General features: G+C 58.7%; 54 protein-coding genes, 1 tRNA gene and 2 riboswitches (2 of these 57 only partly in view). Of the genes, 28 read left to right on the top strand and 27 right to left on the bottom strand.

Annotated elements, in window-relative coordinates:
- The 6 genes from AC53L6_RS08565 to AC53L6_RS08540 all read right to left on the bottom strand — a co-directional run.
- Nucleotides 1-46: the 5' portion of an arsenate-mycothiol transferase ArsC gene (locus tag AC53L6_RS08565; RefSeq protein WP_299205765.1), read on the bottom strand. Its footprint begins 416 nt before the window's first position; the window shows 46 of its 462 coding nt (coding positions 1-46); the start codon lies at nt 44-46; its stop codon lies off the left edge, out of view.
- The gene (locus AC53L6_RS08560) at nt 47-526 is read right to left on the bottom strand and encodes a UPF0262 family protein (RefSeq protein WP_299205767.1); all 480 of its coding nucleotides are present in this window, start codon (nt 524-526) and stop codon (nt 47-49) included. It abuts the gene before it with no gap.
- A 170-nt stretch (nt 527-696) separates the two neighbouring features.
- A complete protein-coding gene (hisD, locus tag AC53L6_RS08555) occupies nt 697-1998 on the bottom strand; it encodes a histidinol dehydrogenase (protein ID WP_496907535.1) in 1302 nt (433 codons plus the stop codon).
- A gap of 205 nt (nt 1999-2203) precedes the next feature.
- On the bottom strand, nt 2204-2644 hold the full coding sequence (locus AC53L6_RS08550; protein ID WP_299704246.1) for a YybH family protein: 441 nt from the start codon (nt 2642-2644) through the stop codon (nt 2204-2206).
- Nucleotides 2645-2724: 80 nt separating this feature from the next.
- Nucleotides 2725-3126, bottom strand: a complete 402-nt coding sequence (locus AC53L6_RS08545) for a hypothetical protein (protein ID WP_496907534.1) — start codon at nt 3124-3126, stop codon at nt 2725-2727.
- Nucleotides 3127-3156: 30 nt separating this feature from the next.
- The gene (locus AC53L6_RS08540) at nt 3157-3690 is read right to left on the bottom strand and encodes a redoxin domain-containing protein (protein ID WP_496907533.1); all 534 of its coding nucleotides are present in this window, start codon (nt 3688-3690) and stop codon (nt 3157-3159) included.
- Between the two features lie 88 nt (nt 3691-3778).
- Between AC53L6_RS08540 and AC53L6_RS08535 the strand changes: the two genes are divergently transcribed.
- Nucleotides 3779-4366 (top strand): TetR/AcrR family transcriptional regulator, encoded by a 588-nt coding sequence (locus AC53L6_RS08535; RefSeq protein ID WP_299205781.1) that lies wholly within the window; start codon nt 3779-3781, stop codon nt 4364-4366.
- A gap of 184 nt (nt 4367-4550) precedes the next feature.
- Here AC53L6_RS08535 and AC53L6_RS08530 read toward each other — a convergent pair whose 3' ends face one another.
- The 4 genes from AC53L6_RS08530 to AC53L6_RS08515 are packed head-to-tail and all read right to left on the bottom strand — an operon-like array spanning nt 4551 to nt 6924.
- The gene (locus AC53L6_RS08530) at nt 4551-5051 is read right to left on the bottom strand and encodes a GNAT family N-acetyltransferase (RefSeq protein WP_496907532.1); all 501 of its coding nucleotides are present in this window, start codon (nt 5049-5051) and stop codon (nt 4551-4553) included.
- On the bottom strand, nt 5044-5511 hold the full coding sequence (locus AC53L6_RS08525) for a DUF2948 family protein (protein ID WP_299205788.1): 468 nt from the start codon (nt 5509-5511) through the stop codon (nt 5044-5046). Before AC53L6_RS08525 ends, AC53L6_RS08530 begins: the two co-directional genes overlap by 8 nt.
- Nucleotides 5511-6782: a UDP-N-acetylglucosamine 1-carboxyvinyltransferase gene (gene murA, locus AC53L6_RS08520; RefSeq protein ID WP_496907531.1), complete on the bottom strand. Its 1272-nt coding sequence runs from the start codon at nt 6780-6782 to the stop codon at nt 5511-5513. The genes AC53L6_RS08525 and murA overlap by 1 nt, the downstream gene beginning before the upstream one ends.
- Nucleotides 6775-6924, bottom strand: coding sequence for a hypothetical protein (locus AC53L6_RS08515; protein ID WP_299205794.1), 150 nt, complete (start codon nt 6922-6924; stop codon nt 6775-6777). The genes murA and AC53L6_RS08515 overlap by 8 nt, the downstream gene beginning before the upstream one ends.
- An 84-nt stretch (nt 6925-7008) precedes the next feature.
- Here AC53L6_RS08515 and AC53L6_RS08510 point away from each other — a divergent pair.
- Nucleotides 7009-7083: transfer RNA gene (locus AC53L6_RS08510), tRNA-Thr, on the top strand.
- 459 nt (nt 7084-7542) lie between these two features.
- Here the strand turns inward: AC53L6_RS08510 and AC53L6_RS08505 are convergent.
- The 4 genes from AC53L6_RS08505 to ettA all read right to left on the bottom strand — a co-directional run bounded on the left by AC53L6_RS08505 (nt 7543) and on the right by ettA (nt 12071).
- Nucleotides 7543-7851 (bottom strand): hypothetical protein, encoded by a 309-nt coding sequence (locus tag AC53L6_RS08505; RefSeq protein ID WP_299602139.1) that lies wholly within the window; start codon nt 7849-7851, stop codon nt 7543-7545.
- Between the two features lie 356 nt (nt 7852-8207).
- Nucleotides 8208-8525, bottom strand: coding sequence for a divalent-cation tolerance protein CutA (gene cutA, locus AC53L6_RS08500; RefSeq protein WP_299704261.1), 318 nt, complete (start codon nt 8523-8525; stop codon nt 8208-8210).
- A gap of 277 nt (nt 8526-8802) precedes the next feature.
- Nucleotides 8803-10086: a hypothetical protein gene (locus AC53L6_RS08495; RefSeq protein WP_496907530.1), complete on the bottom strand. Its 1284-nt coding sequence runs from the start codon at nt 10084-10086 to the stop codon at nt 8803-8805.
- A 329-nt stretch (nt 10087-10415) separates the two neighbouring features.
- Nucleotides 10416-12071: an energy-dependent translational throttle protein EttA gene (gene ettA, locus AC53L6_RS08490; RefSeq protein WP_299205804.1), complete on the bottom strand. Its 1656-nt coding sequence runs from the start codon at nt 12069-12071 to the stop codon at nt 10416-10418.
- A gap of 144 nt (nt 12072-12215) precedes the next feature.
- Here ettA and AC53L6_RS08485 point away from each other — a divergent pair, with 144 nt between their 5' ends.
- From AC53L6_RS08485 to dacB, 4 genes are all read left to right on the top strand, one after another.
- Nucleotides 12216-13511: an alpha/beta hydrolase gene (locus AC53L6_RS08485; RefSeq protein ID WP_299205806.1), complete on the top strand. Its 1296-nt coding sequence runs from the start codon at nt 12216-12218 to the stop codon at nt 13509-13511.
- On the top strand, nt 13508-13978 hold the full coding sequence (locus tag AC53L6_RS08480; RefSeq protein ID WP_496907529.1) for an MOSC domain-containing protein: 471 nt from the start codon (nt 13508-13510) through the stop codon (nt 13976-13978). The genes AC53L6_RS08485 and AC53L6_RS08480 overlap by 4 nt, the downstream gene beginning before the upstream one ends.
- 75 nt (nt 13979-14053) lie before the next feature.
- On the top strand, nt 14054-14650 hold the full coding sequence (locus AC53L6_RS08475) for a nicotinate-nucleotide adenylyltransferase (RefSeq protein WP_496907552.1): 597 nt from the start codon (nt 14054-14056) through the stop codon (nt 14648-14650).
- A 46-nt stretch (nt 14651-14696) separates the two neighbouring features.
- A complete protein-coding gene (gene dacB, locus AC53L6_RS08470) occupies nt 14697-16187 on the top strand; it encodes a D-alanyl-D-alanine carboxypeptidase/D-alanyl-D-alanine endopeptidase (RefSeq protein ID WP_496907528.1) in 1491 nt (496 codons plus the stop codon).
- 115 nt (nt 16188-16302) lie between these two features.
- On the opposite strand, the gene AC53L6_RS08465 is transcribed toward dacB, so the two are convergent.
- On the bottom strand, nt 16303-17535 hold the full coding sequence (locus AC53L6_RS08465; RefSeq protein WP_496907527.1) for a D-amino acid dehydrogenase: 1233 nt from the start codon (nt 17533-17535) through the stop codon (nt 16303-16305).
- A 54-nt stretch (nt 17536-17589) separates the two neighbouring features.
- A riboswitch (glycine riboswitch) is annotated at nt 17590-17696 on the bottom strand.
- A gap of 18 nt (nt 17697-17714) precedes the next feature.
- A riboswitch (glycine riboswitch) is annotated at nt 17715-17802 on the bottom strand.
- 383 nt (nt 17803-18185) lie between these two features.
- Here AC53L6_RS08465 and AC53L6_RS08460 point away from each other — a divergent pair.
- A complete protein-coding gene (locus tag AC53L6_RS08460) occupies nt 18186-19706 on the top strand; it encodes an MAC/perforin domain-containing protein (RefSeq protein ID WP_496907526.1) in 1521 nt (506 codons plus the stop codon).
- 109 nt (nt 19707-19815) lie between these two features.
- On the opposite strand, the gene AC53L6_RS08455 is transcribed toward AC53L6_RS08460, so the two are convergent.
- Nucleotides 19816-20238 (bottom strand): tellurite resistance TerB family protein, encoded by a 423-nt coding sequence (locus AC53L6_RS08455; RefSeq protein WP_299205837.1) that lies wholly within the window; start codon nt 20236-20238, stop codon nt 19816-19818.
- A 144-nt stretch (nt 20239-20382) separates the two neighbouring features.
- Here AC53L6_RS08455 and AC53L6_RS08450 point away from each other — a divergent pair, with 144 nt between their 5' ends.
- From AC53L6_RS08450 to AC53L6_RS08415, 8 genes are all read left to right on the top strand, one after another.
- Entirely contained in the window at nt 20383-21960 is a 1578-nt protein-coding gene (locus tag AC53L6_RS08450; RefSeq protein ID WP_496907551.1) for a lysine--tRNA ligase, read from the top strand.
- A 452-nt stretch (nt 21961-22412) separates the two neighbouring features.
- Entirely contained in the window at nt 22413-23249 is an 837-nt protein-coding gene (locus AC53L6_RS08445; RefSeq protein ID WP_496907525.1) for a MurR/RpiR family transcriptional regulator, read from the top strand.
- A 23-nt stretch (nt 23250-23272) separates the two neighbouring features.
- Nucleotides 23273-24394, top strand: a complete 1122-nt coding sequence (locus AC53L6_RS08440) for an ABC transporter substrate-binding protein (RefSeq protein WP_496907524.1) — start codon at nt 23273-23275, stop codon at nt 24392-24394.
- A gap of 81 nt (nt 24395-24475) precedes the next feature.
- The gene (locus AC53L6_RS08435; protein ID WP_472726835.1) at nt 24476-26221 is read left to right on the top strand and encodes an ABC transporter permease; all 1746 of its coding nucleotides are present in this window, start codon (nt 24476-24478) and stop codon (nt 26219-26221) included.
- Between the two features lie 9 nt (nt 26222-26230).
- A complete protein-coding gene (locus tag AC53L6_RS08430; protein WP_496907523.1) occupies nt 26231-27289 on the top strand; it encodes an ABC transporter ATP-binding protein in 1059 nt (352 codons plus the stop codon).
- Nucleotides 27289-27888 (top strand): histidine phosphatase family protein, encoded by a 600-nt coding sequence (locus AC53L6_RS08425; RefSeq protein ID WP_496907522.1) that lies wholly within the window; start codon nt 27289-27291, stop codon nt 27886-27888. The genes AC53L6_RS08430 and AC53L6_RS08425 overlap by 1 nt, the downstream gene beginning before the upstream one ends.
- Nucleotides 27888-28799 (top strand): calcium/sodium antiporter, encoded by a 912-nt coding sequence (locus AC53L6_RS08420; RefSeq protein ID WP_496907521.1) that lies wholly within the window; start codon nt 27888-27890, stop codon nt 28797-28799. The genes AC53L6_RS08425 and AC53L6_RS08420 overlap by 1 nt, the downstream gene beginning before the upstream one ends.
- A 324-nt stretch (nt 28800-29123) precedes the next feature.
- The gene (locus AC53L6_RS08415; protein ID WP_496907520.1) at nt 29124-32303 is read left to right on the top strand and encodes a S8 family serine peptidase; all 3180 of its coding nucleotides are present in this window, start codon (nt 29124-29126) and stop codon (nt 32301-32303) included.
- Between the two features lie 407 nt (nt 32304-32710).
- Here the strand turns inward: AC53L6_RS08415 and xylB are convergent, their stop codons facing one another.
- The 5 genes from xylB to AC53L6_RS08390 all read right to left on the bottom strand — a co-directional run bounded on the left by xylB (nt 32711) and on the right by AC53L6_RS08390 (nt 38254).
- Nucleotides 32711-34168, bottom strand: coding sequence for a xylulokinase (xylB, locus tag AC53L6_RS08410; RefSeq protein ID WP_496907519.1), 1458 nt, complete (start codon nt 34166-34168; stop codon nt 32711-32713).
- Nucleotides 34165-35133 carry a sugar-binding transcriptional regulator gene (locus AC53L6_RS08405; RefSeq protein ID WP_496907518.1) on the bottom strand — a complete coding sequence of 323 codons (969 nt, stop codon included), beginning with the start codon at nt 35131-35133 and terminating at the stop codon, nt 34165-34167. Before AC53L6_RS08405 ends, xylB begins: the two co-directional genes overlap by 4 nt.
- Nucleotides 35134-35145: 12 nt before the next feature.
- The gene (locus AC53L6_RS08400) at nt 35146-35970 is read right to left on the bottom strand and encodes a carbohydrate ABC transporter permease (RefSeq protein ID WP_299205870.1); all 825 of its coding nucleotides are present in this window, start codon (nt 35968-35970) and stop codon (nt 35146-35148) included.
- A 1-nt stretch (nt 35971) separates the two neighbouring features.
- Complete coding sequence (locus AC53L6_RS08395) at nt 35972-36838, bottom strand: carbohydrate ABC transporter permease (protein ID WP_299602077.1); 867 nt, start codon at nt 36836-36838, stop codon at nt 35972-35974.
- Between the two features lie 75 nt (nt 36839-36913).
- Nucleotides 36914-38254: an ABC transporter substrate-binding protein gene (locus tag AC53L6_RS08390; protein WP_496907517.1), complete on the bottom strand. Its 1341-nt coding sequence runs from the start codon at nt 38252-38254 to the stop codon at nt 36914-36916.
- Between the two features lie 138 nt (nt 38255-38392).
- On the opposite strand from AC53L6_RS08390, the gene AC53L6_RS08385 reads away from it, so the two are divergent.
- From AC53L6_RS08385 to AC53L6_RS08360, 6 genes are read left to right on the top strand one after another with little or no spacing between them, the layout of a single operon-like run.
- Nucleotides 38393-39406, top strand: a complete 1014-nt coding sequence (locus tag AC53L6_RS08385) for an ABC transporter ATP-binding protein (protein ID WP_496907516.1) — start codon at nt 38393-38395, stop codon at nt 39404-39406.
- A 10-nt stretch (nt 39407-39416) separates the two neighbouring features.
- On the top strand, nt 39417-40790 hold the full coding sequence (locus AC53L6_RS08380; RefSeq protein WP_496907515.1) for a sn-glycerol-1-phosphate dehydrogenase: 1374 nt from the start codon (nt 39417-39419) through the stop codon (nt 40788-40790).
- Nucleotides 40787-41344, top strand: a complete 558-nt coding sequence (locus AC53L6_RS08375) for a phosphoheptose isomerase family protein (protein WP_299704321.1) — start codon at nt 40787-40789, stop codon at nt 41342-41344. The genes AC53L6_RS08380 and AC53L6_RS08375 overlap by 4 nt, the downstream gene beginning before the upstream one ends.
- A gap of 3 nt (nt 41345-41347) precedes the next feature.
- Nucleotides 41348-42100, top strand: coding sequence for an SDR family NAD(P)-dependent oxidoreductase (locus AC53L6_RS08370; RefSeq protein ID WP_299704324.1), 753 nt, complete (start codon nt 41348-41350; stop codon nt 42098-42100).
- Nucleotides 42101-42132: 32 nt separating this feature from the next.
- On the top strand, nt 42133-42945 hold the full coding sequence (locus AC53L6_RS08365) for a sugar phosphate isomerase/epimerase family protein (protein WP_299205899.1): 813 nt from the start codon (nt 42133-42135) through the stop codon (nt 42943-42945).
- Complete coding sequence (locus tag AC53L6_RS08360; RefSeq protein ID WP_299745789.1) at nt 42946-43842, top strand: HAD-IIA family hydrolase; 897 nt, start codon at nt 42946-42948, stop codon at nt 43840-43842.
- Nucleotides 43843-44034: 192 nt separating this feature from the next.
- Here the strand turns inward: AC53L6_RS08360 and AC53L6_RS08355 are convergent, their stop codons facing one another.
- Nucleotides 44035-44925: an SRPBCC family protein gene (locus tag AC53L6_RS08355; RefSeq protein WP_496907514.1), complete on the bottom strand. Its 891-nt coding sequence runs from the start codon at nt 44923-44925 to the stop codon at nt 44035-44037.
- Nucleotides 44926-44978: 53 nt separating this feature from the next.
- On the opposite strand from AC53L6_RS08355, the gene AC53L6_RS08350 reads away from it, so the two are divergent.
- Nucleotides 44979-45833 carry a helix-turn-helix domain-containing protein gene (locus tag AC53L6_RS08350; protein WP_496907513.1) on the top strand — a complete coding sequence of 285 codons (855 nt, stop codon included), beginning with the start codon at nt 44979-44981 and terminating at the stop codon, nt 45831-45833.
- Between the two features lie 110 nt (nt 45834-45943).
- On the opposite strand, the gene AC53L6_RS08345 is transcribed toward AC53L6_RS08350, so the two are convergent.
- Nucleotides 45944-46693 (bottom strand): leishmanolysin-related zinc metalloendopeptidase, encoded by a 750-nt coding sequence (locus AC53L6_RS08345; RefSeq protein WP_496907512.1) that lies wholly within the window; start codon nt 46691-46693, stop codon nt 45944-45946.
- Between the two features lie 474 nt (nt 46694-47167).
- Here AC53L6_RS08345 and AC53L6_RS08340 point away from each other — a divergent pair, with 474 nt between their 5' ends.
- The 4 genes from AC53L6_RS08340 to AC53L6_RS08325 all read left to right on the top strand — a co-directional run bounded on the left by AC53L6_RS08340 (nt 47168) and on the right by AC53L6_RS08325 (nt 50202).
- Nucleotides 47168-48421 (top strand): Hint domain-containing protein, encoded by a 1254-nt coding sequence (locus tag AC53L6_RS08340; protein WP_496907511.1) that lies wholly within the window; start codon nt 47168-47170, stop codon nt 48419-48421.
- A 115-nt stretch (nt 48422-48536) separates the two neighbouring features.
- Nucleotides 48537-48938: a DUF4864 domain-containing protein gene (locus AC53L6_RS08335; protein WP_496907510.1), complete on the top strand. Its 402-nt coding sequence runs from the start codon at nt 48537-48539 to the stop codon at nt 48936-48938.
- A 140-nt stretch (nt 48939-49078) separates the two neighbouring features.
- On the top strand, nt 49079-49495 hold the full coding sequence (locus AC53L6_RS08330; RefSeq protein WP_299602038.1) for an antitoxin Xre-like helix-turn-helix domain-containing protein: 417 nt from the start codon (nt 49079-49081) through the stop codon (nt 49493-49495).
- On the top strand, nt 49492-50202 hold the full coding sequence (locus tag AC53L6_RS08325) for an RES family NAD+ phosphorylase (protein ID WP_496907509.1): 711 nt from the start codon (nt 49492-49494) through the stop codon (nt 50200-50202). Before AC53L6_RS08330 ends, AC53L6_RS08325 begins: the two co-directional genes overlap by 4 nt.
- A gap of 19 nt (nt 50203-50221) precedes the next feature.
- On the opposite strand, the gene AC53L6_RS08320 is transcribed toward AC53L6_RS08325, so the two are convergent.
- Entirely contained in the window at nt 50222-50779 is a 558-nt protein-coding gene (locus tag AC53L6_RS08320; protein WP_496907508.1) for a tetratricopeptide repeat protein, read from the bottom strand.
- A gap of 79 nt (nt 50780-50858) precedes the next feature.
- Entirely contained in the window at nt 50859-52166 is a 1308-nt protein-coding gene (locus AC53L6_RS08315) for an NAD(P)/FAD-dependent oxidoreductase (protein WP_496907507.1), read from the bottom strand.
- A gap of 279 nt (nt 52167-52445) precedes the next feature.
- Here AC53L6_RS08315 and AC53L6_RS08310 point away from each other — a divergent pair, with 279 nt between their 5' ends.
- A complete protein-coding gene (locus AC53L6_RS08310; RefSeq protein ID WP_496907506.1) occupies nt 52446-54731 on the top strand; it encodes a glycosyl hydrolase family 28-related protein in 2286 nt (761 codons plus the stop codon).
- 12 nt (nt 54732-54743) lie between these two features.
- Here AC53L6_RS08310 and AC53L6_RS08305 read toward each other — a convergent pair whose 3' ends face one another.
- The gene (locus AC53L6_RS08305) at nt 54744-55394 is read right to left on the bottom strand and encodes a hypothetical protein (protein WP_496907505.1); all 651 of its coding nucleotides are present in this window, start codon (nt 55392-55394) and stop codon (nt 54744-54746) included.
- A 159-nt stretch (nt 55395-55553) separates the two neighbouring features.
- On the opposite strand from AC53L6_RS08305, the gene AC53L6_RS08300 reads away from it, so the two are divergent.
- On the top strand, nt 55554-55850 hold the full coding sequence (locus tag AC53L6_RS08300) for a TFIIB-type zinc ribbon-containing protein (protein ID WP_299208492.1): 297 nt from the start codon (nt 55554-55556) through the stop codon (nt 55848-55850).
- Here AC53L6_RS08300 and AC53L6_RS08295 read toward each other — a convergent pair.
- Nucleotides 55847-56072, bottom strand: partial view of an EamA family transporter gene (locus tag AC53L6_RS08295; protein ID WP_299208490.1) — the 3' portion only. The gene runs 113 nt beyond the window's last position; only the last 226 of its 339 coding nucleotides appear in the window; its start codon lies beyond the right edge, outside the window; its stop codon occupies nt 55847-55849. The two genes, AC53L6_RS08300 and AC53L6_RS08295, sit on opposite strands and share 4 nt — an antisense overlap.

Raw genomic sequence — 56072 nt, 5'->3', positions numbered from 1 at the left:
TGTGATCGCAGCAGAAGAGGATGGATTGCGGCAGCGTTTCGGTCATCTATCCGCCGAAATGCAGCACGCAGATCAGGGTAAAAAGGCGGCGGGCCGTGTCGGTGTCGACCTCTGCCTTGCCTTCCAGCCGTTCCTGAAGCACCCGGCTGCCCTCGTTGTGGATGCCGCGGCGGGCCATGTCGATGGTCTCGATCTGGCTGGGAGGCAGCTTCTTCACCGCCTCGAAATAACTTTCGCAGATCTGGAAGTAGTCCTTCACCACCTGCCGGAAAGGTCCAAGGGACAGATGAAACTCGGCCGCCTTCTCGTCAGCTTCGGTGGCAACGTCAAAGACCAGACGCTTGTCGCGAATGGACAGGCCGACATTGTAGGGCCCCTGCGGTACCGGGCGGCCATCTCGGCCCGGCAGGACAAAGGTATTGTCCTCGAGCAAGTCAAACATCGCCACTTTGCGTTCCTGTTCGATCTCGGGTGTGGGGGGCGGTAGGTTGGCATCATCCAACATGATGCGGGCAATTCGGGTCATGGCGCGGGGCCTTCGGCAACGAAACAATCTTTCGCAATGCTTAGGGTCTGGAACCGCGCAATACAATGCCACAATGCCGCGCACCGCATTTCATGTCCAAGCGCGGGGATGCCCCTTCTTCTGGCTGAAAATACCACGGGGGGCGGCGCAGCCGGGGGGCTGGCCCCCCTCTACCCGTTCAACTTGCGCAATCGGGCCGTCACGGACAGCCCGTGCGCCTCAAGGCTTTCGGAGGCGGCCAACCGCTCTGCGCCCGGACCAATTGCGCGCAGCGCATCAGGCGTCATCTGCGCCAGCGTGGTCCGCTTGACGAAATCCATCACCGACAGACCGGACGAGAACCGGGCCGAGCGGGCTGTGGGCAACACGTGATTGGGACCACCGATGTAGTCCCCAATCGCCTCGGGCGTCCATTGACCCAGAAAAATAGCCCCGGCATGGGTGATCCTTTCGGACAGCGCCGCAGGGTCCGCGACACAGAGCTCAAGGTGCTCGGGCGCGATACGGTCCGACAGCTGTGCCGCAACATCAAGGTCCGGCACGGTGATGATTGCACCGAAGTCCCGCCAGCTGGCACCCGCGATGGCGCGGCGCTCCAGCGTTTCAAGGCGTGCATTCACCGCATCAGCCACCGCCCAGCCAAAGGCGGGATCAGTGGTGATCAGCAGCGATTGCGCGCTTTCGTCGTGCTCGGCCTGGCTGAGCAGGTCGAGGGCAATCCAGTCAGGGTCATTGTTGCCATCCGCGATCACTAGAATCTCGGACGGACCCGCGATCATGTCGATGCCAACCTTGCCAAAGACCCGCCGTTTGGCCGCAGCAACAAAGGCATTGCCTGGCCCGGTGATCTTATCGACGGGCGGAATCGTGTCCGTGCCATAGGCCAGCGCCGCAATCGCTTGCGCCCCGCCGATGCGGTAAATCTCGTCCACGCCCGAAAGCTGCGCTGCCAGCAGGACAAGTGGGTTGATCACCCCGTCCGGCGTGGGAACGGTGATCGCCAGACGTCCCACACCCGCCACCTTGGCCGGGATGGCATTCATCAGGACCGAGGACGGGTAACTGGCCAGCCCGCCGGGCACGTAGAGACCTGCCGCCGACACTGGCGTCCAGCGCCAACCAAGGGTGGCACCCGCCTCGTCCGTCCACTGGGCGTCCTCGGGCATCTGGCGTTCGTGATAGGCGCGGATGCGGGCAGCTGCGAGGGCAAGTGCGTCGCGATCCTCCGGCCCAACCTCTGCAACAGCCCCGGCGATCTCATCTGCGCTGATCCGCAGAGTGTCGGACGTCAGGGCAATGCGGTCGAAACGTTCCGTCAGCTCAATGACGGCAGCATCCCCCCGCGCCCGCACGTCGGCGATGATATCGGCCACAACCGCATCCACATCCGGGCTATCCTCGCGCTTGGCGGACAGAAGGGCGGCAAACTGCACTTCGAAATCAGCGTCGCTGTGGTCAAGAAACTGGGGCATGGATGTCCTTTCCGGCTGAGGCGGGACATAGCGGGCAGGTCGCGCAGGCTCAAGGGGCGGGGCAGACGACACGTTCGCCTGACCGTGGAACGGTCAGGCGGTATCTCCCCAAAGGCTGCAAAGCGGGCATTCATTCAATGCGTCACAACGCCTGATGTCGGGGCGGCGAAAAGAGCCGGACAAACCACTGCATTTTTAGGAATGTTCATTCGCTGTGCTGATGCCACATGTCTGTGACGATCTCCCAACCGTCATCTTCGGGTTCCAGAACAAACAAATACGTACCCGTCGCATCCATACCCTGGCTTTCGATCTTGGCATCGACGGAGCCAATCATCACGGCCAGCGTTTCGTCCTCGGAGACAAAAAGATGATCAATCGTGTGCGTGACCTCGCCTTTGTTCTGCGTGACAAATTCAAAGAGCTGACGTGGTCCTTGCAGGCCTTGCGTCACCCGAGCGCCCTGAGCGATCCAAAGCGTATCGTTTGCGTACAGGTTCACCAGGCGCTCTGGGTCATGAGCGGCGGCAGCTGCGTTAAACTCATCATTCACTGCGTTGAGGGTGGCCGGAATGCCCGTTTCTGCATGAGCCGCCGTTGCGAAGGTGAATGTCATGATCAGAGGGGCAAATAGGATGCGTTTCATCTTGGGTGTCTCCGTTGAGCTGGGGCGGGGATGATCGTGAAAGAGCGCTCCGAGGAGCGCTTGGACGACTTGTGGTGGACCTAGTTCACCTCGTTGCGCGTCATGATGACCTCTCGCGTGATTTGCCAGCGGTCCTCTTCGAACGTGAAGTCGATGCTGAGCGTCACCAACTGTTTGCGGTTGGTCACGTTGTTCTTGCGGCTGACGAGGATATGACCATGGGTGTCGTCAGCTTCGACCAGGTGATACTCGGCCCATGGGTTCGGGTCGCCCATCTGGGACATCGCGGCCTTCACATGCTCCATGAAGCCCGGTTTGTCATTCTGCATCAGCACCCCGTCATCAGTCAGAAGATAGGTGCGCATATCCTTGTGGTAGGTGCGGTCCAGCACATCGAAGGCATGGCCGGATACGCCGGTGATAAGACTGTCCAGCGTGGCTTTGACGGCAGCGGTATTCGGGTGATCTGTTGTCATTGTCATGAGTTTGCTCTTTCTTGGGAAAGCGGTGTTTCAGGCATAGATGCCGTTGGCCGGAAAGGGTTCCGTCATACTGCGCATGAACCGAAGGCCACGGACCAAAGAGGGCATTTGCGGGCGCAGGAACGGAACGTTCGAGATGTCGACCATGCGCAATTCGCGATCCTCGTTCACCACGAACAGACCCGGCTCTGCAAACGGGCCTTCAACGTCGATCCCGTGGCGGGGGCTTGAGATGTAAAGGCCCAGCGCCTTCATATCTTCTATCGACAGGCCATAGCCGACGGAGAAGTCAGGGCTCACCTCGCCAATCTGGTCCTTGGCTCGCGCTGCACTATCAGAAGACACCGCAACAACTTCGATGGACAGCTCTTTCAAGGCGGCTGCGACCTCGTTGATCTCGCCCAGGTAACGCGTGCAGATGGGGCAGTGCCTGCCCCGGTAGACCACGATCATCTGCCAGTCATATCCTTTGGACGGGACACCCAGCCGAAGGGAACCTCCCCCAAGCTTGGGAACTTCAATCGCAGGAAATATTTCTCCTGGTGCTGGCCTTGCAGGCTGCATGAGCGCTCTCCTTGACTTTTCTAACGAACGATACATAAATAAAGCTCAGCAGCCGTCAAGGACTTTTATTGTGAACGATACAAAAAAAATGGGACGACCCAGGAGCTTTGACGAGGACGAAGCGCTGATGGCCGCGATGAATGCCTTTTGGACAAAGGGCTATGCCGCAACGTCCATGAAGGATCTGACCGCCGCGATGGGCATCAGCGGGCCCAGCATCTATTCGGCCTTTGGCGACAAGCGCGAGCTCTACCTCAAGACAATCGACCGCTACGCGGATGTCGACGGGTGCGCGCCGATTGTTGCTTTTGAAGGGGCCCGAACGATTGAGGATGCGGTGCGAGGGTTTTTGATGTCCGTGGTCTCACACTCAACCCAGCAGGAAGGCGCACCACGAGGCTGCTTTCTGGCCTCTTGCGTGGCAACAACGGTCGGCGAGGTTGATGGTGTTGCGGAACGGATGGAGAAGGCCATTCAGGACACGGATGCCCGGCTTGCCGCCCGGTTCGATCAAGAGAAGGCAAAAGGAAATCTGCCAGATGATTTCCCATCTCAAGATCGCGCGCGGCTGTTGCACGACATGCGCCAGGGTTATGTGCACCGCAGTCGGGCCGGCTGGTCCGCAGACGCGCTGCTTGAGGACCTCGAAGACAGGGTACGTATGCTAGTAGATTGACTTGGAAGCACTTTAGCAGACGCAGACCTTCAAACGATCCGAAGTATCGGTGGGTTTGGGACTATAGGCGCCCCCCATGATACATCCACCTGATTTTTTGAAGTAAGGATGTCTGGCAAGGGGCAGCTTGCTGCACCAGAACCACGTTTGAACAATGTGCTGGATCCCCCGTACGGCAGACGCCTTACGCGATGGCGCGGATCATGATCAGGTCGGTCTCGGCATGACCATCGCTCAAGGTGGCGTTGGGTATTTGCCCAACCTCCCGAAAGCCCGCGCGCATGTAGAATGCAATGGCGCGCGCGTTACTGGCCGCCACGAACAGTTCCAACTGACTGATGCCCAATTGGCCCGCGGCATCTGCGATCCCTTCGACAAGGGCGGTCGCCGCACCACTGCCCTGCGCGCCGGGCTGAACAAAGAACGCGCCAAGATCGGCCCGATGCTTTGTCTGCGCTTTTGTCTGCGGGATCAGGCTGCCAATGCCGACAAGGGTTGAGCCCGTAAACACGCCAAAGCTGTGCCCATTCTCCAGACGCTCCGCGATGGTGTCCAACGACACAGCCGCAGCCTCGTCATAGGTGGTCAGGAACGCCTGCGGGTAAGTCGACAGCGCCTCAAGCCGCAGCGCGCGCCAGCCCTCCGCATCTGCGCCGGTCAGACGGCGCACGGACAGGTCAGTCATCGTGTTTGGGCACCGATTTTGACGGGGCCACGTAGGGTCTGGTCACATCCTTGAGCGTCACGTCAATCGCTTCGACCGACAGGCGCAGCGCACCATCGCCCGCGAGCGTCAGCAGGATCTCCCCTGCCCCATCCTCGCCCGCCTCGAACGTGACCGAGAGCAGCGACAGGATCACATCCTTGTCCGACCGATCCACGCCCTGACTGGAGACCCGCAAAACGCCAGCGAAGGCCAGCAGGGATTGCACCCGCTCGGGCGCGTGACGATCCTTGCCTTCATCTTCCCAACGGAAGCGGTTGACCAGAAGAGCAAAGGATCGCCCGCGTGCATCCCAACGCATTTCCGTGATCGGAAACACCGCATCCTGTACCAGCGACGACACCACCTGCAGATCATCCGCATCCAGCGCCCCAAGGTTCAGAGGCGCCTCGCGCCCGTCTTCAAACCGTGCGTCTTGCATCAGTCCCCCGAAATCCGTTCAATATTTGCACCTACGCCCGACAGCTTGCGCACCACATGTTCATAGCCGCGGTCAAGGTGATAGACGCGTGCAACCCGCGTTTCCCCTGTCGCAGCAAGGCCCGCAAGGATCAGGCTGACGCTCGCCCGCAGGTCCGTTGCCATGACCGGCGCGCCTTTCAGTTGGTCGACCCCTTTCACGGTGGCCGTTCCGCCATGCACCTCGATATCAGCCCCCATGCGCACCAGTTCCGGCGCGTGCATGAAGCGGTTCTCAAAAATCTTTTCTTCCAGCACCGACGTGCCCTCGGCCGTGCACAGCAGCGCCATCATCTGTGCCTGTAGGTCGGTCGGGAAGCCCGGGAAGGGTTCGGTCGTCACATCCACGGCGCGGATTCGCCCGTTCTTGCGCGCGACTTTCAGCCCCTTGTCGGTTTCCGTCACGCTGATCCCTGCCGCGTCCAGCTTTTCGCAAAAGGCGCCCACGAGGCCGATTTTGCCGCCGAGCAGCTCAACCTCGCCCCCGCAAATGGCCGGGGCCAGCATGTAGGTGCCCAGCTCGATCCGGTCGGTGACAACGCGGTGGGTGGCACCGTGCAGCTTGTCTACGCCTTGAATCGTGATCGAAGGTGTCCCGTCTCCGTCGATCTGCGCGCCCATGGCCCGCAAGCAGGTGGCGAGGTCCACGATTTCCGGCTCGCGCGCAGCGTTGTTGATGACCGTGGTGCCCTTGGCGAGCGTCGCGGCCATCATGATGTTTTCGGTCGCCCCCACGGACGCGAAGGGGAAGTCGATCACCGCCCCCTTGAGCTTGCCGCCCTCCGCCTTGGCATGCAGGTAGCCGTCGCGCAGGTCGATCTCGGCCCCCATCTTGGCCAGACCGTCGGTGTGGATGTCCATGGGCCGCGCACCGATGGCACAGCCACCGGGCAAGGACACCTCTGCATGCCCTTCGCGCGCCAGAAGCGGGCCAAGGACAAGGTTCGAGGCGCGCATCTTGCGCACGATGTCATATTCGGCGCGGGTGTTGATCGTGCCATGACAGGACATCGCCTGCACCTGACCATCCTGCATCGACGTGACCTCGGCCCCGAGCGATTGCAGCAGCTGCGTCATGGTGCGGATGTCCGACAGGCGCGGCGCATTGGTGAGCGTCAGCGGCTCGTCACTGAGCAATGTGGCTGGCATCAGCGTAAGGCAGGCGTTCTTGGCCCCCGCGATGGGGATCTGCCCGTTCAGGGTGCCGCCACCCTTGACCAATATGCTATCCATTGTCCTGCTCCTCTTTATTGCCTGCCTGTGCCCGTGCCTTGGCTTGTGCCTTGCGCTTGGCCATGTTGGCCTTGAGCGCCTGTTTGAGCCGCGCGTCGCGGTCGTCTTTTGCCGTGGGCTTGGGTGGGGTTTTATCTGCCATGCCGCTTCTGTAGCGCAGGGGGCATTTGGCGTCCAGAATGGGCTTGCATGGGTGGCGGTTTGGGGCTATCCCGCCGCGCACGGCGCTGCTGTAGCTCAGAGGTAGAGCACTCCCTTGGTAAGGGAGAGGTCGAGAGTTCGATTCTCTCCAGCAGCACCATCGTTTCCCGACCCATTGAGACAGAGGCGCCTCTCGGCAAGTGTCAGGCCTCGACGTACGTGCATCCCTTGCGGGATACGCTGAGTGCGAGAGTTCGATTCTCTCCAGCAGCACAATACGTATTCCAATAATTCGCCACCGTTCCGCTACGCCAAAGGGGGTACAGCGCTTCTTTTGTGACACAATTGGACCTTCAATGCCGACACCCATGAAGCGCGGGACATCGACCATGCCCGTGTCCAAGTCCTCTCTGACCATGGTGAAAGCGTTGTAGGGACTAAAGTGACCGTGGCAATCGGGGGCACTCTGAAACAAGGCCGGCAATCACGCGTGTCATCCCCCCGAACAAAGGACGCGGCAGAAGCCAAATGCAGGCATGCTGAAGTGATTACTGCGCCGCGCCACTTGGGCGACAGCACCCACAGACCCGTTCGTGGCACCGCTCGTCGGCCCCTGACCTCAGCATTCGCCCGACGCTTGCCCCCGCGCAAGCGCTGTCCTGTCGGGATACACGGCAAAAGGAACCTTGGTTTCTTGCTGGGACAGGATGTGGCCAGATATCTCGGCAAAACACTCGCAATCAACGTCGTATGCGCTGTTCTCGCAGTAGGCCAACTCTTGTCCTGTAATTTCTTCATATTCGGCCTGGCTCACACCAGAACCGGCTGAATTGCCGCCGCTTGTAAGCGGCGGAAAGAAAGAGATGCCAAAAAGCAGCAACACAACCGTGCCGATGATAGCGAGGTATCTGAGGTAGATGTATATCATTGCTTCTCTTGCTCCCCTCGAGAGCTTCGCAAGTCGGGGTTAACGAATGATTTTCAATCTGGCATCGCTTTTCTCAAGAACGTGTCCGATCTGAATTTTGGTCAGATATTCTTTGGCGATGGCCTCGATCAACCGGCCCTAGGTGGCGCAGGAAAAGAGCGGCTATGTCGTGATGTTGGCGGCCAGCAATTATGGTGAGGGGGCGACATTCTCGGCCCCTTTTTTCATGTCCCATGCTGGGACAGGTTCGCGGGTCAGGAATTTCAATGGGTTACAGAGGCGGATTAACCACCTGTTAGCAAATGCGCATGCGGGAACTTCAAAGACCCTTTGCACGCGTGCCGTGACGGCGCGCCCTATGTCGGGCGGGTGACGGCGTGGACCCATGCCAGATAGTCGGCATTGGCAGTGGCTTCGATCCGGATGATCGGCGGGACGTCGTAGGGGTGGAGAGCGCGCACGGCGTCTTCGACCTGCTGGGCGAGGTCGGCCCGGGTTTTCAGAAGCAGCGGATGCTCTTGCTCGCGCTGGATGGCACCGTCCCAGACATAGGCGCTTTGGATCGGGGCGTAGCGGTTGGCGCAGGCGATGAGGTGCTGGTCAAGCAGCGCGTCCGTAATCGTGTCGGCCGTGTCGATGGAGGGGCAGTTCACCCAGATGTCGATGATGTGCATGTCCAGACGCTACAATGCCAATTCGATTTGCATCAACGCCTGAGTTGCTCACCCCGGAAACGCCCCGCGTTTGCGCCGTCCCCGACCCGAGCGATTGCACAGCAATCGCGGGGCTGGCAGCGTATCGTGAAACGATGCGCGAGAAGCGCGACCATGGGCGGGGGGCGATGAGCTGTTCGGCAAGGTGAGCCACGTGGTGAAGCTGTTTATGATCGCGTTTGCGCCGCCGGTGGTGCTGGTTTGGGCTTATTTGTTGTGAATTTTTGATTGATGCAGTCTAACGGTACTTGCAGCATGACAGCAGGTATTTTTCAAATACTCCCCACATAGCAATTAGATCGTCGCGACCAGGGATAACAGTTGAACTGTGCACAGCCCTATGCAGAATTTCTATCTCGCGCATGGAGTTTGTGTTTCCAAGAGCGGTGCAAATATCTGCAACTTCTTTTCTGTCAAGCTCGCCAGATTCCTGGAGCGCGGACACAACGTGTCGGACGCGTGCGGACAAGGAAGTGTTGCGAGGCGACGTATTTAGTTTGTTGATTGCGTAGTCAGTAAGCAGTTGAATTAAGGTTCGAAATACAATCGGAATGGAGAGTTCGGCGCGTTGAAATTTCAACACAAACTGTAGCTCTCGCCACAGCACTTCAACTTTCTGCAAGCCGGGTGTCCATACAACATCATACTCCACTTGCGGGATCAACGTGTCACGAGTCGGTTTGGGCCTGGCTTTTGAACGGACGACGTTCTTAAGATCCTTCAGCGCTGCAGGTTGTACGTCCCTTTTTCGGCTTTGATCAGAGGCTGGGTCCGCTGTATCGACAAGTCCGCTCTCTTCTAGCCTTAACATGTACTCATCAACACCTTCCGAGTTTAGAACATTCTTGAGCGTCAATCTCTTCTCAATGATATCATCTGCAACTCTGGAGAATGCTTCGATGACTTCGTTCTTCGGTCTGCTAAGCAGCAGAGTTCCGTTGCCGCCTAACTCCACTCCAAATTGTCGTTGCCTCTTCTTCGCATTCACCAACCTGAACAGCGTGGAACGAGCAATCTGCGTAGGGTTGGGATAGCCGTGTTCGCCCAAAAAGCCCTCTATCGCTTCTGCGATAGGATATTGATTGGTAGCGCCAATACGATTGGCGTGGTTCGCTTTTGCTCGTGTGTCCCAACGTAGTTGACCTTTCCCACCATCGGTGCCGTTGTGGCGCCGGCTGATGATTTGGTCGATCTCAGCTTGGTCATATTCTATTTGGCAACTGATTTTACTTTTTGGTGACCAGTCAGATGTGGATTGGAGATTATTGAACTGCTTGGAATACTTTTGTGGTATCGAGCAGGAGCCTGCGAGCGCTTTCAAACAAGCTACGCGCCTATTGCCATCAAAAACGACAAAGATTTTTCCATCGGCTTTAACAAGTGGAGAGTCGAACACTCTGCCTTGGGCCACAATATCACCAGCTAACGTGACCATTTTGTCTCCGTGCTCGGCGAAAAGCCAATTTATGGCATCTTGTTCATTTCCCTGAGGGCCATGACGATCATTGTCCGGATTGACCATTAACCTGCTGAGAGGAAGGTTTTTGAATAGCAATAGATTTCCCCCAAGTGAATTGGGAAAAAGTAGGAGTTGTTGCCTGCGGTTACAACCTTTAACCGCCGCGTTCAGCGAGCCAGTAAATTGAAGTGGCCATGCGTAGATTGGAAATCACTAGATGCTTTTTGAGGCTTGAAGTACATAAAGGCTACCGTACGAATTTCTTATGCTTCAACCGCTTGGGTTCTAACGAGGGTCACCCCAACTGCAACCGGGTGCCGCTACGCGCGTATGCTGCGCAAACACTCTTTCGCGCACGCCTTGAACCCAAAAGCCTGCCCAAGAAATCCGTTCTAACGAACGAATTTCTTGTGCTTGAGCCTTTTAGGTTCAAGGGCATCCGGCCCCAGTCGCCGCTTCTTGTCTTCTTCGTAGTCCTCGAAGTTCCCCTCGAACCACTCCACATGCGCATCCCCTTCGAACGCGAGGATATGTGTGCAGATCCGGTCAAGGAAGAACCGGTCGTGCGAGATCACGACAGCGCAGCCTGCGAAATCAACAAGCGCGTCTTCCAAGGCGCGCAGCGTTTCCACGTCCAGATCGTTGGTTGGTTCGTCCAAGAGCAGGACGTTGCCGCCCTCTTTCAACAGCCGTGCCATGTGGACGCGGTTGCGTTCACCGCCTGACAGCAGCGACACCTTCTTTTGCTGGTCGCCACCCTTGAAGTTGAAGGACGAGCAATAGGCGCGGGAGTTCACCTGCGCGTCGCCCAGTTCGATAACCTCGGCTCCGCCGGAAATCGCTTCCCATACGGTGTCATTAGCTGCCAGATCGTCGCGCGACTGGTCAACATAGGACAGCTGCACCGTGTCGCCCAACTCAATCGTCCCGGCGTCGGGTGTTTCCTGTCCGGTCAGCATCTTGAACAGGGTCGACTTGCCCGCGCCGTTGGGGCCGATGACGCCCACGATCCCGCCGGGGGGCAGAGAGAAATCCAGCCCCTCAACCAGCAGTTTGTCACCCATGTGCTTGGACAGGCCCTGCACATCGATCACTTTCGATCCAAGGCGCTGCCCGTTCGGGATCACGATCTGTGCGCGCGTCAGCTTCTCGCGCTCGGACTGATCAGCCATCTCGTTATAGGCGTTGATCCGGGCCTTGGACTTGGCCTGCCGCGCCTTGGCGCCCTGCCGCATCCATTCCAGTTCGCGCTCCAGCGTCTTCTGGCGGCTCTTGTCTTCGCGGGCTTCCTGTTGAAGCCGCTTGGCCTTCTGTTCCAGCCATGCGGAGTAGTTGCCCTCGTAGGGGATGCCGCGCCCGCGGTCGAGTTCCAGGATCCACCCGGTGATGTCATCGAGGAAGTAACGGTCGTGAGTCACGATCAGGATCGTGCCCTTGTAGTCGATCAGGTGCTGTTGCAGCCACGCGATGGTTTCGGCATCCAAGTGGTTGGTCGGCTCATCAAGCAGCAGCATTTCGGGCGCTTCCAGCAGCAGCTTGCACAGCGCGACGCGGCGGGCTTCACCGCCCGACAGCGTGGTCACATCCGCATCGTCGGGCGGGCAGCGCAGCGCTTCCAGCGACACATCAATCTGGCTGTCCAGATCCCACAAGTTCTCTGCATCGATCTGGTCCTGCAGGGCGGCCATCTCATCCGCCGTCTCGTCCGAGTAGTTCATGGCCAGCTCGTTGTAGCGGTCCAGAACGGCCTTCTTCTCGGCCACGCCCAGCATCACGTTCTCGCGCACGGACAGGGCCGGATCCAGTTGCGGCTCCTGCGGCAGATAGCCGACCTTGGCGCCCTCGGCGACCCAGGCCTCGCCGGTGAAATCCTTGTCCATGCCCGCCATGATCTTCATCAGCGTGGACTTACCGGCACCGTTCACGCCCACGACACCGATCTTCACGCCCGGCAGGAAGTTCAGGTGGATATTCTCAAAGCACTTCTTGCCCCCGGGATAGGTCTTGGAGACACCCGACATGTGATAGACATATTGATAGGCAGCCATGGCATCCTCCCGGAAAAACTGTGCAGGTCCGTCTACCCGGCACGCGGGCAAAGGGCAATGCATCGCCGGCCATGGAAATGTCATTTGGTGAAGCCAACCGACCTGTGTTAGCGGTGATCAACGCAATCTACGGAAGTGCCTGACATGAGGCGGTTTATCCTGTTTGCAGTCTGCTGGGTCATGGGAGGCTGCGCGGTTGGCATCAGTCTTGCGCCACCACCAAACCTGTATCGAAGCGGTCTGAATTACCCCGATGATCTGGTGCCCGCTGTCTGGCGCACCGCCGAACCCAAGATTTTCTACATGACCGATCGCGCACCGAATGGTGAAAACTATGGGGCCAACAGGTCGGATTCGATGGCGTTTGGGGCAGCCACGGTCAAGTTCGGACGCGATCTGGGGTGGGAAGAACTGCTGGACAGGACCCGCAGCGACTCCGATCAAAACATTTCGAGCCTCTGGGTGCCGGATTTCCAAGAGATCGTGCGGTTCGAAGCAACGCCACTGCCCTACGCCCGGGCAGACGGGCAGCTCAACCACCTGCAACAGTCATTGGATGTCTACAACGAACAGGCCGCCCGCTTTCAGGCTGTGATCGCGGACGAGATTGCCCAAACCGGCAACCGCAGCCTGCTGGTCTATGTCCACGGCTTCAACAATGATTTCGAAGACAGCCTGACGACGCTTGCCAACATGTGGCACTTTGCCGGGCGCGAGTCTGTTCCGGTTTCTTTCACATGGCCTGCCGGGAACGGGGTTGGTCCGCTTGGTTACTTCCGTGACCGGGATGCGGGTGTCTTTTCCGTACACCACACCAAGGAATTCCTGCGCATGCTGGCGGATATGCCAGAGGTCGACAACATCGACATCATTGCGCATTCGCGTGGCACGGATGTGGTCACGACGGCCCTGCGCGAACTGATGATCGAGGCGCGCGGCGCCGGTGTACACCCCAAGCTTGCCCTCAAAACGGGCACATTGATCATGGCGGCCCCCGATCTTGACGTTGATATCGTGCGTCAACGCTTGCAGGCCGAACGCTTTTCGGAATCCTTTGAACAGATCAATCTGTACATCAACCCGAACGACGGCGCGTTGCGCTTGTCGGCTTATCTGACCCGTTCGATCCGGCTGGGTGCTCTCAGAAACGAAGATTTTGTCGATGGTGAACTGGCAATCCTCCAGAAAGAGGGGCTGGTGCATTTCATCCGGGTGGAAAATGTGCGCGGTGGCTTCGGACATGCCTATTTCCGCGACAACCCGGCCGTCCTGTCCGACGTTGTATTGGCTTTGCGCACGCGGGCCTTTCCGGGGGGCACATTGCGACCCCTTGAACAGGACGAGGCGGGCATCTGGGTGCTGCACCCGAACTATCCCCTTGAGCGGTTGCCGGACCTTGTCGGCCTCGAAGCCCGCAGGGAACGTAGCGAAGAACGGTGAGCGAACTTCACGACATGATGGCCCGCTGGGCGCAGCCCGGAACGGTGGCATGGATTGGTGTGCGCCCAGCGCGCGCGGTGGACATTCAGGTCTTGGACACGGCCAAGATTTCGGAAACCGGCATCGAAGGTGATCGCGGTCGCGCAGGTAAACGAGCCGTCACGTTGGTGCAGGCCGAACACTTGCCCGCCATCGCCTCGTATCTGGGACGTGACCAGATTGATCCGACACTGCTGCGCCGCAACATCATGGTGCAAGGCATCAATCTAGCGGGCCTCAAGGGTCGTGAGGTGCAACTGGGCACAGCCGTTTTGCGCTTTACCACCATCTGCGCACCGTGCAGCCTGATGGAGCGATTGTTGGGCCACGGCGGCTATGCCGCCATGCGCGGGCATGGCGGTTGGTGCGCGGAAGTGGTCAAAACTGGCACCATTGCCCTGGGCGACGACGTACGGCCAATTGATTGACAAGGCGGCGCGTTTGACGTCCGGTCCTTGACACTGACCAAGACGGACCTGTACGTGACCGACCCCGCTTTTCCCATGGCCAAACCGGGCCAGATCATCGGCCTCCTGGGCGGTTCCTTTGACCCGGCGCATGGGGGGCACGCCAACATCACGCGCGAGGCGATGAAGCGCTTTGGGCTTGACCGCGTTTGGTGGCTGGTGTCGCCGGGAAATCCGCTCAAGGCCAAAGGCCCTGCCCCGCTGGCCACTCGGCTGGCGCATGCACGGCGGGTCATGCAGCACCCGCGTGTGACGGTGACAGACATTGAGGCGCATCTGGGCACACGCTACACTGCCCAGACCCTTGCGGCGCTGAAGCAGCGGTATCGGGGCACCCGGTTCGTCTGGCTGATGGGGGCGGACAACCTTGCCCAGTTTCACCTTTGGCAAGATTGGACATGGATCATGGAGAACGTGCCCGTGGGTGTACTGGCCCGTCCGGGCGATCGGATTTCGGCCCGGATGAGCCCCGCCGCGCGGCTTTATCGGTCCTACCGCATCTCGGGGCGGGCCAGCCAACTTCTGGGCCGCTCGGGCGCCCCGGCCTGGTGTTTCGTGAATGTCGCCATGACCGCAGAATCGTCCACGGCGATCCGGGCAGAAGGCAAGTGGACGCCGTCCTCGGATTTGTGATCTTTGCCTGCTTGTTTGCCGGACAAAGCTGCGGTTACATGAGTCCATGTTGCACACGATTTCGAGACGGTTTTTTCTTTCCGCGCTGGCCAGTTCCACAGCCACAGCAGCCCTTGCTGCCCCTCCGACAGCCTCTTTGCGACCGCAAGCGCGTGGCGGCAATCATTTCAAGAAGGCTATTGCCGATCCGCAGGACATCATCGCCAAGGCTAAGCTGGGCGGGCGCGTCTGCTATGCGGTGGCCGATGCAAGGACAGGAACAAAGCTGGAGGGCGGCAACGCCAAGGTGGGCGCACCCCCCGCATCGGTCGCCAAGGCGGTGACCGCGCTTTATGCGCTGGGCGTACTTGGACACGCCCATCGGTTCAACACGCGGGTTATCGCAACCGGCGGCGTGTCGGGCGGCGTGGTCCAGGGCGACCTGGTCCTTGTGGGCGGCGGTGACCCGACCCTTGATACAAATGCGCTGGCCGGGCTGGCTGCGGCGCTCAAGGCCAAGGGCATCCGCGAGGTCCGTGGCGACTTCAAAGTGGCCGACGGTCTGTTCCCCGAAGTCCCCACGATCGACAAGGATCAACCCGATCATGTCGGCTACAGCCCAGCGCTGTCGGGCATCGCACTGAACTTCAACCGCGTGCATTTCGAATGGAAGCGGCAGGGCAGCAAATACAACGTCACGATGGATGCGCGGTCGGATCGATACCGCCCGGATGTGGCCATTGCGCGGATGCAAGTGAGCGAACGACGCGCGCCGGTCTATACCTATGCCGATGGCGGGCGCACCGACAATTGGAGCGTCGCGCGCGGTGCCCTTGGCAATGGCGGCGCACGTTGGCTGCCCGTACGCAAACCTGCGCTTTATGCCGGCGACGTGTTCCAGACACTCGCGCGGTCGCACGGTGTCGTTCTGAAGAACCCCAAGGTGGTCAGCCGCATCCCCCAAGGCACAACGCTGGCGACGCATCAAAGCGAAGACCTGCGCACGATCCTGCGTGACATGCTGCGCTTTTCTACCAATGTCACGGCCGAAATGGTGGGGATGGCCGCGACAGTCAAACGCAATGGTCGGCCCTCCTCCCTGCGTGCATCGGCCACCGAAATGAACCGCTGGGCGAATGCCGCCCTCGGGACGACAAAGATGCGGCTCGTGGACCATTCGGGCCTTGGAGGCGACAGCGAGATGACGGCCGACGACATGGTTGCTGCACTGGTCAAGGCGCGGCAGAACAACGTGCTGCGCCCCATCCTCAAAGCGATCCCGATCCTTGATGAACAACGCCGTGCGATCAAGAACCACCCGATCGAGGTGCATGCCAAGACCGGCACATTGAACTTCGTGTCCGGGTTGGCGGGCTACATGACGGCGCGGGACGGGACCGAAATGGCCTTTGCCATCTTCGCCGCGGACGAGGCGACCCGCGCCCGCATACCCCGCGCCAACCGTGAACGACCCCAAGGCGCACGCAGTTGGAACCGGCGGGCCAAAGTCATGCAGCAACAACTGATTGAACGCTGGGGCGCAGTCTACGGCAGCTAGGCGGAGGACACCTCCGCCTTACTCGATGGAACTTCACACCACGCTGACGTCGCATGGCGCAGCAATCTGCGCCTTACTTGACCCCCGTAAGGCGGATCTTGATCCGCCCCTCTGGTCAGGCCGCGTTCTTCATCCTGTTCGCATCAATGATGTCGGCGGTGGCCTGTGCCGTGGCCGCTGAGAGGGTCCAGCCCAGATGCCCATGCCCGGTGTTGTAATAGACCCCCGGCTTTGCGCCGGGCCCGACCTTCGGCATCATCGACGGCAGCATCGGGCGCAGCCCCGCCCAAGGCACGCAATGCTCGGTCGACACATCGGGAAAGAACGCCTCGCACCATTCGCGCAACGGCCGGATACGATCGTCGCGGATGTCCAGATTGTAGCCATTGAACTCGGCCGTGCCTGCAATGCGGAACCGCCCGCGCCCCAGGCGCGAGGTCACGATCTTGGCCTCATCATCCAGAAGACTGACCCATGGGGCCGCGGCCTGACTCTCTGCATCGTCCAGATTGACTGTGATGGAGTATCCTTTGACCGGGTAGATGTTCACACGATCGCCCAGTTGTGCCGCAATGGCACGGCTGCCAACGCCCGCACAGACCACGATGCCTTCAAATTGCTGCGTCTCTGTTGTCCCCGCATAATCCCAGGTCAGGCGAACGCCCGCACCGGTATGCGTGATGTCCGTCACCTTGCACTTGTAGTGAAAGGACGCGCCCATCTGCTCACACCGGTCGCTCAGCGCACGGGTATAGCGGTGAATGTCGCCGGTAAAATCGCTCTCGGTATAAAAACCGCCAATCGTGTCGGCCTTCAGCGTAGGTTCCAAGCGCTGTACCTCGTCCGCCGACACCTCGCGTCGTTCCAACCCCGCCTTTTCCAGCAGCGTATTTACCCGGCGGGCATGATCGAACTCGGACTGCTGACGGTACACATGCAGAATGCCGCGCCGTTCCATGTCGAAATCGGCGCCCACTTCGCGGGCAAACTCCAGCAGATGTTCCCGCGCGGCAATGGCCAGGCGCGCCGTCTCAACCGTGTTGCGCTCGTAATCGGGAATGTTGCCCATGAATTCCGCCATCCAGGACAGCTTGTGCCAACTGGGCGCCGGGTTCACGAGCAAGGGCGCATCGGATTTCAGCATCCATTTCAACCCCTTGAAGATGGTGCCCCAGCGGGTCCAGACCTCGGCATTGCTGGCCGAAAGCTGACCGCCATTGGCAAAGGATGTCTCCATCGCGGCATAGCGGTTGCGGTCAAACACGCTGACGTCATAGCCGCGGCGGGCCAAGGCATAGGCGGTCGTAATACCGGTGATACCGGCGCCGATCACGGCAATACGGGTCATGGGGGTCCTCCCAGTGCACGCAGATATGGACGCATCCGGCACCGTGCCGGGCAAGCGTCCCCATCTGTCGCGAGACCTGAGAGCTTCACGGACCAACAGGGCCGCTTTCTCCTTCGGTGGGCCGGGCGCGTGACGTCCGACCACTCTCCAGATCGTCACATGTGCCCCTGAACGGGGGCGCGGCCGGCACGGTTCGTGGTGCCTGAGAGTTTCCGGGGCGTTGCTCCTTCGGCGGCAGCCTGCGCTGCGCTCTCCCATGTCGGCCTCTGCGACTGAGGCGCGTATAGGAAATCCGATTGAGTCGCGCAAAGGAAATCGCGATCACGGTATGTCACGGAACTACAGGCGCACCGTGACCGCCACATTGCCTCTCATTTTTGGCGAGCGACACGCCAGGACCTCGCATGTCAGAAACCCCGGCCATCCGGAAAGGCCAAGCTGAAAATGGGCAAAAAGCAGGACCAGGTACGGCGTGCTGACGGCAGCAGTCGCGCGCGCACCATGATGTACCGCGCCAGTTCACGGCGGCGCTGCCCTGTCCTTGTTCTACATCGCCAAAGTACGCCCGCGGTGAAATTCAAAAAATGAGTTTCTCCAATGTCAAAGACGCCCTAGGGTCACCCGGTATGATTGAACTCAGGGACAAATCAATGACTTCCAAAGCAATTCCAGCAGATGCAATCCATCCCCCCGGCTGGAACGCCATGTACAAAGGCTACGACGTGGTGAAGGGCGCGTATGCCAGCCAGAACGCGCTGAAGGCAGCGCTGTTTGATTTCACCGAATTGCCTGAAAAGGACATGACAACCTACGCTCAGGCCGGTGTAACCTACAAATTGCCCAAGTTCACCAACCCGAACTTCAATCACACTTCAAACGCGCGCGTGTTCGCAGGTACATCGGCACAGGAGCTTTCGCAAAAGCTGTCGGTCTCCATCAACGCTTCCGGCGAATACAACGGTTTCGCAGGATCCATCACCAGCACATACAACGCTCAACGGATGGACAGTTCCAGCTTTTCGTTCACCCAGTACTACGCAATGTACCAGATGATCGCGCTGCAGATGCAGCCGTTAACTGACCTGCGCCCCTATCTCATTCCAACTGTCAAAGAGGCGATTAACGGCACAGGCACAAACCCGTTGACGGCAGACGAAGTGATCCAGACGTTTGGTTCGCACTTCTTGACGGGTGGCGTGTTCGGTGGATCGATCCTCATCTCCGCGTCGACATTCTCCAAATACTCGTCGTCAACGCAGTCGCTGACGGCAGGGATCACGGGCAGCTACGGCGTCTTTGCATCGGGTAAAACGACGACATCGCTGTCGCAATCCGCACAACACTTCTACGACGGGTCTCATTTCCAAAACTTCATCGTAGGTGGAAATGCGACTGTGGTGTCGACGGGTCCTTCGATGACACAATTTGACCATGAGGGCATTCAAAAATGGGTCGAAAGCCTGACATATTCCAACGATGCGCTCGACCTGATCGACTACACGGAATCTGAGGGGTTAACGCCGATCTGGACCCTTGTTGACGACGGGAATGAGGCGCGCGCAGACGCTTTGAAGGCCGCCTTCGAAGCATACATTGCTGGAAACACGTTCAAAACGGATACAAGCTTTCAGCCCGCGTATCTTTATGGCCACATGTTCCGTGTGGGGCATGACAACCGCCAGCTTCAAATGGTGTCCTTGAACGACAACCTGGCGACCGAAACGGATTCGTGCTGGCTGCCGCTGCAGGTCGGAAACGGCAATCTGTCAAATGTCCCGTTCTATGTGGCAAACTCCCCGGATGATGATGCCGGGCTGGTGCCCGTATACGGCTACATCTACGGCCAGGTCACAGAGCCGAATTTCAACAACTATTATGTGTATTCAATTCAGAAAGACGCACAGATTTATGATCCGAACTTCAGCCCGGCAACGGGTCCACATGCGACGTCTTCTGGGGATACGGGCAATGTCATGTTCTACGCCTACCAAACCCATGTAGATGGGACGATTCCGGTTTACCAGCAATGCGCCGATGTGAACCCGAACCAGTGGACTCTGTCCGTTGTCCCGGAGATTCTTACTTACAAACGCCAGTGCTGGCATAACCCCAATCCGATCAATGCGGCTAAAGGCATTGCGTTCTATGCGTTCCCGGTTCTGAACGATTGATCAAAAAGCAAACAAGGGCATTCGTCGCGTATCGCGACGGATGCCCCTCGCGCTACACGCGCCAGGTTGACTTTAAGTCTTTGTAAATATTCCTACTTCTCTGAAGAGACTACAACGTCAAGTGACGGGCCCGCGCGCCCCGCTCGATCGCAGCAGCGTGCAGCCGGTCGATGTTCAACTCGTACCGCATCTCTTCCAGCAGCCGCAGTTCGGCCTCGTCCAAGGTCCCGTCAGCGGCTGCCACGTCGCAGGCAAGGGCATAGGCCGTTTCGAACAGGCGCTCTGGCAACGCCTCGCGCACGAGGCCAAAGAGCGCATCCAGCCCGTCTTCCTGTTCGAAGAGGTCGAACACCATCTGCGCCATCCGGTTCAACCGGTCGAGGTCATAGCCCGCAAAGACAGGCAAGTTGTTCACGGCCGAGTTGATCTTGACCAGTTCGGCGGTGCGAATATCCTCGTCCGAAGCGGACACGGCGATCATCATGGCGACCAGTGCATCCTGCGCCGTGAGAGAGAGTTGTGAAGCGGCCATGGTCCGGTGTCCTTTCTGGGGGCTTTCCCCCTCAATATTGACGGCTGGGGCAGCCCGCAATAGGTAGCGGCGGGATTGTCCCTGCGGGGACAGTCAGACAGGGCCGCGCATAGGGCGCAGGCCCACCACATGGGATCATATGAGATGTCGAGTTTCCGTGACGCCGCGATGAGCAGCAAAGCCTGGCCGTTCGAAGAGGCGCGCCGCTTGCTCAAACGCTATGAAAAGGCGCCGCCGGAGAAAGGATATGTCCTGTTCGAGACGGGTTATGGCCCCTCGGGTCTGCCCCATATCGGCACCTTTGGCGAAGTGGCCCGCACCACGATGGTGCGCCGCGCGTTCGAGGCGATCTCGGACATCCCGACCAAGCTGATCTGCTTCTCGGACGACCTTGATGGGATGCGCAAGGTGCCGGGCAACGTGCCGAACCCCGAGGTGCTGGAACAGCATCTGCAACGCCCGCTGACGGATGTGCCAGACCCGTTCGGCACGCATGAAAGCTTTGGCCATCACAACAACGCCATGCTGCGCCGGTTCCTTGACACGTTCGGGTTCGAGTACGAATTCATCTCGGCCCGCGAATTCTATGCCTCTGGCCGGTTTGATGAAATCCTGCTGCGCTGTGCCGAGAAATACGATGATCTGATGAAGATCATGCTGAAGTCGCTGCGCGAAGAGCGGGCGGCGAGCTACTCCATCTTCCTGCCGCTGCATCCGGAAAGCCGCCGCGTGATGTATGTGCCGATGAAGCACGTGGATGCGGTGAACGGCACGGTCACCTTTGACGATGAGAGCGGCAAGGAATGGACCCTGCCCGTCACCGGCGGCAACGTGAAGCTGCAGTGGAAGCCGGACTTCGGCGCCCGTTGGGCGGCGCTGGGTGTCGACTTTGAAATGTACGGCAAGGAACACGCCACCAACGAAAAGATCTATGACGCGATCTGTCGGGCGCTGGGGGTGCAGCCGCCGAACCACTTCAGCTATGAGCTGTTTTTGGATGATCAGGGACAGAAGATTTCGAAATCGTCGGGCAACGGGGTGAGCATCGATGAATGGCTGACCTATGCCAGCACCGAGTCGCTGTCGTATTTCATGTACCAGAAGCCGAAGACGGCGAAGCGGATGTTCTTTGACGTCATCCCGAAGGCGGTGGACGAATACCACCAGCAACTGCGCGCCTATCCGGGGCAGGACGACAAGGGCAAGGCGGCGAACCCGGTGTGGCACATCCATTCCGGCGACGTGCCGGAGAGCGATATGGTTGTGCCCTTTGCGATGCTTCTGAACCTCGCTTCCGTCAGCCAAGCCGAGGACAAGGACAAGCTGTGGGGGTTCATCCGCCGCTACGCGCCCGAGACCGGACCCGAGACCCATCCAGGCATGGATAAGGCCGTGGGGCACGCGGTGCGCTACTACAACGACTTCGTGAAACCGGCCAAGGTGTACCGCCTGCCGACAGATCCCGAACGCGAGGCGCTGGAGGCGCTGAAGGCCGAGTTGGAAGCCTATGACGGGCCCATCGACGACGAGGCGTTGCAGTCGGTTGTCTATGCCGTTGGGCGCGACCGGTTCGATCCGCTGCGGGGCTGGTTCACAGCGCTGTACGAGGTGCTTTTGGGCGCCTCGCAAGGGCCGCGATTTGGTGGGTTCATTGCCCTTTACGGCGTGCAGGAGACCATTGCGCTGATCGAAAAAGGGCTGGCCGGAGAGCTGGTGGGCTGATCTGTCCCCGCGGGGACAGGGTGTTCGGTCATATCATTGAAACTTAAGTGATTTGTGAAAGCCAGGCGGGATCAACCGCTTGGCTTTCGTACGTTGGGTTCAGCCGAAATTAACCATGCGCCACGCATGCTGTTGCCCGAAGGCGGGCGGCGCTGGCTTGGGTCCAGCTGCGGTCGTCTGTTGTCAGTTTTGACGGAAGGCCGGTGACTACTGAGGCAATGGTGGATCTGCGGACCAAAGCGGGGATTGCGTTGTCTCCATTGAAGACCTGCCAGTAGCTGAGCCATCGTTCTGGACATTCGCTGCAGAGGCGCGATCATAACTATTCGAAGCGGCAACTCCGCCAGTCGGCTGGATCGCCAATGAAGGCTTGCAGAGCTTTCTGCAAGTCATCTTGCAAAAATTTATGAATCATGCAAGTATCGTTGCGAAACGATCCCTGGAAGACTGCCGTGTCCCTCATTGACAAGATATCAGATCAGGCGCCGAGCTTGACGCCGAGCGAACGCCGACTCGTGGAAACGGTGATAGAAAAGCCGACGGCTGCAGCCCTCGGGACGGCCGGGGAATTGGCACGCGCCGTTGGTGTGCATGAAGCAACCGCATCGCGTCTTGCAAAAAAACTTGGGTTTGATGGTTACGCTTCGTTTCGTGATGCCCTGCGTGAGGAATTCATCGCGACGCATGAGACCGCGACCCGGTTTGAAAAGACCATCACGACAAACACGCCGGAAACGATCCTGGGCAAGCTGGCACTTGACGAGGCCCAGGCGCTTGGACGGATCGAGGAGTTCATCAACGCCGACCAGATCGCCGAAGTGGCGGGTCTGTTGATGGGTGCGCGGCGCATCTTTGTCTATGGCTACGGCAATGCGGAAGTCCTGGCGTTGATGATGGTCAAGCGCTTTCGCCGTTTCGGCAAGGATGTCCAACATCTTATGTCGGATCCGCGCGGAATGGCCGAACACCTCTTGGGCATTGGCCCCGGTGACGTGGTGCTGAACTTTGCGTTTCGTCGGCAACCCCGGGGATATGCCGCGTTGGTAGAGGTTGCCCGAGAGACAGGCGCGAAGACGATTGTGATTTCGGGCAAATCCGGCGCACTTCTCGCGCCCAGTCCCGACTACCTACTTGCCGCGCCGCGATCAGGTGATCCGGATGCGTTCCAGACACTGATCGTTCCGATGACGGTCTGCAATGCCATCGTCATCGCGGCAGGTCTTACAGCGAAAGAGGAGACGCTGAAGAAGCTCGACCGGCTGGGCCAGCTGATCGAGCGGTTCGAATGATCTAGGGCCCACGGGAGCAAAACATGAAACGACTGACTGCGACGCGCCTCGGCGCGATAGGTATTCTTTTGTCTACCGCCGCTCTGGCTGATGGGCACATCGACAACATGACGCCGCAGGACTTGTTGCCGCGCGCGCAGGAGGAAGGAGCGGTCGTCGTCTACTCCTTCACCAGCCGAATTGGCCGGGTCGAAGCCGCTTTTGAAGAGGCGTATCCGGGCATTGATCTGCAGGGGTTCGACATTTCATCGACCGAGCAGATCGCGCGCCTGAAGGCCGAGGCACAGGCGGGTGTGACAAACGCAGACGTTATCTACATCTCCGATACTCCGGTTGTTTTGACCGAGCTTTTGGAGACCGGGATCATCGCGCCCTACGTGCCGCCCCGCGTGGCCGACCGTGTACCAGAAGAGTACCGCAGCCCGCTTCTGGCACAGCGGCTGTCCACCAAGGTCCTGATGTATAACGAAGAATCGAACCCAGATGGCGCACCCATCGACAACCTGTGGGCGTTGACGACGGACGATTGGCGCGGCCGCGTCGTCATGGTGGATCCGCTGCAACGTGGCGACTACCTCGATTTGATGACCGAGATCGTGCTGCGCGCGGACGAGATGACCACCGCATACGAGGTGCACTTTGGACAGGCCATTGATCTGGATGGTGCTGCCAATGCGGGTGAACGTTTCATCATCGACCTGTTTGGGAACGACCTGATCCTTGTCGGGTCAACCGATGATGTGAATGTCGCTGTGGGCGCAATTGGGCAGGACAACCCGCCGGTGGGTTTCACAAGCTACTCCGATCGCCGCGACAACGCCGATGAGGGCTGGGCACTGCAGGTTGCCAACAGCGTCGTACCCGCACCAGGCATCATCTTTCCCGCCGTACTCGCGCTCGCGTCCGAGCCGCAGAACCCTGCCGCCGCCCGTCTGGTCATCGACTTCCTGATGGGTGACGAGACTGAGACCGGCGGTCCCGGCCTTGCCCCCTTCTACGTGGCTGGCGACTACGTTACCCGAACCGATATCCCCCCGCATCCGGACGCTGTCCCGCTCGACGACTTCACCGCATGGCGGATCGCCCCAGCGGAAACGGCGACGATCCGCGCCGACGTCGGTGATCTCGTTCTGACGCTGCAATAGCGCTTGCCTGCCGGCGGGGGCTGGCGTGGCAGCACACCGGCCCCCGCCTCTTTCCATTCCAAGACTGCAAGGATGACCTCGATGGCGGATACAGCCGTAACTGGACAGGGACGACGCGTGCTGTTCGGGCCGGGCACGGTGCTCAAGACGGTGGTTCTTGCCATCCTGATCGCACTGATTGTTCTCCCCCTGCTGCGCACCGTTCTTTTTACGTTCCAGCCCGACACGATCCGTGCCTGGAGCGATGTGCTGAGCGGACGTCTGTCCACAAACCTGTTCTACAAGCCCTTGGGCAATACGCTTTTGATCGGTGTGGTCGTGGGCACGGGCTGTATCCTGCTGGGTGGCTTTCTGGCCTGGCTTGTGGTGATGACCAATGTCCCGTTTCGCAAGACCATCGGCGTGATGGCGACGCTGCCCTTCATGATCCCATCCTTTGCAGCGGCCCTGGCGTGGGGCGCATTGTTCCGCAATGACCGGGTCGGCGGGCAAGTGGGATGGGTGCAGGGCATGGGCGCCGACATCCCCGATTGGCTGGCCTGGGGCATTGTGCCCACCCTGATCGTGCTCACGCTGCACTATTTCAGCCTGGCGTTCACCATCATCGCCGCCGCTCTGGCGACTGTGAACTCGGATCTTGTCGAGGCCGCACAAATCGCAGGCGCGAAAGGGCGGCGCATCCTGATGGGCATTGTCCTGCCCGTCACCATGCCCGCGCTGGTTGCTGCTGGATCACTTTGCTTTGCAGGGGCTGTGTCGAACTTCGCGACACCCGCGCTCCTTGGGTTGCCCGTACGGATGCAAACGCTCTCGACCCGGCTGTTTGGCATGATCGAAGTGGGTCAGGTCGGGCGCGGCTATGTGATCGGCATCCTCTTGGTGCTGATTTCGGCCGCCTTCCTTTGGGCAGGCAACCGGTTGGTGTCCGGCCGCCGGTCCTACGCCACGATCACCGGCAAGGGCGGGCGGGCCAAACGGTTCGATCTGCGCGGGGCCCGCTGGCCTCTCTTTGCCATCGCAATGGTGATCCTGGTGGCTGCGACAGTGGTGCCGGTGATCGTCCTTGTTGCGTCCAGCCTCGCGCCTTCCTCGGCCAACCTCTTTTCGGGCTGGACGCTGCACTATTGGATCGGTCAAAGCGATCAAAGCTTTGCCCAAGGCATCCCAGGAATCGCATTTAACGAAAACATCGTGCGTGCACTTACGATTACGCTGGCCCTCGGTGCAGCGGTCGCCTTTACGGGCATGTTCGTGGGCCTGCTCGCCTCCTACACCACAGCGCGCTACCGCGAAGGCTGGATGTCAGCGGCGATCACGCAAATCAGCTTCCTGCCGCTTCTGGTGCCGGGCATTGCCTTTGGCGCGGCTTACATTGCCTATCTCGGTGCGCCGATTGGGCCCTTGCCCGCACTCTACGGCACTTTCGCGCTGCTGGTCATTGCGGCCACCGCTTACCTGCTGCCGTTTTCGGTGCAAACCGGGCGCGCCGTTATTCAGCAAGTGGGCGGTGAGCTTGAGGAGAGCGCCCGCATGACCGGTGCCGGGTTCGCGCGCCGCCTCAGCGCAATCACCGTCCCGCTGGCAATCCGGGGGCTGACGGCGGGCGGTATCCTGATCTTTGTGAAAATCGTCCGAGACCTGTCGCTGGTGGTGCTGTTGTTTACGCCGACGATGCCGGTCCTGTCCGTGGTGGCCTATCGCTATGCCTCCGAAGGGTTTGCGCAGTTCGCCAATGCGATCACGGTTGTGATCCTGTTCGTCTCTATTGCCGCCAGCCTGCTTGCCAGCAGGCTGCAATCCAAATCCCAGCCCTGGCTGAAAAACTAAAGGTCTCTCATGCTGGAAATACGCAATCTCACCAAACGCTTTGGGAAGTTTCAGGCGGTCAAGAACGTCTCGATCTCTGTACCGGATGGCGCGTTCCTTGTCCTTCTTGGCCCATCGGGTTGTGGCAAAACTACGCTCTTGCGAATGCTCGCCGGGTTGGAATTGCCATCCGAAGGGCAGATCGTCTTTGATGGCCAGACGGTTTCGGATGGCGACCGGGGTTGGGCAGTGGATCCGGCCAAGCGGAACTCGGGCCTGGTGTTTCAGTCCTACGCGCTCTGGCCCCATATGTCGGTGCGGGGAAACGTGGACTGGCCGCTCAAGGTCATGTCGATGCCCAAAGCCGAGCGCAGCGAACGCATACGCGAGGTGCTGGACCTGCTGGAGATCGCAAGCCTTGCCGACCGTTACCCAAACGAGATTTCGGGCGGACAACAACAGCGCGTCGCCATCGCCCGCACCATTGCGCCAAAACCGTCGGTACTGCTGTTTGACGAGCCGCTTTCAAATCTCGACGCGAAACTCAGGGTCGAGATGCGGACCGAACTCATGCGCCTGCACCGCGCCACCGGAGCGACGACTGTCTACGTCACTCACGACCAGATCGAGGCGATGACCATGGCCACCCATGTCGCCGTCATGGATCAGGGTCGTGTCCAGCAATTCGGCGCCCCAGCCGACCTGATCAACCGGCCCGAGACCGCCTTTGTCGCCACCTTTGTCGGGACGCCGCCGAACAACATGGTGCCTGTTGTCAAAAACGGCGCAGGCTACAAGGTCGGGGGCCGTCACATGACGCTGTCACCGCCTGCAGATGAATGCATGGCGATGTTCCGAGCCGAGAACATGACAGTGAGCGATCAGGCAGACGACACCACACTGCCCATGGAATTGGTAGAGACCAGTACCATCGCGGGGCGCACCATGGTCACCGGACTGCGCGACGGGCTGCGCTTGACCGCCATTGTCGATCACGCTCCTGCGGTTCGGATCGGTGAGACCGTGCAGTTCCGCCTGCCCACCGAACCGGACAGTTGGTTCGCGCCCGACGGCAAGAGGATCGGTTGATGCGCCTGCTGCTGGTCCGCCATGGGCAATCAGAATGGAATGCCGCCCGCCGTCTTCAGGGACAGGCCGACATCGGTCTTTCGGAGCTTGGTAAATCCCAGGCAGATACCTTGCGGCCCGTGATCGAAGGCATCGCGCCCTGCCGCACCGTTGCCTCTGATCTGAAGCGCGTGCGCCAGACCAGTCGGCACCTCGGCGTTGACGCCCCGCGCCTTTCAAAAGGGCTGCGCGAAATTGATGTTGGAGATTGGACGGGCCGCGCCATAGCGGACATTCGCAAGGAAGATGAAGACGGCTATCAAGGCTGGCGCGCGGGCACGGCCGTGCCGCCGGGAGGTGAGCCATGGTCCGATTTCGCCGACCGCGTCAGCGCCGTGATCGAGGATGAGCGCCGTGAGCCTTGCACAAATCTGCTTGTCGTCTGCCACGGCGGCGTCATCCGCGCCCTTCTTCAACGCTATGTCGGGCTTCAGCCCGCACATATCATCCCCGCTGCACCCGCAAGCCTGACAGCACTGCGGCTGGGAAACGGCAAATCACCCCGGATTGAGTTGCTCAATTACCGCCCCGACGACCTTGATTTCGGGGCGCCGGACTGATGGGTGTGTCCCTGCTGTTCCTGGCCCTTGGCGGAACGCTCCTTTTCTATGGCGGGGATTGGCTTGTTGACGGTATCCAACGGCTTGCGGTGGAATTCAGGATACCGCTCGTCATTGTGGCCTTTGTGGTCATGGGATTTGGCACCTCGGCGCCCGAATTGTTCGTCGCGGTGCAGGCCATGCTTTCTGCCGCACCCGATGTTGCAGTCGGCAATGTCGTTGGCAGCAATATCGCAAATCTGCTTCTCGTGCTGGCGCTTGCGGCTCTGATCAAACCGCTTGCCATTGCCTCGGATATCTTGCGCGTCGACGGCGGTGCAATGCTTTTGGCGGCGCTGTCTTTCGGCGTCGTTGTGCAAGATGCGGTTGTTTCGCGGACAGATGCAGCAATACTGCTTCTGGGAATGGCCATCTACTTGCTGCTGCGTTGGCATTCCCTGGAGGACGAGGAGAACGCAGAAACGAACGGCACAGAAGGACTCGCCACTGCTATTGGCTGGTGCGTCGCTGCGCTGATCGCCCTACCCGTCGGGGCGTATCTGTTCATAGACGGGGCTGTCGGGCTCGCTGGCAGTCTGGGAATTTCCGAGGCTTTGATCGGTTTGACCGCTGTAGCGATTGGCACGTCTCTTCCTGAAATGGCGGCCTGTGTCGCCGCTGCCCTGAGACGCCAACCCGATCTGATCCTGGGTGGAATACTGGGCAGCAACGTGTTCAACGGCACGATCGTTTTGGGAAGTGCAGCACTGGTCGCCCCGGTGACGGTCGCAGATAGCTTCATTGACTACTGGATTCCGATCATGGTCGTAGCCTCGCTTGTTTCACTTGTCTTTCTGCGAACCGGTTTTGTACTGAGCAGGAAGGAAGCCTCCGTCATGCTTGTGGGGTATGCAGTTGTCTTTCTCCTTTAAACATCAAGTCTTTGGTCCTGAATGAGGCCCCAATGGACAAATCTCGGGATGGATTCATCTTGTGAAACGAGCATGGTTGTTGGGTCTAGTGAAAGGTGGAACATACTCGGCTTTCACTGCGGTTGCGCCTGTGGCCGATACCAGAAGCTAACCCAAAAATGGCCCTCGAAATTCTCCGGTACGGGATTCCTGACTAACAATTTCAGGCGATGCCGTATATGATTGGCGCAGAGGTATTGGGATTTTTTAGCCCGACGAAACGACCTCTCGTCAAATTTCGACGACTTACATTTTTATGAAAATTCAATTTCTAGGAGATGCATTATGACACGTCTAACATCCCTTCAAGTTTTCCTCACGGATCGCGATGCGAAAACCGTTACCAAGGCCAGTGTGACACTCACTGGAAGAGAAGATGAGCAGGGCCTCAAGCTGAATGCGCATGGCGCGTTCGAGGCACCAAAAATCAAACCGGGAACCTACACGCTAACGGTGAAACCCGAAGTGTCGACTTTGGAACCTGTCAGCCGCGAGGTTCATCTGACGCCGGGGCCGAATTCAGCTGTCGTATCGTTAGGCCGCAAAAACGACCCACATTATCCTTCTGCTGATGGTCCCATGCACTTTCGCGGCAGGCAGGATGCGGTCCTTGCGACGGTTCGTATGGGTGAAGAAAGCAAGTTTGAAGTCGATGAGCTGCTGGAAGAAGCCGGACTTAAACGCCTTGATCTCAAGATGACGGACAGCGCTGATCAACCATTGGACAGCGATTTTGTTCTGATCGAAACGCCCGATGGCATCGATAACGCGACCCAAGCGCTCAGCGGTTTTGCCCGCCTCGCGGCCCGTCGCGATGCAAATGTGATCTTTGGTGCCGTAATCGAACGCGGCAAGGAAAACCCCCTGCAGGGTTTGACGAATGAAATGGTTGTCCGTTTTGGCGGTGATGTCGGCGATGATGTGGCCAAGAAAATTCTGCGTGAATTTGGCCTGCGTATTCAGCGAACGGTCGATTATGCAGGCAATGCTTACATGGTCGAACGTGCCGGGCTACCTGACTATGACTTGCTTGAGCTGGCCGAAAAGCTCAACAATATGAAAGAGGTAGACTACGCGGAACCACAGATCCTGTACGTCATCGAAAACGATGCCTTTACGCCGAACGACACGCTATATGGCCTGCAGGACCACCTGCCGTTGATCAATGCGGATGAAGCGTGGGACACCATGGACGACATCGATGTCAATCTGCGTGGCGGTAGCCCGGACATTTGTATCGCTGTTTTTGATGTGAACGGTGTCACCCCGAACCACCCTGATTTGACGGCGAACCTGACGGACGGGGCATCCAAAATGCTCACCTCCTTCAATTTCAACAATCTGACGACGCAAACCGTGGCTGGGCTGAGTGGGTCGCATGGTACGCAGACTTCTGGAACCGCAACGGCGGCGTTTAGCAACAATCTTGGTGTCGCGGGGGTTGCCCCGAATTGTCGCCTCATCGGGGGCAGGATCGCGAACCCGGCGACAGGGATTGAAATGGCGGATGCGTTTATCTGGTCTGCTGGGTTCAACACCGGAAACACCAACGTGGCGTTTCCGGCAGTCCCAACGCAGCCCGCTGACGTCATTGCCAATTCCTGGGGCGTCACCAACGGTGCTTTGTCTAACGCGCTGCGCGACTGCTTTGATTTTCTGACCGTTTATGGTCGCAATGGCCGCGGTTGTGTTGTGACTTTTTCGACCGGCAACCTGGGCTACGTGCAGTTCACCAATGTTCGCCGCTTTGCGTCTTATGAACGGACGGTTGCGGTTGGGGCAAGTATCGGTGCCAATCCAACAAATCCCACCAACAGCAGCGGCCCGGATCCCAGCGGGAACACCACCAATATTGCCGCGATCACCGATCAACGCGCGCTTTATAACCCGTTTGGACCTGAGATGGACATCGTTGCGCCGTCTCATACCGCCTATGATGGCGGCTTGGTGGACCCGACGACAACAACCGTCAATGTCGGCACAGGTGCGCTGAACGGCGCTGTGCCACCGGCAATTGCGAATGACTATAGCACCAACTTTGGCGGCACCAGTCATGCCTCACCTACCATTGCAGGCACCGCAGCGCTTGTTCTATCGATGGATCCGTCACTGAATTGGATCCAAGTGCGCAATATCCTGCGGACAACTGCGGTGCGTATCCATGCCGGCAATACTGATCCAACCGGGAGCTACGTCGACAATGATGGCGACGGTGTTGCTGAGTTTTCACAGTGGTATGGCTATGGCCGTGTCAATGTTGATGCAGCCGTTATTGCAGCCCGCGACGGCGCGTTTGCGTCCGATGTGGTGGTGCGTGAAAACCAGAGCGACACGGGCGCTGTTCCATCGCCAGGCTGGCATGCACATAGTCCCGACATCTGGGTTCGGGCGACAAACGATCCGATCCCTGCGCTGGCCTACAATGCCAACCCACCGCATCAAAACGCGGTCCGGGGCCAAGACAACTATGTCTTTGCGCGGGTCAGGAACACCGGCGTTGCCACAGCGACAGAAGTCTATGTGCGTGGCATGATCTGCCACTACGCCGGGTTTGAATTCCGCTATCCTCAGGAATTCATTCCCTCCATTCGTCCCGGCGACCCTATCCCAAACCCATTGGTGCCTGGCACCTATCTGATTGACGAAATTCGGGTGGATGATCTGCTGCCCGGCGAAGATCGCATTGTCAAAATGACGTGGCCAGAAGCCCTTATCCCGCCTGCAAGCGTTATGGTGAGTGGGTCGACCGTAAATTGGCATCCGTGCCTATTGCTTGAGGCGTCACCACATGATGGCCCCGTCGCCGCCAGCGGCAGTGCGATCGATATTCGGCGGTTCAACAACATCTGCCAGCGGAATATCACCATCGACGATGCAACCGATTCATCGTCTGACCTGACGGGGATCATCGGTGGTTTCATGTCCGGTGGACGCACGCGGTCGCTTGTTGTGGATGCAAGCAGGTTCCGTCAAAACGAACGGATCATACTGTGCCTTGGTGACGAAAAGCTGATGGCGCAATTGCTTAGAACCGTCAAAGAAGGTGCGGTGAAGTCTGATCTGCCACCGCTTGGCGCCGTAGAAGAAGCGCCTGACAAGCCGGAAATCAAGGCTCTCGGACGTGAATTTCTGGGCGGCATTACGTTCCGTTCCGAAGCATTGATGGAGTTGGAGCTTGTCGATAATCGCCGTCTGGAAATGCTTGTCTCACCCAGCACGCGCTTTCGGCTTCGTGATCAGTTTGAACGGCCACGCAGCGCCGCTACGATCTCGAAGTACAAGGGCAAAGAGGTTGTGGTGTTGCGCGGCGGTTCTGTCTACGAATTGCCTGTCTCGGCCGGCGAACGTCAATTGTTTCCGTTAATGATCGGATCGCCCGAGGCGCGCGGTTCTGGCGCGGAACTGCGGATCACGCAACGCCGCAGCGACGGCGAACTGGCTGCCGGATACGCAATCCAGTACTAGTCGATATCCAAGAATGGCAGCTGCAACTTAGCTTGCAGCTGCCATTATCACTGTCTCCTTACCAGTCCACGTTGTTAAGAAATCGGTATGTTTCCTGTTAGAAGAGGATTCTGCTGAAATTTTCTGTGATGCAACTGAACCACCGGCTTTGTTCTCCGGATGTGAAAGAGCCAATTCTCAATTTCTGTGCACACAATGAAAGCCTAGAGTGACACCCATATCGTGGTATTGGAAAGTGCTTTTGGAATGACTGCTGCGACCAGAACACTGCACGGCGCATCGCCACTCGAAGTGAAAAGAGCGCAGCACATCTGCATTGGAAAACAGTCACCATCCAATATGGACGAACCGGTTTGGGCACTGGTCGCGTGAACCTGCCCGTAACGCGTGCCAGCAGATCGAACCCATCAGATCACTGAAAATGGCAGGTCGCGGTGCCACTGATACCTTTCAAAAAGAGGACCGCTAAGGGACTTTATTGGACGTGCTGTGGTTTTGCTTCTGTTCTTGCGCGACAAGATCGTATCGCGCTCAGCAGGAGCAACGGCGGCTTGGGCCATACGCGCGGCACCAAGGCAGGCGGAGATATCGCCTTGTTCGGGGATGCTGATCTCCGTGTCGAAAAGAGTCGCGATCAACGAGACCCAAAATACTGAGCGCGTACCTCCCCCAACGGCGGCAAGGGTATCCATCGGAACGTTGGCCGCCTTTTGAGCGCTGTATGCCGCGTAGAATTGCATCGCTACACCCTCGAGGATGGCATAGGCCACGTCTGCGGCATCGTGCCCCGCTGTAAGCCCACCGAGAAAGGCTTGCGCGTCCGGTCTGTTGTCTGGCGTGCGCACGCCAGTGACCGATGGACGCGAAATCGGCAGATCCCCGATCCCTTCTGCCGCGCGGGCCTCGGCCAATGTGGCCAGATCTGGGGCTGACACGGATGTCAGGCGGCTCAACCAATCCAGCGATTGCGTGGCTGACATCACCACCCCCATCGACAAGAAAAGGCCCGGTGCCGCATGAGGGGTTGTCAGGACGGCTTGTTCGGGTGCCGGATGGAAGTCGTTGTCTGCGGCGCATAAGACACCCGATGTCCCGATGCTGAGTGCCGCACGCCCGGACACCGCCGCCCCCACACCAAGGGCCGCTGCATAATTGTCCCCGCTGCCAGCCGCGACCAAAACAACATTTGGCGTCTTCCAGCGTTTACACAGGTCTGGTTTTAGCTGCCCAGCCACATCGCAGGACTGTAACAAGGGCGGCAGGCGCGCACGGTCCCAACCTGCGGCGGCGAGCAGTTCGTCATCCCAGTCGCACGTGGCGCAATCCAGGAGCATCGTCCCGGACGCATCGCTGTATTCCGTTGCTCTTTCGCCGGTCAGCTGCAGGGCAACATAGTCTTTCGGCAGCATCAGCACATCTGCGCGGTCCAAGACCTCGGGCATATGCTTGGCCAGCCAAAGCAGCTTCGGTGCGCCAAGGCCGGGGTCCGGATGCCCATTTGTACGCCAGCCGATATCCGGTACTTTCGCCAACAAGTCGGCGCATTCCAGAATGGAGCGTTGATCGTTCCACAGAATGCAAGGCGTGGTCGGTCGGTTCGCCTTGTCCAGCAGCACTGGCCCCAGCATATGACCCGATAGGGAAATCCCTGTGAGACGGTGCATCAGGTCCGGGTGGGTCGCAGCCAACTCATCAAAGATGTCGCGACTGAGGGTCCACCATTGGTCGGGGTCCTGCTGGCTCCACCCGGCTTGGGGAATATCAACGGGGGAAGGTCGCGCAGCAGAAGCGAGGCAGACGCCATCCTCGTCCACCAGCGCGATCTTGATCCCCGACGTGCCGAGGTCGATACCAGCGAAGATCATGCAGATGCCACAAGCAAGCCGCGTGCCGTATGCTCGTCCGTCACGAGGTGATTGACACAGCCACGCAGCAATATGGCGCGCATGATTGGTACTTTCTCTGCACCGCCGGCGGCAACGATTACGTTCGACAAATCATCCAGGTCCGTCAGCTTGATCCCCAGCACGCGGTCGTTGATTTCATGGTGAATCAAGCCACCATCTGCACGCAGAAAATACCCCATGATGTCACCGACAGCGCCCGCCTGCACCAGATCACTGGTTTTGATATCCTGCGGTAGACCATCCGCCAACAAAAGCGAGTTCTTCATGTCGCCCGCAGCCAGGGCCAGACCGTCAGCCGCGCGGATCTTTTCGATCGACCCTTTGAATTCCTGTTGCTGCTCCAGGATTTCGCGGGAGGCCATGCTGGAGGCATAAACAGGTGCGGTGAAATAGCTGTGCTGTGCGTTGCATAGATCTGCCAAGCGGGTCGTGATTTCGTAGCTGTTGACGTCTGACCCTTTGGTAAGCCCGCCCATCACCGATGTGATCTCAAGGTCAGGACGGTTCATCGGCTCCATATACCGGGTCGCCATGTTCAGCGTGTTACCCCAGGACATACCAAACAGTTTAATCTCAGGACGTTCGAGCAGGCGGTTGAGAAACTGGCCCAGGGCCGCGCCCAATACTGTATAAAGCTTGAAATCTTCGCCGCCCACCGGGGCCACAGTCGCAGTGTCCAGACCGAACCGGTCGCGCAACTGCTCTTCCAGTTCGATGCAGGGCCCAAAGGAGGAGTTGATTGTCACCCGCACGATGCCGCGCTCGCGCGCCTCAGCCAGCGATTTATTGACCCGCAACCGCGTTACGCCGAACTGTTCGGCCGCCTGCGCTTGGGTCATGCCCTGAACCTCACAGGCCCATGCCAGCCGCACCAGAAGCTGTTCATTTGCGTCGAGAATCTCAGTCTTTGTTTGGCGCGACATCTTCGGTGATCCTTACTTGACGGCCCCCATGGTTAAGCCGCGCACAAGCTGTTTTGACGCCAGCAAGGCAAAGATCAAGACCGGAATGACGATCAGCGTCGAGGTCGCCATTATCTTCCCGTAGGGCAGGTTGTACCCCTCCATGAAGCTGACAGCCATGGCAGGTGCGGTCTTCGCCTCGGACCGGGTGAGGATCAGGCCGAACATCAGTTCATTCCAAGAGAAGATGAACGCAAAGATCGACGACACTGCAACCCCTGGCATCGCCAGCGGCAGGCAGATCTTTGTCATGATGGTGAATTGTGAAGCCCCCTCTAGTCGAGCGGCTTCGTCCAAGTCGTAAGGAATACCGCGGAACTGATCGGTGACGATCCAGATCACGATGGGCAGATTGAACGTCAGATAGATCAGGATCAGCGTGATGTGTTTGTCGAGCATGCCAAGATTGCGGGCTATCAGGAAGAATGGCAGTGCCAGCACAATGGGCGACACCATGCGGTTCGTGATGAACCAAAACCACAAATCCTTTTTCCCCCGAAACTCAAACCGCGCGAGCGCGAAAGCCGCCGGGACGCCCAATATGACCGCGAGCATGGTGGTGCAAACGGCGATCACCAACGAATTGATGAGTGTGCGGAGCACCCCGTCTTCAAACAGGGCCTCGCGGTAGTTTTGGAGCGTCGGTTCAAAAATCCACGCTGGCGGGGCTTGGAGGGCGACGATGTGGGTCTTCAGTGAGGTGGTCACCATCCAGTAGAATGGAAATACACAGATCAGCAGGATGAGACAGAGCAGGATGATCTGCCCCCAAAGCGGTCTTTGTACGCGGGCCGTCATCTCAAACCTCCTTGTAAAAGACGCGGATATAGATTTGCGCCAAGAAGATTGTGATGATCAGAAGAATGATAGCTTGGGCAGACGCCAAACCCTGGTCAAAGCCGCGAAAACCGACACGTTGGATCATGAGTGAAATGAACTCGGTCGACGCCCCGGGCCCGCCGCGTGTCAGCGTGAACACCATATCGAAGAGTTTCAGCGTGTCCGCCGTGCGCAGGATCAGCACGGCCACAAGGCCGGGTAACAGGAAGGGCAATTGCACAAACCGCAGCACCGTCCAGCGGCTTTTCGTTTCTAGCCTCGCGGCCTCTTCAACCTCATCCGGTACCATCGTCAGGCCCGCCAGCAGGACAAGCGCCACGAAGGGCGTCCATTGCCAGACATCCCAGAAGATAATCATGGCGAAGGCGTTGGTGCTGTCGCCGATCCAGTTGATATCAGCCCCGCCCATCAGTTGGTTCACGACCCCGAATTTCTGGTTGAACATGACCTGACCCAGCAAACCCACAACCGCATAAGTGGTGGCCATAGGTAAAACGAGGCTGAGCCGGGCCAGCGTTTTGAGCACGGTCAGGCCTGGTTGATGGAGTACCAATGCGATCACCATCCCAAGCCCGATCTGCAGGGGAAGTGCGGTGCCCAGAAGGAAGAACGTCCGCCCCATAGCTTGCCAAAAGACTTCGTCTGTGAGGACATCCCAGTAATTCTCGAGGCCAATAAATTTGACCTTCTTCAGCTTCGTCAAATTGAAGAAATGCAACGAGGTCCAGCCCGCATAAAGCAACGGCACGATGCCAATAGCGGCAAGTGCCACGACGGCCGGCCCGATGAATGCAAAGATTGTCCGTCGTGAGACCTTGTCGCGCATAGGTGCCCCTCCCGGCCAGATAGGTCATGTCCGGGGCCGCGCAGAACGGCCCCGGACAGGTTGAGTGGCTCTCGCTTACTGTGCGAGTGGTTTTTCGCCGGAATAATAGCCTGCTTCTTCCAAAACAGCTTCCATCCGTTCGCCGATTTCCATTGCACCTTCTTCGGTGGTGACTTCACCCAACATCATCTTGGTGCCCCACTCTTGCACAATCTCGGTGATTTCAGGCCATTCCGCAAAGCGCGGGCGGAATTCTGGCACGCCGTCCTGCCAGCTTTCTACCAGTGCAGGCACGAACTTGAAGTCTTCAAGGCCATCTTCCATGTAGACCGACTGCCGGGCGGGCACGCCGCCACGCTCAAGATATTCGCGTGCGTTTGCTTTGGATGTAGCCCATTGGATGAACAGATAAGCGGCTGCCTGTTCGGCTTCATCTGCCTGGCTGGCAACGGCCATGGAGAACCCGCCAAGGGCCGGCTTGCGGCCCGCAGGGCCAGTTGGCTCCGGTGCAATCTCAACGCAATCCGCGACCGCAGATGTGTCAGGCGATACGACCGTGGAGTAGAACGCGGACCACTCAGTAATCATCGCGATATCCCCTTGCGCGAAACCGTTCACGGTTTCAGCGTGGTCATATGCGACAATGCCGTCCGGCATGTATTGCATCAGATCCTGACGGAATTGCAGCCCGGCCTGGCTTTCTTCGCTGAGCAGGTTGGACTTGAAGTCAGCGTCGAGGAAAGACCCACCGAAGGGCCAGATCATGCGCGCGAAACTATCGGCCGACTGTGTCTCGTTCCGCTTGGATTGCAAGGCGTACGCGTATTTTCCGTCCCCTGTCAGGGCGGGTCCATAGACGTCTTTCAGGTCAGCCCATGTTTCTGGCGGCCCATCGAAACCTGCGTCTTCCAGCATGCACCGATTGTAGAACAGCAGGCCGGAGTAGTTGTCGACAGGCAAGCCATAAATGGTGTCGTTCCAGCCGCCAAAAGCGTTCAGCACCAGCGGGAAAAAGTCATCGATGTCCAGTTCGGGATCAACGGTGTCAGGAAACTTCGCCTGTACATCCGCCAAGGGCAGAATCCAGTCATTTTCCGCGAAATTGCCGATCCAGACCAGATCGATCAGGGCAACGTCAAGGTCTCCTCCCGCGACGAAGTCACGAACCTGTTCGCCCAATGCGTTCTCATATGGATGCTTGATGATGTTGATCTTGATGCCAGTTTCTTCCTCAAAGGCCGGCAGCATCGCTTCGATCGCTTCATAGCCTGGCCGCAATAGGAAAACGACGTCCACAGTTGTCCCGGCATATGGTGCAGCGGCGTCCTTCAAGCTCCATCCGTGACCATCAGCCAGCGCTCCTGTCGCCAGCGTCGCGGTCAGCGCCGTAGATGCCAAAAATGTCCTCAATTTCATGGTGACCTCCCTGTTCAGAAGCGGTTGACATACTTTTGCTTCCTGCTGCATACAAATGTAAATATCGGGTGTGTGTCAAACAGAAAGTGACGCAGCATCGTGTCGGGCCGAAAGTGGCTGCATAGAAGGATTATGGGCTTGGCCACTGTAGAACTTGAAAAAATCAATAAGTATTACAGTGCCTTGCATGCGTTGAAGGACGTGTCTCTATCTGTGGCAGATGGCGCGTTCGTCGTCTTTGTTGGACCCTCAGGCTGCGGCAAGTCCACCCTGCTGCGCACCATAGCGGGTCTCGAATCGGTGAGTGACGGGACGATTAAAATCGACGGAAAGGACGTCACTGATCTTGAACCCGCGGACCGCGATCTGTCGATGGTCTTCCAGTCTTACGCGCTTTATCCGCATATGACGGTACGCGCGAACATGGAGTTCGGCATGAAGGTCAACGGCCTTCCCGCAGCCGAACGCAAGACCCGTATTGAAGAGGCCGCCCGCATTCTGCAGCTGTCTGAATTGCTTGATCGAAAGCCGGGGCAGTTGTCTGGCGGCCAGCGACAGCGGGTGGCGATTGGTCGTTCCATCGTGAAAAACCCCAAGGTGTTTTTGTTCGATGAGCCGCTTTCCAACCTAGATGCCAAACTGAGGGTGCAGATGCGCATTGAGCTTGAGGCGCTGCACAAGGAGCTTGAGGCGACCATGATCTACGTGACGCATGATCAGGTTGAGGCGATGACCATGGCCGACCAAATTGTTGTGCTGAACGCGGGTCGGATTGAACAGGTCGGATCGCCCATGGAGCTTTATCACACCCCCGCCTCAGAATTCGTTGCAGGGTTCATCGGATCACCTGCAATGAACATTTTCCCAATTGGCCAGGGTTTGGGCGGTGCAGGTGACGCGCCTGCAGATGCAGTCAAGGTCGGCATCCGGCCAGAACATATTCAGCTTGGCGACACCGGGATTCCCGGCACGATCCGAGTGAAGGAGAAGCTGGGGAGCGAGAGCTACCTTTATGTGATGACCCAGAACAACACGCAGATTGTCGTGAAGACCGATGGCGAGGACATGTTGAATGCCGGGGATCATGTTCACATGACATTCCGCGAGAGCCGCCTGCACCATTTTGACGCCCACGGACGCACCCTGAGATGAGGAACTGCCCATGACCACATGGACGTCCCAGATGGACAGTTTGATCGCGCCCGCCGTCGCGCGCTCAGAAGTGACAGATGAAGTTGTGGTGGGCGCAGGCACATTGGATCAATCAGGCGCACTGGTCCGACGGATGACCGCGATGCCGCGCGTTCTTGTTTGCGCCGATGAAGCGGGGTTTGAGGCCGCTGGCCGCCCTGTTGTCAGGTCACTTGAGGCCACGGGGTTCGCGGTTCAAACGCACGTCTTGCCGGTTACGCCCTTGCCGAAAGCCTCCGTGGAGGAGGCCGAGCCATTTCGGGCGATGCTTGCCGATGACCCCGATCTTTTCCCGGTCTCCGTCGGGTCCGGTGTAATCAACGATTTGGTCAAATACGCCGCCTACCGGTCAGACCGCCGCTATGTGTCGGTCGCAACTGCGGCCTCCATGGACGGCTATACCAGCGCCGGGTCGCCTTTGGCGGAGAACGGGTTCAAAGTGACGATCCCAACCCGCCCGCCAATTGCCATGCTTGCGGATCTCGACATCATCGCCACCGCCCCTGCTGACATGAACGGCTGGGGGTATGGCGATCTTGCGGGCAAGGTTCCAGCAGGCGGTGATTGGATTTTGGCAGACGCCTTGGGGATCGAGCCCATTGATGACGTCGCCTGGCCGTTGGTGCAGGATCATCTCTCAGGTTGGTTGAGCGGGCCTGACGGTGTCAAATCCGGCGACCGCGACAGCGTTGCGCGCCTGTTTACCGGTCTTACGGCGGTAGGGTTTGCGATGGAGGCGCATGGAAGCTCCCGCCCGGCATCTGGGGCCGATCACCAGATCGCGCATATGTGGGAGATGGAGGGGCACAGCCATCAAGGCCAGAAGGTCAGCCACGGAGCCGCCGTTTCCGTCGGTTGCGTTGTGTCGCTCGCCCTCTTCGATTGGTTGTTGGAGCATGATCTGGGCGCGCTCAACATCGAAGGCGTTCTGAGCCGAGCCCCTGATCTCGCGACCCGCGAGGCGCACCTTTCGGAAGCAATCGCGGATCCTAAAATCGCCGAGAAAGCAAAGGCGGAGCTTGCCGCGAAACATGCGTCACGGGATGTTCACGCAGCAAGGCTGAAAACACTGCGCCATAGCTGGCCGTCCTTGCGGGATCGACTGTCTGCCCACCTGTACCGCCACGACACAATGGCCGAGATGCTGCAACGGGCTGGTGCGCCAGCCTACGCCGCGCAGATTGGCGTTTCACCTGACCATTTGCGCGCCACCATGCAGGCCGCTGCATTCATTCGCCGCCGCTATACGATTTTTGATCTGTTGCACGACATTGGGCAGACCGAGGCAGCCTTTGCTGCAGTCTTGCCGAGTTTGACAACAGGTGATTTGGTGGCTGATCTATGAACTTGAAGACCACAGCCGCCACCGCCATTGCCGAAGTTGGGGCTGTGCTGGATCGCGCCATCCCGCAGCAGGTCGTAGGGATGGCTGTGCCCATCCTGGCGGCGAAACGGATCGCATTGTACGGGGTCGGGCGCGAAGGGTTGATGATGAAATCCCTCGCGATGCGGTTGTTTCATCTGGGCTTAGACGCCCATGTTGTAGGCGATATGACAACACCACCCCTGGGGCACGGAGATTTGCTTATTGTAAGCGCGGGTCCGGGTGGGTTTTCGACTGTCGATGGGCTGATCGGCGTTGCCAAGGCAGCCGACGCGGCCACCATGTGCGTCACGGCAACCCCGGGCGGAACGGCCCCGCTTTCCGTTGATCACATCGTGCATCTGGACGCGCAGACCATGGCGAACGACCGGACCAGCCAGCAATCCGTTTTGCCGATGGGATCCCTTTTTGAGGCCGCGCAATTCCTGTTTTTTGAAATGGTCATCCTGCATCTGCGGGACAACCTGGACCTGAGCGCGGATGCAATGCGCGGCAACCACACGAATCTGGAGTAGCCGATGACGTGGCAGGACAGGTTTTCGATTGCGGGGAAGGTTGCATTGGTGACTGGGGCCTCGTCCGGAATCGGGGCTGAGATTGCGCGCGTTTTCTCGCAAGCTGGTGCCAAGGTCATTGCGACTGGGCAATCTGTTGAGCGTTTGGATGCGCTTGCAATAGAAACCGGCTGCGCCACGATACCGGCCGATATCGCCACGGTCGAGCAATGCAACACCCTGATCGCCAAAGCGCACGCATTGCATGATACTGTCGATATTCTGGTCAATTCGGCGGGTATCGCCGTGGTTGGACCGGTCCTTGATTTCGATCCGGCAGATTGGGATCGCACCATGGCCATCAACCTGCGCGCCCCTTTCCTTTTGTCCAAGGGGGTCGCCCCCGGCATGATTGCGGCAGGTGCGGGCAAGATCATTAATATCTCGTCCCAGACCGGGGTTATCGCGCTGCCTGATCATGCAGCCTATGCATCGTCCAAGGGCGGATTAAACGCACTGACCAAGTCCCTGATGACGGAGCTTGCCCCGCACAACATTCAAGTCAACGCGATATGCCCAACCGTGGTTATGACCGACATGGGCCGTGAGATCTGGAGCCCGCCCCAAAAATCCGGTCCGATGATCGCGGCGACACCTCTGGGCCGCTTTGGCGAACCGGTCGAGATCGCCGACATGGCGCTTTACCTCGCCTCACCTGCGTCTGATCTGGTCAATGGCGCGCTGATGATGATTGAAGGCGGATATTCGAGCGTATGAAGGGTTTTGGCGTACATACCAGCATGTGGACCATGACGTGGGACGCCGCAGGGGCGAGCCGGGCGATTTCAGCCGCGAAGGCATCCGGTATGGACTTTATTGAAATAGCCTTGCTTGATCCGGCCTCAACCGATGCAGCACTTGGGCGCGACCTGCTCGAAAAGGCTGAACTGCCTGCTGTTTGCTCTCTCGGTCTGCCGCAAGAGGTTTGGGCCTCACACAATCCGACAGGCGCCATCGACTTCCTCAAACTCGCGATCAAGAAAGCCGCGGGTTTGGGAGCCGAAGCACTAAGCGGTGTCACCTACGGCGGCATCGGGGAGCGTTCAGGAAGCCCGCCGACCGTTCAAGAATTGGACAATGTGGCCACCGTGCTTGAGGCAGCTGCAAAATACGCAAAGGACCACGGGTTGGCCTTTGGCATTGAACCGGTCAATCGCTATGAGACCCACCTGATCAATACAGCGGCGCAGGGGGTCACGATGATTGAGCGGATCGGTGCGCCGAATATGTTCCTGCACCTCGACACATACCACATGAATATCGAGGAGAAGGGCGCGGGCAACGGCATCATCGCTGGGCGCGCGCACCTGAAGTACATCCACTTGTCTGAGTCCGACCGCGGGACGCCTGGACAGGGTACATGTGACTGGGACGAGATTTTCGCCACGCTTGCCGCGATCAATTTCAAAGGCGGCCTTGCCATGGAAAGCTTCATCAATATGCCGCCAGAGATCGGTTATGGGCTTTCTGTTTGGCGGCCTGTTGCTGAAAGCGCGGACGCCGTGATTGGTCAAGGTCTGCCGTTTTTGCGCGGCAAGGCGCAGCAATACGGTTTGATCTGAATGAGCTATAACGAAATCTGGGATACGCAAGACGCCTTTGATCGATATGAAGCCATCCGGCACCGCATGCCACGTGCCGCATTTCCTTCCGGGACAACGCAGTGTTCCGGCCTCCTGGAGATTGCGGATATGTTTGACGCCTTCGTGCTGGACAGCTTTGGCGTGCTGAACGTCGGCGAGGCGGCGATCCCCGGCGCGGTCGCCTGCCTGGAGCAGCTCCGCGCGCGCGGCAAACATCTGATAGTTCTCACCAATGCCGCAAGCTACACTCGTGAGACGGCGGTGCGGCGCTATCGCGCCCTCGGCTTCGATTTCGCCCCTGACGAGGTGGTTTCAAGCCGCGACGTTGCTGCGTCTCGTCTGAAAGAGGTTCTTCCGGTTGGCAGTTGGGGGGCAATCGCCGCACCAGAAGATCGGTTCACGGACATCCCGGCAAAAGTCGAACATTGGTCCGGTCAGGAGGTTGACGGCTTTCTCTTTCTCTCAAGCGCCGCATTAGATGCAGACTTACTCGCCTCCGTCAGCACCGCAATAAGGCATCGCAAACGGCCCGTTGTGGTTGCCAATCCAGACCTCGTTGCGCCGCGAGAAACGGGGCTGAGTAAAGAGCCGGGGTACTACGCCCACCAATTGGCTGATGACCTCACTATCGCGCCCGTGTATTTTGGAAAGCCTTACACCAACGCGTTTGAAGACGCCAAAAGCCGCCTTACCGGGATCCACCCGCAGCGCATCGCAATGGTCGGCGATACACTGCATACTGACATTCTGGGCGGTGCGGTTGCTGGGTTCAAGACCGTCTTGGTGCGTGACCACGGCCTGTTTGCCGGTCACGCGACAGAGACATTCATCAGCAGATCAGGTATTGTCCCTGATTTTTCGTGCGCAGGCATCTGACTTTGAGGCGCATGACCATAGGAATGGCCAAGTGAGTGGGAGCCCATTTACTGAGCACCGTGTCGAGTCGCTGGAACGAATACCGTGTCTCAAACATCAGATGCAGGGCCGCTTTGGACAACTTGCAGTCGTTAAGACGAACTGCAGCATTGGTCAAAGTGGGCACGAAGCCCCTCCACGTCAATCCACAAGCTAACTTCGCGCCTCACGTTCCATCCGGGCGGCCCAACCCTCTGCCAGATCAGCAAGGATGACTTTGAATTGCCGCCTGGCGGCCAATTTGAACAAGGTTCGAACCAAGACGTTCCCCTTGGGCGTGGCCTTGATATCAATTGTGAACTTTGCCCCGGTGCTGTTTTGCTCAACCGACCACGCGCCATGCAGATCGGATACGGGATAGGGGTAATCCTCGGCCTCGGTATGAACACGGAATCCATACACGCGCCCTTCCTTAAAAAGATTGCAAGTTTCCAGCCAGTTTTCGCCCTTGGGGCCATAGCAGACACGCTGCATTCCCATACCGTTACCCTTTATGACCTCAACTTTTGAGAGATTTTCGGCGACGTCCGCATAGCCCGGATGATCATTCATCACCTTCCAAACGACGTCCGCTGGCGCCTTGACCACTCGGCTCACCTTGGCACGGATTTGCCCGCCGGAGGTTGTGACCGAAGCGTCGCTCAGGCCCGGGACGATCTTGCGCGCGCCGACCAACTGCCCAATGGCAAATATGGCCACAATACCAGCAACCAGAACGATCGCAGTCTTTCCAAAAACCGTAAAAAACGCGCCGTAGATGATCAACACGACGGCGCTGGCCAAAACCCATCCAAAGTCCAGTGCTGAAATGACAGCAACCTGCCCCTTCGTCAAAAATCGGTTTCTTCTCATCAGCAGCAGACACACCCCAAAGAGCGCCAGGCCCAACCCCAATACACGCAACGAGGTGATGTGCCACCCCGAGGACTGAGCAAACAGAAGTTCGGCGGCATAGCCCGGTGCAATCAGCAAGTCGGCACCTATCAAAATTGAGAATATCGAGTTGAGCCCGAGGAAAGCACGGGCGATTTTTGAGGTATCCATGGTACGACCTTTCTCGTCAGTGGGTGTGCGCTGACAAACCTGATCATTGTGCAATGCGGTTCAATTACGTCGCAGGTAATCGACCTGCCTGTCTGCCTCTGGCATGCTTGGGTATGAGCCATGATCAGACCATAAGTGCACCGGCATTTCCGGGTTTCTTAAGAAGCTGGCGACAACGGCGCAGATTGAGCCAACTTGAGCTTTCATTGCAGTCTGGAATGTCACAGCGACACATCAGTTTTCTCGAAACCGGGCGGTCCAATCCAAGCCGCTTTGCCATCGCGCAGCTTGCCGACACGCTTGAGATGCCTGCCGCCGAGGTCGACGCAATGCTCTTGTCTGCCGGTTTTGCGGCACGGTCGTCGCGGAACGGTTGGGATGATGACGCTCAGAAAGCCGTAGACATGTCGATCGACCACGTTCTGCAAGGTCATGCGCCTTACCCGGCCGTGTCGATTGACCGGATTTGGAACCTGGTCAAAGCCAATGAGCCAGCCCAAAGGTTCTTTGCGCTCATCGGGGGGCGGGGCGATCCCAATCTATTGCGAGAGATTCTGGCACCGGGAAACGTCCGCGACTGCATCGTGAACTGGGACGAGACGGCGCGGGCCCTCTTGCGGATGCTCGAACTGGAAGCGGCTCGCCGTCCTCATGACACAGAGGCCCATGCGTTACAGGCCGAGCTCAGGGCTATCGAGGGTGTGCAGCCGCTGTTGGATACACCGGCATCACGACCAAATGCGCCCGTGCTCACGATCAAGTTTCAAATCGACAATTACGTTTTGGAGCTGTTCTCTCTCATAGCAACGATTGGCATGAGTGCCGACGCAACCCTTGACGATCTGCGTATCGAGACTTTGCTACCAGCCAACGATGCGACCCGAGCCTGGTTCGAGAAGGGTTTTTAGATGATCGTTTTCCCGATGATGCAGCAGCAGACCTTGGACAAGTGATCGACACCTGCGCCCAAAGCCGCTGGTCCGAGCATCGGAGATTCCGTGTGAAGGCAGTCAATCTGTCAGCCGGACGTCATGCCGTGCACAACCGGTTCGGTTCGTCCCATTCTGCACAGGTCGCAAATCCGAACAGCCTCGGTGATCCCCATCATGGCAAGGGCCCGGAAATCGGGCAGATCGAACGGGTCCGCGCTGCTGTAGTCCACCTCGTAGCCAAGATCCTCGAACGAGGCGACCGACAGCCGACTGAGCGGGCGTTCGCTGCCTGACAGGAACCCGGTCAACAGCTCGTCACCGAACACCAACTCTCGCCAATGGCTTTCGCGGGTGCCCGCGCCACCCGTGTTTGAAACAGGGACGGCACTGCCGCCCTGCGGATCAAGGGCCGCAAATTCCCTTGCGGATGAGGCACCGATAAACCGGGGGTCCATTGTCCCCGTTCCTTGGAGCAGATTTTTTCTGCTCCATAGCGTTCCAAAGCCCAGAACGTGGGCCATTTCATGGAGTATGACATCTTCGAAACGTCCTCCGGCCTCAAGGGTGGCGACATCGGCCCGGTCAAACTCCATGATCCCGGCAAGGGGCAATTCATTGCCCTGCCGCAAGATGGTCGGGCCCGCCTGACCCAGAACGCCGTTTGCGCCGTCGATGGGTTGGATCGACACGTCAATGCGCACGCCAGTTAAGATGTCGCCGTCGATGTCGATCGGATCGAAGCCGGTATTCACAACCTGATCCCAACGCTGTGCGGATCGTTCGAAAACGGCCTGCCTTTCACCGGTGACATCCCCATCAAACTTGAGTTCGATCATGGTCTCATCCGTTTTGTTTCGCGCAACGCCACTTTGACAGAAAACAGGGTGTACACACCACCGTTGAAGGCATGCTTGGCACGCGGCAGCCGAAAGTGCGAACGAATGCCAGCCGGTTCTTGCCGTCTTGCACAAATTGCGTCTCGGCAGCCCGAAATGGTCTTGGCGGGTATGTTGATTTTCGTGCGGGGTGCGCGGCGCTTTGAACGCGTCTGCGCCGCGCGTACCGAAGCTGGGCGTACCGAAGCTGGGCGTAGAGGGCGACTGTACCGATTTGCCCGGGCTTGGTCGTGATCACACGATTGCACATCGTGCGTATTGGGTCAGGTTTCGGTGGGAATTCGCGCAAACGTATAGCCCTTGCCTTTGGTTCTTGCTCTGGTTGAATTAGAGGCAAAGAATTGAACCACTCGAACATGTGAAAGGCGCGTCTGGCGCGCCAGTCGGCTTCTTGGCAACACCATGAGGTGCTACATGCCTGTTTTCTTAACGATCACGGACTCTGACATCACCAATGCCGCTTTCTGGACGGCCTTGGACATTGGCCAGGACAGCACGATCGACGCGTCGGGCATCAGCAGCACAATCAACATCACCCTGACGGATAGCTCAATCAGCTTCGAAGACACAGCGTCCGGCATCACCACCACCTATGCCGACTCTGACCTCACGTCCGGATCATTCAGCCAGTTCGTGGAGTTTGTCGGCAATGATGGTGACAGCGATGCCAGCGGCTCAGTTGGGCTGAACGCGTCGGGCTACACCGGTGGCAGCGGCGATGACATCTTCACGGATGACGGCAGTCTTGGTGGAGGCATGCGCGGGGGAGAAGGTAACGACACCCTGATAGGCGGTGTCGGAAGCAATAACATTGATGGTGGCGAAGGTGACGACGTGCTGTCGGGCGGGGGCGGCAACAACAACCTCAGCGGGGGCGAAGGGAACGACACGCTTTTTGGCGAGGATGGAAGCGGGAACCTGAACGGTGGCGAGGGTGACGACGTTATCTTTGCCGGTTTGAACACCACCTTTGTCGAAGGCGGGAGCGGCACAGATTCGATGATTCTACCCGAAGGGTCGACATTCACGCCGTTCTTTCCCGGATCAGCAGGCGGCAATGTCACGCTGCCCAATGGGCGCAGCTTTGTCTATCTGAACATCGGGAGTGTCACGGTTGCCTGCTTTGCCGCAGGCACGCCGATCAGGACGCCCAATGGTGATGTGCCTGTCGAGCATCTGACGGTGGGGGACTGCGTCATGACACTGGATCGCGGGTCGCAACCGATCAAATGGCTTGGACAGCGGACGGTCAACGGGCTTGGCTCAAACGCACCGATACATTTCCGGCCCGGCAGTATCGGAAACAGCCAGGCACTGAGGCTGTCGCCCCAGCATCGCGTGCTTTTGTCCGGCTGGAAATGCGAGTTGCTGTTTCACTCGCGCGAGGTTTTGTGCGCGGCGAAGCACTTGTGTGATGGCGACCAGATTTTCCGGGAACCCTGCGCCACGGTGACGTATGTCCATTTCATGTTCGAGCAGCATGAAATTGTGTTTTCCGGCAATGCCTTGTTGGAGAGCTTTTTTGTCGGTGATCACATCACCGATGCTGAAAGAGGCTGCCACGCAGAGCTTGTTGACCTTTTCCCGGAACTGGCACGCCACGGCCCTGATACGATGCTCTCCGTGCGCCCCTGTTTGAAGGCATTTGAAGGTTCCTTGCTGATGTAGGTTTTTGTGTGTGGAAGCGCCGCACGGCGGCAGCACGCTTGCTGTTGTTCGCTCCCCGGCATTGTCCAATTTCCATGCCGTTCTAGGTTTTTTTAAAACCTAGGGGAGATGAGAAATGCGCAAGTGGATGATGGGAATGGTTTTTGCCGTTGGCCTGGCCGGGGCTGCAATGGCGCAGGGAACCGAGATCGAGGGGGTTATTTCCGACCAGATCGAAGCCTTCAAAGCGGATGATTTCGCACAGGCCTTCACCTTTGCCGCGCCGTCGATCCGGGGCATTTTCCGCACGCCAGAGAATTTCGGCCGCATGGTGACACAAGGCTATCCCATGGTGTGGCGCCCGGCTGATGTGACCTATCTGGATCTGCGCGAAGAGGCTGGCGGGTACATACAGACGGTCCGGATTGAGGATGCGGACGGCGTGACGCATTTTCTGGCCTACAGCATGGTCGAAACAGCGGATGGCTGGAAGATCAGCGGTGTTCAGCTTTTGGATGCGCCTGGCGTGAGCGCGTGACATCGGGCCTCACCGTGGGTGCGATCAGGGTTTTTAGGCCATTTGCTCAATCTTGACCTGTCCGTCCCAAAAGCTGCGGTGATACTTGAAATCGCCCTCATCATATGATAAGTATTAATGTATCTTTTGAGGATACCAATATGATCCATGCCGCGCAACATGTTGAGCACCCGCAAATCATCGCCCCGCTGAGCGACCCGCAGCGGATTGCCACGGTGGTCAAAGCCATCGTGCGGGTTGCAGAGGCGTGGTCCCTGACCAATGCCGAAGCGGCCGCCTTGTTTGATGTGCCCACGGCCACGTGGAGCCGGATGAAAGCGGGAGCCTTCAAGGGCAATCTTGATCAGGACAAGATGATGCGCGCGAGCCTGTTGATCGGCATTTTCAAGGGACTGCGCCTGCTGTTCAACGGACCGTTAGAGGCGGGTTGGCCAAAGCAGCCAAACGCCGGTCTGGCCTTTGCCGGACAGGCCCCGATTGACCGGATGATCGCTGGGGGCATCCCCGCGATGATGTCTGTTCGACGCCACATCGATGCGCTGCGGGGCGGCGTGTGAGCGATGTGTCTGACATTCAGGTGCGCCCCTTTGTCGAAGCCACAACAACGCGCCTGATCTCGACCGCGTATATCAATGAACCTGCACTGGCCCCGTTGGCCGATGACGAGGATGATCTTGCCTTTCTTGCAGAGCTGGAGGGCTGCTCGTCCTCACGCCGCGGCTTACCCGGGTTCATTCCGGCAGGCGTTCACCCGGACGAGTTGGTGACAGAGCATCACGGCTATGGCTGGACCTATATCAACGCTGCCTTTTGTTACACGCGCGAGACCGGAAACCGTTTCAGCGGACCGGAGCGCGGCGCATGGTATGCGACATGGGGCCCGGATCGGGTTGAAACGGCGCAGTCTGAGGTCGGATGGCATCTGACGCAGGAGCTGCACGCCACAGGTGTCTACGACAATGTGACGGCGTATCGGGAACTGAACGCGTCCTTCGCCACCGAGTTTCATGATCTGAACCGGGCCAATCTGGAGACCGAACTGCACCCCGATCCCATTGTCGGGTATCCAGCGGGCCAGCGCTTGGCTGCTCGGTACATGACTGCCGGATCAAACGGTTTTCTGTTTCCGTCGGTTCGGCGATCCGGTGGCGCGTGCCTTGCCGCATTTCGCCCACATATGATCCAGAATGTCCGGCAGGGGGACACTTGGGTGTTTACTTGGTCAGGACAGCCCGAGCCAGACATTTCCGCCGGTGTCTCGTAGCATCGCCTAAGCAGTGCCTTTAGAAAAGCGGCGCGTATTTCCAGTTGTCCGCATCCGGCGTCACCTCGTCCAGATCATAGTCAGCGCCTTGCAGACGTTTGGCGATGTCCAGCCCGTCTTCTGCCGCTTGATCGACATAGCGTCGGCCCAAGGCTTCGTTCTGGGCAATGCCGTGACCACGCATGAGGTTGAGCCCGTGGTTGAACCGCCCGACCGGATCACCTGCTTCGGCGGCGCGGCGATCCCACTCTGCGGAGGCATCCGGGTTGTAGTCGCCGCCCAGGCCATTGTTCTCAAGCTGGCTCAACCAGGTCATTGCCTTGGTGTACCCAGCTTCGGCGCATTTTCTGGTAAGTTCGCGCGCAAGTTCATGATTGTCATTCTTGGTGACATTGATGCCCAGAGAGCAGGTCACTGAATCGATGACCCCCATCTCGATCTTGCGGGTCAGCATTTCCCGGCCCGTGTCCTGCGGATTGAGAATACCCAGCTCGTCTTCGATGGTGGCGGGTCGTTCGTCGGCTTGTGTGACGCTCGCCAGTGCAATCAGGCACATCGCCATGATCTGTGTGCGCATGTCCACGTCCTCCTTCGTTGAACATATCACGCACACGGTTGCAGATCACCTTGACTTTGGTCGCAACGCCGGGCCGCGGCTACTCGGCAGCGCGCACGGACGTTTCCGGTTCCGTATCACGGTCCGCACGGAGTGGGCTTAGTCCAGTGATCAGCCTCGCCCCCTTCGAGAAAGTCAGATAGGACCAGAACCAGTTCATCGCGACGAAGATCGGGTTGCGCACACCAATCAGGAAGTAGATATGCGCGATCCCCCACAGCCACCACGCCACGAAGCCCGAGAGTTGCAGTTTACCAAAGTCGATGACTGCCGCGTGCCGTCCGATGGTGGCCAGATTGCCAGCGTGTCGGTAGCGGAAGGGCCGGTCATGTGGCTGACCTGCGGCCTGCGCAGCGATCCGTTTGCCAACGTATTTCCCGCCCTGCTTAGCAGCCGGTGCGATACCAGGCACGTCGAGGCCGTCCTTCCAAGGCACTTGGGCGGCGTCCCCAATCACGTAGACATTTGGGTGGCCCGGCAGGCAGAGAGTGTCGGTCACGGCCACACGACCGGTGCGATCTGTCGGCGCATCAAGCCACCGACCCACGTTTTTCACCGCAACTCCGGCCCCCCAGACCTTGCAGGCCGATGGAATGAAGGTGTCAGACAGCTGTACGCCCGCTTCGGTGATGTCTTCAACACGGGTGTTGACCATCACCTCGACCCCCAGTTTTTCGAGTGACGTGTGCGCCTTGTTGGAGAGGTTTTCCGGGAAGGTACCAAGCACACGCGGGCCTGCTTCGATCAGGATGATGCGGGCATCACGCGAGTTGATGCGATGGAAGTCTGCCGCAAGCGCATGGTTTGCCAATTCGGCGATAGCCCCAGCCATTTCGACCCCGGTGGGGCCGCCGCCGACAACCACAAAGGTCAGTTGGCGACGCTGTTCGGAGTCCGAGTTCGAAATTTCGGCCCGTTCAAAGGCCATAAGCACCTGTTTGCGAATCTCGGTTGCGTCGATGATCCGCTTGAGGCCGGGGGCGTGCTTTTCCCATTCGTCCCGCCCGAAGTAGGAGTGATGCGCACCCGAGGCGACGATCAGGTGATCGTAGTCGAACCGTCCTTCGCCCGTGATGACTTGCTGGCTGTCCTTGTCCACATCCAGCACTTCGGTCAGCGCAACAGACACATTCTTTTGCCCCGAAAAGATGCCGCGGATGGGCCATGCCACGTCTGCCGGTGACAGGTCTGCCGTCGCCACCTGATAAAGCAAGGGCTGAAACAGGTGATAATTCCGGCGATCGATGATCTTGATATCGACAGGTGCGTGTTTAAGCGCACCGGCCGCGGCTAGGCCCCCGAAGCCTGCGCCGATGATGACAACCTTGGGACGGGATTGTTTTGGCATGGTCCACCTCGCTGCGGTTGCAAAGAGCTTTGCTGCACTTGCACCAATATAGGTTGTGACCGCCCAACCGCCATGCCAGCCCCGGTGCAATGGATGTGAGCCCCTGTAACAATTGGGTGGCGCGTTGCGCATGAGCCCGCTGCGCCGCACGGTCCTGTCGGCCCCCGTTAACCCGTTGTTGATACTTCCCTTGCCCGTGACAGTCGGGCCTTCCGGCTGGGTTCAGGTTGACTGCGTGACATGGGCTGCTTCGGCCCCCTGCGGAAAAGGGATGAATGGATGAACAAGGCAATTACTGATGGCGTGCTGCTGATGCCCCCAGCCTTTGCGAACGGTTTGGATGTCTGGTCGAGCGGCGATGGCACGCCGGGCTCTGACACCTACCAGAACGCGCCCAACGCGGCGTTTGTACCGGCGGATCAGGATTTTGGCGGTTGTCTTGAATTGCAAAAAGTATCGAACACCACCCGTGTTCGGTACATGGGCGAAACCCCTCTGCTGCCCGGTTGCTACCTGCGTGTGACTGTCCGCCTGAAGGCCATCAGTGGCAGCCTGCCATCAGTGCAGGTTGCGGGCTATGCAGCGCTGGCGAATGGAACCGCGGTGCCCGGTGTTGATACTGTCGGGGACAGCGTGACCCTCACCAACTATGGCGAAGTGGTCGAGGTCTCAGCGATCATTGGCGCGGGCAACCGATCCGGCGTGGATCTGGTGTTGGGAGCCGACGCAGTTTATGGGCATTTCGGCTTAGACCTGACGGGTCCGAACGGTGGTATCGTCCGCATTGATGACATCGTGATCGAAGACATCACGTCCGTTTTCCTGCGGGACATCATGTCCGTTGTGGACGTCCGCGACTTTGGTGCCATAGGCGATGGCACGACAGATGACAGTGCAGCCTTTGACGCGGCCAACGCGGCTGCCAACGGCCGGACCATCCTGGTTCCAGAGGGCGTGTTCCGGCTTGAGAATGACGTGACGCTGGACGAGTTGGTCAAGTTTGAAGGCACGCTGAGCATGCCCGACGACAGGGAGCTCCTGTTGCGCAAAAGCTATGATCTGCCGACCTACATTGAGGCCTTTGGCGACGAGGCTCTGGCTTTCAAAAAAGCGTTCCAGGCGCTTTTGAATGGTGTCGACCACGAAAGCCTGGATATGGGTGGGCGCCGCATTGCAGTGTTCGAACCCATCGACATGCAAGCAGCCGTCCCGAACCGCGATCAATACAACACGCGCCGTGTGATCCGGAACGGGCAGTTCGAGGCGCTGGGCGATGATTGGGGCAGCGAAACGGTTACAAGTCAGGCCACCTATAGCTCGTCCGATAGCCGCACGTTGAGCAACGTGATCAACATCGCGAACGTACCAGTCGGCGCGCTTGTCACGGGCAATGGTGTGGGTCGCGAAGTCTATGTTCGAAGCAAGAACGTGGGAGCAGGCACCCTGACCCTGAACGCGCCACTTTTTGACGCCGACGGGACGCAGACCTTCACCTTTGAGCGGTTTGACTACCTGATCGACTTTGGTGGCTTTTCAAAGCTGACGAAGTTCAACATGTCGAACATCGAGTTTCAGTGTAACGGGAAAAGCAGCGGTATCATGCTGGCCCCCGCCGGGGCGACATTCGAATTGCAGGAATGCTTTATCAGCCGCCCAAAGGATCGTGGAATTACATCCATCGGTGGTGGGTGTCAGGGTTTCCTGATGGATCGGTGTCAGTTCCTGTCTTCCGAAGATTCCCTCGACGTTTCGGACCGCACGACCATCGGGTTCAACATCAATTCAAACGACGCAAAGATCCGCGATTGTCGCGCGACACGCTTCCGCCATTTCATGGTGCTGGCTGGCAGGAACCACCTGATCAAGGGCAACCACTTTTTCCAAGGCGATGGGGTGCAGGATGGCGTCCGCACCGCAGGGGCGGTCCTGCAGGACAACTACACGGCCACCGTGATCACCGGGAACTATGTCGACAACTGCTTTATCGAATGGACAAATGAGCGCGACCCCACTCCGGCGTTCACGTCCGGCTTTTCCTTCAGCTCATTCAGCATGACGGACAATGTGTTCCTGTCGGGCAATGTTGCGCCATGGTTCAGCTATCTGGTGATCAAACCGCACGGGGCAGGCCACTTCCTGAATGGCGTGACGGTGACGGGAAACCGCTTCCAGTCCATCAATGGCCAGATTGACCGTGCAGAACGCGTCGACACCAGCTTTGCCGACCTGGACTATGATCGGAACCGTTCTGTCTGGTTCAAGGGGAACTCGTACCACAACGTGCGCGAAAGTGCTGAAAACCCGCAAGTCATTGCACACACCCAGAGTACGCCAAGCCGCATCTGGACAATCGAGACAGACAATAAGCTGCCCTTTGAAAGCTATTGCCAGTTCGTGGACTCTGTCGCGCTGACTGACGACTTGCGCAACAGTTCGAACCAGCGACGCTATGAAGCGCCTGTCGCGCGTGGGCGGGCCGGTTCAAACGAAGACGCTTTCACACTGGAGTTCAGCGAAGATATGAGTGGATCGGTCAGGGCAACCGTTCGGATGGACCGCGGCTGACCGTCGCGGCGGTCAGAAGGACCGCCACATACCCAGTTTGAGGGCGAGGGTTCCATCCTCGTCCTCAAGGCCCAGGACAAAACTTGCCCCATCGGGTTTGGGCTGCCAGATCACCGATGGGGCAATGGTTGCAGATGTGTTCCCGTCCGCGCTGGTGACAAAGACCTGCATCATCACCTTGAACTTGTCATTGAGCGCAAGGCCAACAGTTGAATCCAGTTTCAGCGTGTTTGCACCTTCGTCGATCGCCCATTCGACCGCACCGTCAATCGCCACCCAGCCATGACGCTCCCCCAGGCTGATCCCGCGCCCATAGCTGAGGCCGGTGCGCAGCAACGGATCCATGGCAAGGCCAAATGTACTGCCAATCCCGATATCGTAGGCCAGTTTGTAGTCCCGCTTACCGGTCGGAATTGGTTTGCGCATGAAGACAAACGCTGTGCCTTCGCCCAAACGCCCCAGCGTCATATCCACGTCGACCTTGGCGCCAAGTGTGAGCTTGGGCCGCAGTCCGTACTCGGCATAAAGCGTTCCGTCGAGCCGCCCGGTTTCTTCATAGACCCCGCTATATGACAGGAACCCTTTTTTGTGCTCTTGCAACCACGCACCGGCCTGCGCGCCTGGCGCAAGCGCCAGTAACAAGAGGGTCAGCAGAAGGCGCATCACGGGTTTGTCTTATTTTGTTAACAAGCAGTGACCGTGGCCCGGACATGGTTAACAATTGATTAGGATCAGGGATTCGCCTTTTTTCGGCGGTCTGCCCTGCGGTGAGGACCGGTCAACCCTATATGGGATGGGAGCCATTTTTGGAGAGAGACGCCCATGCAATGCCCTATCGACGGAACGCCCCTTGTCATCACCGACCGCAGCGGGGTCGAGATTGACTACTGCCCGCAGTGTCGGGGTGTGTGGCTGGACCGGGGTGAACTGGACAAGATCATCGAACGCGCAGCCGCCTATTCCGCTCCCCCTCCACCACCCGAAGCCCCTCGCGCACAGCCAGACAGAGACTATGACGACCGTGGATATGATGACCGCGGCGATCGCCGGTATGATCAGCGTCGTGGTCGGCGCAAAAAGGGGATGGGCGACTTGTTGGGCGACATCTTTGATTTCTAGGCCAGACGGCTCATCAGGACCATCGCCAACAGGGCGCAGCCAAGACCTGCATATTCCCGAGCGTGCAGCGTTTCACCGAAATGGAGCGCGCCGATCAGCGCCAGAGCGATAAGCGTGAGCATGGAATACGCCACGCCCGCTTGCGCCAGCGTGACATGCTGCATGGCGTAGAACCAGAAAAACGCCGATACGCCATAAAGCGCGACACCGAGCAGGACGAGG

The sequence above is a fragment of the Tateyamaria sp. LSS28 genome, from assembly GCF_059611725.1.
Note: the sequence above shows the minus strand (reverse complement) of the source record. Positions and strands in the feature narration are given on the sequence as shown.

What these genes read in the sequence shown, in the direction of transcription:
- AC53L6_RS08560 (WP_299205767.1), bottom strand. Translation starts at nt 526, where the DNA reads ATGACCCGAATTGCCCGCATCATGTTGGATGATGCCAACCTACCGCCC.
- hisD (WP_496907535.1), bottom strand. Translation starts at nt 1,998, where the DNA reads ATGCCCCAGTTTCTTGACCACAGCGACGCTGATTTCGAAGTGCAGTTT.
- AC53L6_RS08550 (WP_299704246.1), bottom strand. Translation starts at nt 2,644, where the DNA reads ATGAAACGCATCCTATTTGCCCCTCTGATCATGACATTCACCTTCGCA.
- AC53L6_RS08545 (WP_496907534.1), bottom strand. Translation starts at nt 3,126, where the DNA reads ATGACAATGACAACAGATCACCCGAATACCGCTGCCGTCAAAGCCACG.
- AC53L6_RS08540 (WP_496907533.1), bottom strand. Translation starts at nt 3,690, where the DNA reads ATGCAGCCTGCAAGGCCAGCACCAGGAGAAATATTTCCTGCGATTGAA.
- AC53L6_RS08535 (WP_299205781.1), top strand. Translation starts at nt 3,779, where the DNA reads ATGGGACGACCCAGGAGCTTTGACGAGGACGAAGCGCTGATGGCCGCG.
- AC53L6_RS08530 (WP_496907532.1), bottom strand. Translation starts at nt 5,051, where the DNA reads ATGACTGACCTGTCCGTGCGCCGTCTGACCGGCGCAGATGCGGAGGGC.
- AC53L6_RS08525 (WP_299205788.1), bottom strand. Translation starts at nt 5,511, where the DNA reads ATGCAAGACGCACGGTTTGAAGACGGGCGCGAGGCGCCTCTGAACCTT.
- murA (WP_496907531.1), bottom strand. Translation starts at nt 6,782, where the DNA reads ATGGATAGCATATTGGTCAAGGGTGGCGGCACCCTGAACGGGCAGATC.
- AC53L6_RS08515 (WP_299205794.1), bottom strand. Translation starts at nt 6,924, where the DNA reads ATGGCAGATAAAACCCCACCCAAGCCCACGGCAAAAGACGACCGCGAC.
- AC53L6_RS08505 (WP_299602139.1), bottom strand. Translation starts at nt 7,851, where the DNA reads ATGATATACATCTACCTCAGATACCTCGCTATCATCGGCACGGTTGTG.
- cutA (WP_299704261.1), bottom strand. Translation starts at nt 8,525, where the DNA reads ATGCACATCATCGACATCTGGGTGAACTGCCCCTCCATCGACACGGCC.
- AC53L6_RS08495 (WP_496907530.1), bottom strand. Translation starts at nt 10,086, where the DNA reads ATGGTCAATCCGGACAATGATCGTCATGGCCCTCAGGGAAATGAACAA.
- ettA (WP_299205804.1), bottom strand. Translation starts at nt 12,071, where the DNA reads ATGGCTGCCTATCAATATGTCTATCACATGTCGGGTGTCTCCAAGACC.
- AC53L6_RS08485 (WP_299205806.1), top strand. Translation starts at nt 12,216, where the DNA reads ATGAGGCGGTTTATCCTGTTTGCAGTCTGCTGGGTCATGGGAGGCTGC.
- AC53L6_RS08475 (WP_496907552.1), top strand. Translation starts at nt 14,054, where the DNA reads ATGGCCAAACCGGGCCAGATCATCGGCCTCCTGGGCGGTTCCTTTGAC.
- dacB (WP_496907528.1), top strand. Translation starts at nt 14,697, where the DNA reads ATGTTGCACACGATTTCGAGACGGTTTTTTCTTTCCGCGCTGGCCAGT.
- AC53L6_RS08465 (WP_496907527.1), bottom strand. Translation starts at nt 17,535, where the DNA reads ATGACCCGTATTGCCGTGATCGGCGCCGGTATCACCGGTATTACGACC.
- AC53L6_RS08460 (WP_496907526.1), top strand. Translation starts at nt 18,186, where the DNA reads ATGACTTCCAAAGCAATTCCAGCAGATGCAATCCATCCCCCCGGCTGG.
- AC53L6_RS08455 (WP_299205837.1), bottom strand. Translation starts at nt 20,238, where the DNA reads ATGGCCGCTTCACAACTCTCTCTCACGGCGCAGGATGCACTGGTCGCC.
- AC53L6_RS08450 (WP_496907551.1), top strand. Translation starts at nt 20,383, where the DNA reads ATGTCGAGTTTCCGTGACGCCGCGATGAGCAGCAAAGCCTGGCCGTTC.
- AC53L6_RS08440 (WP_496907524.1), top strand. Translation starts at nt 23,273, where the DNA reads ATGAAACGACTGACTGCGACGCGCCTCGGCGCGATAGGTATTCTTTTG.
- AC53L6_RS08435 (WP_472726835.1), top strand. Translation starts at nt 24,476, where the DNA reads ATGGCGGATACAGCCGTAACTGGACAGGGACGACGCGTGCTGTTCGGG.
- AC53L6_RS08430 (WP_496907523.1), top strand. Translation starts at nt 26,231, where the DNA reads ATGCTGGAAATACGCAATCTCACCAAACGCTTTGGGAAGTTTCAGGCG.
- AC53L6_RS08425 (WP_496907522.1), top strand. Translation starts at nt 27,289, where the DNA reads ATGCGCCTGCTGCTGGTCCGCCATGGGCAATCAGAATGGAATGCCGCC.
- AC53L6_RS08420 (WP_496907521.1), top strand. Translation starts at nt 27,888, where the DNA reads ATGGGTGTGTCCCTGCTGTTCCTGGCCCTTGGCGGAACGCTCCTTTTC.
- AC53L6_RS08415 (WP_496907520.1), top strand. Translation starts at nt 29,124, where the DNA reads ATGACACGTCTAACATCCCTTCAAGTTTTCCTCACGGATCGCGATGCG.
- xylB (WP_496907519.1), bottom strand. Translation starts at nt 34,168, where the DNA reads ATGATCTTCGCTGGTATCGACCTCGGCACGTCGGGGATCAAGATCGCG.
- AC53L6_RS08405 (WP_496907518.1), bottom strand. Translation starts at nt 35,133, where the DNA reads ATGTCGCGCCAAACAAAGACTGAGATTCTCGACGCAAATGAACAGCTT.
- AC53L6_RS08400 (WP_299205870.1), bottom strand. Translation starts at nt 35,970, where the DNA reads ATGACGGCCCGCGTACAAAGACCGCTTTGGGGGCAGATCATCCTGCTC.
- AC53L6_RS08395 (WP_299602077.1), bottom strand. Translation starts at nt 36,838, where the DNA reads ATGCGCGACAAGGTCTCACGACGGACAATCTTTGCATTCATCGGGCCG.
- AC53L6_RS08390 (WP_496907517.1), bottom strand. Translation starts at nt 38,254, where the DNA reads ATGAAATTGAGGACATTTTTGGCATCTACGGCGCTGACCGCGACGCTG.
- AC53L6_RS08380 (WP_496907515.1), top strand. Translation starts at nt 39,417, where the DNA reads ATGACCACATGGACGTCCCAGATGGACAGTTTGATCGCGCCCGCCGTC.
- AC53L6_RS08375 (WP_299704321.1), top strand. Translation starts at nt 40,787, where the DNA reads ATGAACTTGAAGACCACAGCCGCCACCGCCATTGCCGAAGTTGGGGCT.
- AC53L6_RS08370 (WP_299704324.1), top strand. Translation starts at nt 41,348, where the DNA reads ATGACGTGGCAGGACAGGTTTTCGATTGCGGGGAAGGTTGCATTGGTG.
- AC53L6_RS08365 (WP_299205899.1), top strand. Translation starts at nt 42,133, where the DNA reads ATGACGTGGGACGCCGCAGGGGCGAGCCGGGCGATTTCAGCCGCGAAG.
- AC53L6_RS08360 (WP_299745789.1), top strand. Translation starts at nt 42,946, where the DNA reads ATGAGCTATAACGAAATCTGGGATACGCAAGACGCCTTTGATCGATAT.
- AC53L6_RS08355 (WP_496907514.1), bottom strand. Translation starts at nt 44,925, where the DNA reads ATGGATACCTCAAAAATCGCCCGTGCTTTCCTCGGGCTCAACTCGATA.
- AC53L6_RS08350 (WP_496907513.1), top strand. Translation starts at nt 44,979, where the DNA reads ATGCGGTTCAATTACGTCGCAGGTAATCGACCTGCCTGTCTGCCTCTG.
- AC53L6_RS08345 (WP_496907512.1), bottom strand. Translation starts at nt 46,693, where the DNA reads ATGATCGAACTCAAGTTTGATGGGGATGTCACCGGTGAAAGGCAGGCC.
- AC53L6_RS08340 (WP_496907511.1), top strand. Translation starts at nt 47,168, where the DNA reads ATGCCTGTTTTCTTAACGATCACGGACTCTGACATCACCAATGCCGCT.
- AC53L6_RS08335 (WP_496907510.1), top strand. Translation starts at nt 48,537, where the DNA reads ATGCGCAAGTGGATGATGGGAATGGTTTTTGCCGTTGGCCTGGCCGGG.
- AC53L6_RS08330 (WP_299602038.1), top strand. Translation starts at nt 49,079, where the DNA reads ATGATCCATGCCGCGCAACATGTTGAGCACCCGCAAATCATCGCCCCG.
- AC53L6_RS08320 (WP_496907508.1), bottom strand. Translation starts at nt 50,779, where the DNA reads ATGCGCACACAGATCATGGCGATGTGCCTGATTGCACTGGCGAGCGTC.
- AC53L6_RS08315 (WP_496907507.1), bottom strand. Translation starts at nt 52,166, where the DNA reads ATGCCAAAACAATCCCGTCCCAAGGTTGTCATCATCGGCGCAGGCTTC.
- AC53L6_RS08310 (WP_496907506.1), top strand. Translation starts at nt 52,446, where the DNA reads ATGAACAAGGCAATTACTGATGGCGTGCTGCTGATGCCCCCAGCCTTT.
- AC53L6_RS08305 (WP_496907505.1), bottom strand. Translation starts at nt 55,394, where the DNA reads ATGCGCCTTCTGCTGACCCTCTTGTTACTGGCGCTTGCGCCAGGCGCG.
- AC53L6_RS08300 (WP_299208492.1), top strand. Translation starts at nt 55,554, where the DNA reads ATGCAATGCCCTATCGACGGAACGCCCCTTGTCATCACCGACCGCAGC.